54 protein-coding genes, 1 tRNA gene, 1 pseudogene and 1 riboswitch (2 of these 57 running past the window's edge) are annotated in these 56,198 nt (G+C 72.7%); of the genes and pseudogenes, 17 read left to right on the forward strand and 39 right to left on the reverse strand.

Going from position 1 to position 56,198, the window contains the following annotated elements; all coding sequences use genetic code 11:
- Positions 1 to 1,127, reverse strand: the 5' portion of a protein-coding gene (locus K4S16_RS20760; RefSeq protein ID WP_149260627.1) for an amidohydrolase family protein. Its footprint begins 436 nt before the window's first position; 1,127 of the gene's 1,563 nt are visible here — the first part of the coding sequence; its start codon is at positions 1,125 to 1,127; its stop codon lies off the left edge, out of view.
- 187 nt (positions 1,128 to 1,314) lie between these two features.
- Complete coding sequence (locus K4S16_RS20765; RefSeq protein WP_149260628.1) at positions 1,315 to 2,295, reverse strand: adenylate/guanylate cyclase domain-containing protein; 981 nt, start codon at positions 2,293 to 2,295, stop codon at positions 1,315 to 1,317.
- Between the two features lie 89 nt (positions 2,296 to 2,384).
- On the opposite strand from K4S16_RS20765, the gene K4S16_RS20770 reads away from it, so the two are divergent.
- Complete coding sequence (locus tag K4S16_RS20770) at positions 2,385 to 3,155, forward strand: MerR family transcriptional regulator (protein ID WP_149260629.1); 771 nt, start codon at positions 2,385 to 2,387, stop codon at positions 3,153 to 3,155.
- A gap of 4 nt (positions 3,156 to 3,159) precedes the next feature.
- Here the strand turns inward: K4S16_RS20770 and K4S16_RS20775 are convergent, their stop codons facing one another.
- The 3 genes from K4S16_RS20775 to K4S16_RS20785 form a co-directional block, all read right to left on the reverse strand.
- A complete protein-coding gene (locus tag K4S16_RS20775; protein ID WP_149260630.1) occupies positions 3,160 to 4,764 on the reverse strand; it encodes an RNA polymerase sigma factor in 1,605 nt (534 codons plus the stop codon).
- 203 nt (positions 4,765 to 4,967) lie between these two features.
- Complete coding sequence (locus K4S16_RS20780) at positions 4,968 to 6,578, reverse strand: long-chain fatty acid--CoA ligase (RefSeq protein ID WP_235036947.1); 1,611 nt, start codon at positions 6,576 to 6,578, stop codon at positions 4,968 to 4,970.
- Positions 6,579 to 7,141: 563 nt separating this feature from the next.
- On the reverse strand, positions 7,142 to 7,621 hold the full coding sequence (locus K4S16_RS20785; RefSeq protein ID WP_235036948.1) for a SigE family RNA polymerase sigma factor: 480 nt from the start codon (positions 7,619 to 7,621) through the stop codon (positions 7,142 to 7,144).
- Positions 7,622 to 7,882: 261 nt separating this feature from the next.
- Between K4S16_RS20785 and K4S16_RS20790 the strand changes: the two genes are divergently transcribed.
- Positions 7,883 to 8,830 carry a hypothetical protein gene (locus K4S16_RS20790; protein ID WP_235036949.1) on the forward strand — a complete coding sequence of 316 codons (948 nt, stop codon included), beginning with the start codon at positions 7,883 to 7,885 and terminating at the stop codon, positions 8,828 to 8,830.
- Complete coding sequence (locus K4S16_RS20795) at positions 8,824 to 9,678, forward strand: MauE/DoxX family redox-associated membrane protein (RefSeq protein WP_149260633.1); 855 nt, start codon at positions 8,824 to 8,826, stop codon at positions 9,676 to 9,678. Before K4S16_RS20790 ends, K4S16_RS20795 begins: the two co-directional genes overlap by 7 nt.
- A gap of 59 nt (positions 9,679 to 9,737) precedes the next feature.
- Here the strand turns inward: K4S16_RS20795 and K4S16_RS20800 are convergent, their stop codons facing one another.
- The 4 genes from K4S16_RS20800 to K4S16_RS20815 form a co-directional block, all read right to left on the reverse strand.
- Positions 9,738 to 9,977 carry a hypothetical protein gene (locus K4S16_RS20800; protein WP_149260634.1) on the reverse strand — a complete coding sequence of 80 codons (240 nt, stop codon included), beginning with the start codon at positions 9,975 to 9,977 and terminating at the stop codon, positions 9,738 to 9,740.
- A gap of 126 nt (positions 9,978 to 10,103) precedes the next feature.
- A complete protein-coding gene (locus K4S16_RS20805) occupies positions 10,104 to 10,406 on the reverse strand; it encodes a hypothetical protein (protein WP_149260635.1) in 303 nt (100 codons plus the stop codon).
- 283 nt (positions 10,407 to 10,689) lie between these two features.
- Positions 10,690 to 11,883: an ATP-binding protein gene (locus K4S16_RS20810; RefSeq protein WP_149260636.1), complete on the reverse strand. Its 1,194-nt coding sequence runs from the start codon at positions 11,881 to 11,883 to the stop codon at positions 10,690 to 10,692.
- Between the two features lie 293 nt (positions 11,884 to 12,176).
- On the reverse strand, positions 12,177 to 13,187 hold the full coding sequence (locus tag K4S16_RS20815) for a pirin family protein (protein WP_149260637.1): 1,011 nt from the start codon (positions 13,185 to 13,187) through the stop codon (positions 12,177 to 12,179).
- A gap of 162 nt (positions 13,188 to 13,349) precedes the next feature.
- Between K4S16_RS20815 and K4S16_RS20820 the strand changes: the two genes are divergently transcribed.
- Positions 13,350 to 13,811: a MarR family winged helix-turn-helix transcriptional regulator gene (locus K4S16_RS20820; protein WP_149260638.1), complete on the forward strand. Its 462-nt coding sequence runs from the start codon at positions 13,350 to 13,352 to the stop codon at positions 13,809 to 13,811.
- On the opposite strand, the gene K4S16_RS20825 is transcribed toward K4S16_RS20820, so the two are convergent.
- On the reverse strand, positions 13,808 to 14,230 hold the full coding sequence (locus K4S16_RS20825; protein WP_149260639.1) for an MFS transporter: 423 nt from the start codon (positions 14,228 to 14,230) through the stop codon (positions 13,808 to 13,810). The genes K4S16_RS20820 and K4S16_RS20825 overlap by 4 nt on opposite strands.
- 165 nt (positions 14,231 to 14,395) lie before the next feature.
- Between K4S16_RS20825 and K4S16_RS20830 the strand changes: the two genes are divergently transcribed.
- Both K4S16_RS20830 and K4S16_RS20835 read left to right on the forward strand, forming a co-directional pair.
- Complete coding sequence (locus tag K4S16_RS20830; RefSeq protein ID WP_149260640.1) at positions 14,396 to 15,136, forward strand: M15 family metallopeptidase; 741 nt, start codon at positions 14,396 to 14,398, stop codon at positions 15,134 to 15,136.
- Positions 15,137 to 15,185: 49 nt separating this feature from the next.
- A complete protein-coding gene (locus tag K4S16_RS20835) occupies positions 15,186 to 15,761 on the forward strand; it encodes a hypothetical protein (RefSeq protein ID WP_149260641.1) in 576 nt (191 codons plus the stop codon).
- 58 nt (positions 15,762 to 15,819) lie between these two features.
- Here the strand turns inward: K4S16_RS20835 and K4S16_RS45120 are convergent, their stop codons facing one another.
- The 4 genes from K4S16_RS45120 to K4S16_RS46495 all read right to left on the reverse strand — a co-directional run bounded on the left by K4S16_RS45120 (position 15,820) and on the right by K4S16_RS46495 (position 19,026).
- Positions 15,820 to 15,984: a hypothetical protein gene (locus tag K4S16_RS45120; RefSeq protein WP_200841992.1), complete on the reverse strand. Its 165-nt coding sequence runs from the start codon at positions 15,982 to 15,984 to the stop codon at positions 15,820 to 15,822.
- 108 nt (positions 15,985 to 16,092) lie between these two features.
- Positions 16,093 to 16,181: transfer RNA gene (locus K4S16_RS20840), tRNA-Ser, on the reverse strand.
- Positions 16,182 to 16,260: 79 nt separating this feature from the next.
- Positions 16,261 to 16,629, reverse strand: coding sequence for a signal peptidase I (locus tag K4S16_RS20845; RefSeq protein ID WP_149260642.1), 369 nt, complete (start codon positions 16,627 to 16,629; stop codon positions 16,261 to 16,263).
- A 21-nt stretch (positions 16,630 to 16,650) separates the two neighbouring features.
- Positions 16,651 to 19,026 (reverse strand): MinD/ParA family protein, encoded by a 2,376-nt coding sequence (locus K4S16_RS46495; protein WP_268843260.1) that lies wholly within the window; start codon positions 19,024 to 19,026, stop codon positions 16,651 to 16,653.
- A 167-nt stretch (positions 19,027 to 19,193) separates the two neighbouring features.
- Between K4S16_RS46495 and K4S16_RS20855 the strand changes: the two genes are divergently transcribed.
- Complete coding sequence (locus K4S16_RS20855; protein WP_149260643.1) at positions 19,194 to 20,150, forward strand: NAD(P)H-quinone oxidoreductase; 957 nt, start codon at positions 19,194 to 19,196, stop codon at positions 20,148 to 20,150.
- 13 nt (positions 20,151 to 20,163) lie between these two features.
- Positions 20,164 to 20,706, forward strand: a complete 543-nt coding sequence (locus K4S16_RS20860) for a bacterial proteasome activator family protein (protein ID WP_149260644.1) — start codon at positions 20,164 to 20,166, stop codon at positions 20,704 to 20,706.
- Between the two features lie 63 nt (positions 20,707 to 20,769).
- On the opposite strand, the gene K4S16_RS20865 is transcribed toward K4S16_RS20860, so the two are convergent.
- The 9 genes from K4S16_RS20865 to K4S16_RS20905 form a co-directional block, all read right to left on the reverse strand.
- Complete coding sequence (locus K4S16_RS20865) at positions 20,770 to 21,573, reverse strand: Cof-type HAD-IIB family hydrolase (protein WP_149260645.1); 804 nt, start codon at positions 21,571 to 21,573, stop codon at positions 20,770 to 20,772.
- A 126-nt stretch (positions 21,574 to 21,699) separates the two neighbouring features.
- On the reverse strand, positions 21,700 to 22,959 hold the full coding sequence (serS, locus tag K4S16_RS20870; protein WP_149260646.1) for a serine--tRNA ligase: 1,260 nt from the start codon (positions 22,957 to 22,959) through the stop codon (positions 21,700 to 21,702).
- A 113-nt stretch (positions 22,960 to 23,072) separates the two neighbouring features.
- The gene (locus tag K4S16_RS20875; RefSeq protein WP_235036965.1) at positions 23,073 to 23,873 is read right to left on the reverse strand and encodes a class I SAM-dependent methyltransferase; all 801 of its coding nucleotides are present in this window, start codon (positions 23,871 to 23,873) and stop codon (positions 23,073 to 23,075) included.
- Positions 23,874 to 23,894: 21 nt separating this feature from the next.
- Entirely contained in the window at positions 23,895 to 24,953 is a 1,059-nt protein-coding gene (locus K4S16_RS20880; RefSeq protein ID WP_149260648.1) for a hypothetical protein, read from the reverse strand.
- 71 nt (positions 24,954 to 25,024) lie between these two features.
- Positions 25,025 to 26,668 carry a hypothetical protein gene (locus K4S16_RS20885; protein WP_149260649.1) on the reverse strand — a complete coding sequence of 548 codons (1,644 nt, stop codon included), beginning with the start codon at positions 26,666 to 26,668 and terminating at the stop codon, positions 25,025 to 25,027.
- A gap of 117 nt (positions 26,669 to 26,785) precedes the next feature.
- Complete coding sequence (locus K4S16_RS20890) at positions 26,786 to 27,427, reverse strand: DsbA family oxidoreductase (RefSeq protein ID WP_149260650.1); 642 nt, start codon at positions 27,425 to 27,427, stop codon at positions 26,786 to 26,788.
- A 64-nt stretch (positions 27,428 to 27,491) separates the two neighbouring features.
- Positions 27,492 to 28,430: a prephenate dehydratase gene (pheA, locus tag K4S16_RS20895; RefSeq protein ID WP_149260651.1), complete on the reverse strand. Its 939-nt coding sequence runs from the start codon at positions 28,428 to 28,430 to the stop codon at positions 27,492 to 27,494.
- Between the two features lie 127 nt (positions 28,431 to 28,557).
- A complete protein-coding gene (locus K4S16_RS20900; protein ID WP_149260764.1) occupies positions 28,558 to 29,016 on the reverse strand; it encodes a DUF4446 family protein in 459 nt (152 codons plus the stop codon).
- Complete coding sequence (locus K4S16_RS20905; protein ID WP_235036950.1) at positions 29,016 to 30,347, reverse strand: glycosyltransferase 87 family protein; 1,332 nt, start codon at positions 30,345 to 30,347, stop codon at positions 29,016 to 29,018. The genes K4S16_RS20900 and K4S16_RS20905 overlap by 1 nt, the downstream gene beginning before the upstream one ends.
- Before the next feature lie 54 nt (positions 30,348 to 30,401).
- Between K4S16_RS20905 and K4S16_RS45805 the strand changes: the two genes are divergently transcribed.
- Complete coding sequence (locus K4S16_RS45805; protein ID WP_149260652.1) at positions 30,402 to 32,648, forward strand: hypothetical protein; 2,247 nt, start codon at positions 30,402 to 30,404, stop codon at positions 32,646 to 32,648.
- A gap of 658 nt (positions 32,649 to 33,306) precedes the next feature.
- On the opposite strand, the pseudogene mptB reads toward K4S16_RS45805, so the two are convergent.
- The 3 genes and pseudogenes from mptB to K4S16_RS20920 form a co-directional block, all read right to left on the reverse strand.
- Positions 33,307 to 33,720, reverse strand: a pseudogene (gene mptB, locus K4S16_RS45810) (polyprenol phosphomannose-dependent alpha 1,6 mannosyltransferase MptB); the annotation flags it as partial.
- Between the two features lie 290 nt (positions 33,721 to 34,010).
- Positions 34,011 to 34,742, reverse strand: a complete 732-nt coding sequence (locus K4S16_RS20915; RefSeq protein WP_149260653.1) for a glycosyltransferase family 2 protein — start codon at positions 34,740 to 34,742, stop codon at positions 34,011 to 34,013.
- 126 nt (positions 34,743 to 34,868) lie between these two features.
- Positions 34,869 to 35,204, reverse strand: a complete 336-nt coding sequence (locus K4S16_RS20920) for an STAS domain-containing protein (RefSeq protein ID WP_149260654.1) — start codon at positions 35,202 to 35,204, stop codon at positions 34,869 to 34,871.
- Positions 35,205 to 35,424: 220 nt separating this feature from the next.
- Here K4S16_RS20920 and K4S16_RS20925 point away from each other — a divergent pair, with 220 nt between their 5' ends.
- On the forward strand, positions 35,425 to 35,778 hold the full coding sequence (locus K4S16_RS20925; RefSeq protein ID WP_149260655.1) for a hypothetical protein: 354 nt from the start codon (positions 35,425 to 35,427) through the stop codon (positions 35,776 to 35,778).
- Positions 35,779 to 35,800: 22 nt separating this feature from the next.
- Here K4S16_RS20925 and K4S16_RS20930 read toward each other — a convergent pair whose 3' ends face one another.
- Both K4S16_RS20930 and K4S16_RS20935 read right to left on the reverse strand, forming a co-directional pair.
- Positions 35,801 to 36,910, reverse strand: a complete 1,110-nt coding sequence (locus K4S16_RS20930) for a sensor histidine kinase KdpD (RefSeq protein ID WP_235036951.1) — start codon at positions 36,908 to 36,910, stop codon at positions 35,801 to 35,803.
- Positions 36,907 to 37,623 carry a response regulator transcription factor gene (locus K4S16_RS20935; protein WP_149260656.1) on the reverse strand — a complete coding sequence of 239 codons (717 nt, stop codon included), beginning with the start codon at positions 37,621 to 37,623 and terminating at the stop codon, positions 36,907 to 36,909. The genes K4S16_RS20930 and K4S16_RS20935 overlap by 4 nt, the downstream gene beginning before the upstream one ends.
- Before the next feature lie 119 nt (positions 37,624 to 37,742).
- On the opposite strand from K4S16_RS20935, the gene K4S16_RS46500 reads away from it, so the two are divergent.
- From K4S16_RS46500 to K4S16_RS20945, 3 genes are all read left to right on the forward strand, one after another.
- A complete protein-coding gene (locus K4S16_RS46500) occupies positions 37,743 to 38,432 on the forward strand; it encodes a hypothetical protein (RefSeq protein ID WP_149260657.1) in 690 nt (229 codons plus the stop codon).
- Positions 38,433 to 38,483: 51 nt separating this feature from the next.
- Positions 38,484 to 38,654: a hypothetical protein gene (locus K4S16_RS45130; protein ID WP_200841994.1), complete on the forward strand. Its 171-nt coding sequence runs from the start codon at positions 38,484 to 38,486 to the stop codon at positions 38,652 to 38,654.
- Between the two features lie 86 nt (positions 38,655 to 38,740).
- Positions 38,741 to 40,297, forward strand: coding sequence for a long-chain-fatty-acid--CoA ligase (locus K4S16_RS20945; RefSeq protein ID WP_149260658.1), 1,557 nt, complete (start codon positions 38,741 to 38,743; stop codon positions 40,295 to 40,297).
- Between the two features lie 168 nt (positions 40,298 to 40,465).
- Here K4S16_RS20945 and K4S16_RS20950 read toward each other — a convergent pair whose 3' ends face one another.
- The 5 genes from K4S16_RS20950 to K4S16_RS20970 all read right to left on the reverse strand — a co-directional run bounded on the left by K4S16_RS20950 (position 40,466) and on the right by K4S16_RS20970 (position 45,997).
- The gene (locus K4S16_RS20950; RefSeq protein ID WP_149260659.1) at positions 40,466 to 41,344 is read right to left on the reverse strand and encodes an endonuclease/exonuclease/phosphatase family protein; all 879 of its coding nucleotides are present in this window, start codon (positions 41,342 to 41,344) and stop codon (positions 40,466 to 40,468) included.
- Between the two features lie 161 nt (positions 41,345 to 41,505).
- Complete coding sequence (tuf, locus tag K4S16_RS20955) at positions 41,506 to 42,687, reverse strand: elongation factor Tu (protein ID WP_149260660.1); 1,182 nt, start codon at positions 42,685 to 42,687, stop codon at positions 41,506 to 41,508.
- A gap of 379 nt (positions 42,688 to 43,066) precedes the next feature.
- The gene (locus K4S16_RS20960) at positions 43,067 to 44,011 is read right to left on the reverse strand and encodes a CU044_5270 family protein (RefSeq protein ID WP_149260661.1); all 945 of its coding nucleotides are present in this window, start codon (positions 44,009 to 44,011) and stop codon (positions 43,067 to 43,069) included.
- The gene (locus tag K4S16_RS20965; protein ID WP_149260662.1) at positions 44,004 to 44,627 is read right to left on the reverse strand and encodes an RNA polymerase sigma factor; all 624 of its coding nucleotides are present in this window, start codon (positions 44,625 to 44,627) and stop codon (positions 44,004 to 44,006) included. The genes K4S16_RS20960 and K4S16_RS20965 overlap by 8 nt, the downstream gene beginning before the upstream one ends.
- Positions 44,628 to 44,695: 68 nt before the next feature.
- Positions 44,696 to 45,997, reverse strand: coding sequence for an MFS transporter (locus tag K4S16_RS20970; RefSeq protein ID WP_149260663.1), 1,302 nt, complete (start codon positions 45,995 to 45,997; stop codon positions 44,696 to 44,698).
- Between the two features lie 42 nt (positions 45,998 to 46,039).
- Between K4S16_RS20970 and K4S16_RS20975 the strand changes: the two genes are divergently transcribed.
- Positions 46,040 to 47,248, forward strand: a complete 1,209-nt coding sequence (locus K4S16_RS20975) for an arginine deiminase (RefSeq protein ID WP_235036952.1) — start codon at positions 46,040 to 46,042, stop codon at positions 47,246 to 47,248.
- A gap of 242 nt (positions 47,249 to 47,490) precedes the next feature.
- Here the strand turns inward: K4S16_RS20975 and K4S16_RS20980 are convergent, their stop codons facing one another.
- From K4S16_RS20980 to K4S16_RS20995, 4 genes are all read right to left on the reverse strand, one after another.
- Positions 47,491 to 48,036, reverse strand: a complete 546-nt coding sequence (locus K4S16_RS20980) for an ATP-binding protein (protein WP_149260665.1) — start codon at positions 48,034 to 48,036, stop codon at positions 47,491 to 47,493.
- A gap of 370 nt (positions 48,037 to 48,406) precedes the next feature.
- Positions 48,407 to 50,419, reverse strand: a complete 2,013-nt coding sequence (locus K4S16_RS20985; RefSeq protein ID WP_235036953.1) for a PAS domain-containing protein — start codon at positions 50,417 to 50,419, stop codon at positions 48,407 to 48,409.
- Between the two features lie 64 nt (positions 50,420 to 50,483).
- Entirely contained in the window at positions 50,484 to 51,833 is a 1,350-nt protein-coding gene (locus K4S16_RS20990; RefSeq protein ID WP_149260666.1) for a cytosine permease, read from the reverse strand.
- Positions 51,826 to 51,942, reverse strand: a riboswitch (TPP riboswitch). Its footprint overlaps the gene before it by 8 nt.
- A 75-nt stretch (positions 51,943 to 52,017) precedes the next feature.
- Positions 52,018 to 52,353, reverse strand: a complete 336-nt coding sequence (locus tag K4S16_RS20995) for a rhodanese-like domain-containing protein (protein WP_149260667.1) — start codon at positions 52,351 to 52,353, stop codon at positions 52,018 to 52,020.
- Positions 52,354 to 52,556: 203 nt separating this feature from the next.
- On the opposite strand from K4S16_RS20995, the gene K4S16_RS21000 reads away from it, so the two are divergent.
- Positions 52,557 to 52,862, forward strand: a complete 306-nt coding sequence (locus K4S16_RS21000) for an SSI family serine proteinase inhibitor (RefSeq protein ID WP_235036954.1) — start codon at positions 52,557 to 52,559, stop codon at positions 52,860 to 52,862.
- Positions 52,863 to 52,986: 124 nt separating this feature from the next.
- Here the strand turns inward: K4S16_RS21000 and K4S16_RS45135 are convergent, their stop codons facing one another.
- Positions 52,987 to 53,847 (reverse strand): hypothetical protein, encoded by an 861-nt coding sequence (locus K4S16_RS45135; protein WP_200841995.1) that lies wholly within the window; start codon positions 53,845 to 53,847, stop codon positions 52,987 to 52,989.
- An 86-nt stretch (positions 53,848 to 53,933) separates the two neighbouring features.
- Positions 53,934 to 54,797, reverse strand: a complete 864-nt coding sequence (locus tag K4S16_RS21010; protein ID WP_149260669.1) for an Fpg/Nei family DNA glycosylase — start codon at positions 54,795 to 54,797, stop codon at positions 53,934 to 53,936.
- A gap of 199 nt (positions 54,798 to 54,996) precedes the next feature.
- Here K4S16_RS21010 and K4S16_RS21015 point away from each other — a divergent pair, with 199 nt between their 5' ends.
- Positions 54,997 to 55,203: a heavy-metal-associated domain-containing protein gene (locus K4S16_RS21015; RefSeq protein ID WP_149260670.1), complete on the forward strand. Its 207-nt coding sequence runs from the start codon at positions 54,997 to 54,999 to the stop codon at positions 55,201 to 55,203.
- Between the two features lie 63 nt (positions 55,204 to 55,266).
- Positions 55,267 to 56,198 carry the 5' portion of a hypothetical protein gene (locus tag K4S16_RS21020; RefSeq protein ID WP_235036955.1) on the forward strand. It continues 43 nt past the right edge of the window, so 932 of the gene's 975 nt are visible here — the first part of the coding sequence; the start codon lies at positions 55,267 to 55,269; its stop codon lies beyond the right edge, outside the window.

Consider the following 56,198-nt stretch of genomic DNA (forward strand, 5'->3'; position numbering starts at 1 on the left):
CAGCCGGCCTCCAGCCGGGTCGCGACGAGCAGGTCGCAGCAGAACGCCCCGGGCGCGGACCCGGCCCGCTCCGCCGCGGCCGGCAGGCTCATGCCCTCCGCCCACCGGTACTCGTCGGCGGGGACGTGCGAGAGCGTGATGCGGGGCCACACCTCGGGGCGGTGCGCGAACCAGTCGCGCTCCAGCCGCTCCCGGACGGCCGGGTCGGCGAGCGCCTCCAGTGTGGCGTCCAGATCGGCGATGGGGAGCCAGCCCGGCAGCGTGACGAGCGTCAGCGTGCTGGATCCCCGCAGGTAGGGGTAGTTGTCGAAGGTCAGGTCGATGCCCTCGGCGCGTGCGCCGTCCACGAGCGCGACCAGCTCGTCGCCGGGGCCGTGGTAGTGCGAGACGTGCGGGGCGACGCCGCCAACCCGCGCGATCTCCAGGACCTCCGCCATCGCCGCCGCGGCGGCCGACTCGTACCCGCGCATGTGCGTGACGTAGGGGAGCCCGGCCGCGCCGACCGGCGCGCACAGCGCCGCGATCTCGGCGGCCTCGGCGTAGGCGCCGGGCACGTACTCCAGCCCGGTGGACAGCCCGGCCGCCCCCTCGGAGAGCCCGCGCTCGACGAGCGCCCGCATCGCCGCCGGCTCGCCGGGCTCCGGGGCCCGCCGCGCGGTCCCCATGACGCCGTGCCGGATCGTCCCGTGCGGCAGCAGGTAGACGGTGTTGAGCGGGGTGCGCCGGTCGTAGGCGGCGAGCAGTTCCGCGACGGTGACCGGCCCGTCGCCCAGCCCGGGGTGCGTGCCGTTGACCGGCGCGAAGTAGCGGGTCACGTAGCGGAGCGTCTCGGCGCCGGCGGGCGCGTAGGAGACCCCGTCCTGGCCGAGGACGAACGTGGTGACGCCCTGCCGCAGCGCGGCGAGTTGGACGTCGGGGTCGAACACGGCCGCGTCGCCGTGGACGTGGGTGTCGATGAAGCCCGGCATGACGTACCGGCCGGTCGCGTCGATCTCGGCGGACGCCCGCGCGCCGGGAAGGGCGCCGACCGCGGCGATCCGTCCGGCGGTGACGGCGACGTCCGCGCGGCGCCCGGGGGCCCCGGTGCCGTCCAGCACCGTCCCCCCGCGAACCAGCAGATCGTACATTGGACCTCATTCACCCCAACAAGCCTGTAACCGGACTTCCGTGCCGGTAGTCGTGGAGGTTATGGGGCGCACCAAGCGCGGCACCAGATTTGCAACACATGATTTTGCATTGCACAACCATCGCTTGACCTGCGACGTTGCCGGCGCCGGAGGGATCGGCGGCGGTGCGGGGGAGGTACGGGGGCGTCTAGGCCTTGGGGCGGCGCAGCAGATACGGCCGTACGCGGCCCAGGCCCTGGAGCGGGCGGGGACGCAGGCCGGAGGCGTCGAACGGACCGGACGGCAGCGCCGAGACCAGGCCCGCGTCGGCCAGGACCGTCCCCGGGTAGGCGGTGGACGTCAGGCGCGCGGCCATGTTGACGGGCGTGCCGAACACGTCGCCCAACCGCTGGATCACCTCGCCGTAGGCCAGGCCGACGCGGACCTTCGGGAAGTCGGGTTCCTCGTTGAACCGCTCCGCGACGCGCAGGCCGATCTCCGCGGCGGCGTCGGCGGCGGGCGCGACGAACAGGACCTCGTCGCCGAGCGTCTTCACCACGCGGCCCCCGCACTCGGCGACGATGTGCGTGACCGACCACTCGAAACGCTCGACGAACCCGGCCAGGGCCTCGCCGTCGAGGCGGCGGCTCAGCCGGGTGAACGACACGACGTCGGCGAACCCGACCGCGAGGAGGGCGATGCCCGCGGCGGGGTCGGCCTGCGCCGTGGCGGTGGACGCCGCGGCGCGCATCCCGGCGGCGGCGAGCTGGCGGCGCCAGCCGTGCAGCAGCAGCCGCTCGAACGAGGGCCGCAGCTCCTCGGTCGCGGCCAGGGCGGCGGTGACCAGGTCGGACGTCACCGGCTCGTCGGACGGCAGGGCGCTCAGGCGCTGGAGCCACACGTCGCCGAGCCAGCTCGCGAGCCGCCCCATCGTCTGGCCGACGGCGCGGACGAGCTGGAGCACCGTCTCCTCGTCCACCAGCTCGTGGGACAGGACCTCGCGGATCTCGTGGAGCGCGGTCACGTCGCCGTCGGTGAAGGCGACCTCGTCGTCCGGCGGGACGGGGAAGCCGAGCGCCTGCCAGATGCGGCGCGCGAAGTCGTCCGAGACCCCGGCCCGGGCCTCGACCTCCCTGCGCGTGTAGCGCAGGGGGCCGCCGAGGAGCGTCTCCTCGATGTCGTCCGCCATGCGGCCACCCTATGTGCCATCGATCGGTGTAACAATGGAACGGGAGTAAGATCACGGCGGTCACCACGAGACGAGCCGGCGGACGGGGCATGGCCGAGTACCGAATCGACGAGCTGGCGCGGCTGGCGGGCAGCACGGTGCGCAACATCCGCGCCTACCAGGACCGCGGCCTGCTGCCGCCGCCCCGCCTCGAAGGCCGCGTCGGCATGTACGACGACTCGCACGTGGCGCGGCTCCGGCTGATCGGCAAGCTGCTCGCCCGCGGCTACACCTTCGCGATCATCAAGGACCTGCTGGGCGCCTGGGAGACCGGCAAGGACGTCGCCGAGGTGCTCGGGCTGGAGAAGGTCCTCACCGACCCGTGGTCGGACGAGATCCCCGGCACCGCGACCTACGAGGAGCTGGTCGAGAGGTTCGGCAGGGGCCTGGACGACGAGCGGCTCGCGGAGACCATGCGGCGGACGATCGAACTCGGCCTCATCGAGCCGGAGGGCGACAAGTACCGGGTGCCGAGCCCGCGGCTGCTGCACGTCGGCGCCGAACTCGTCGCCGCAGGCATCCCGCTGGAGTCCGTCCTCGACATCGCCGGGCAGATCCGCGCCGACTGCGACGTGATCGCCGGGCGGTTCGTGAACCTCGTCGAGGAGCACGTGTTCGCGCGGCTGGAGCGCCAGCCCGTCCCGGACGGCGACGAGGTGGGCGAGATCGCCGAGGTGGTCCGCCGGATGCGGCCGCTGGTGAAGATGGTCGTCGACCCGTTCATCGCGCGGGCCATGGAGGCCCGCGTCCAGGCGGCGCTCGGCGACCACCTCGAAATGATCAGGAACCACCTCGGGGAGCGGCCCGCCGACGGCGACTGAGCCGCTAGAGGAGCGTCGCGCCCCAGACGACCTTCACCTCGTGCGGCGAGCCCTCGGAGTCGGTGAAGGTGATCGTGCCCTGCCCCGGCAGGCCGATGAGCGCCGTGCGCAGCGTCACCGTCAGGCGCATCGTGCCGTCCTCGGGCATGCCGCCCTGCATCTGCGACAGGATCAGCTGGTTCGACGACGTCATCGCCGTCCAGGACACGGGACCGCTCTGCGCCTTCAGGCTGACCTGCGCGGTCTTCGTCCCGTACATCTCGACCTTGGCGGGGTTCACCACGAGGATGCCGGGGGGCTTCGGCGACTCGGACGCCGGGGGCCGCGGCGTCTGGGACGGGTCCTCCGGCTTCTCCTGGTTCTTCTCATGGGTCTGCGGCTGGGGCGGCGGCTGGCCGGGACGGGCCTGCGCGCCCCCGTCCGGCCCTTCCGGGCCTCCCTTGCCCTTCCCCTGGCCCCCCGGCCTCTCCTGTGTGATCGACGGCTGCGGATGCGTGCGGAACGGCGGCCACGACAGCGTGCCGCCGCCGATGCCGGGCCCCATCACGAACGCGACGACGAGGGCCGCCGCCAGCGCGCCCGCCATGCCGCCCCCGGTGAACAGCCACCGGCGCGTGAACGGCGACGGCACGTCCGGCTGGCTCGGCAGGCCGGCCGGGGTCAGCGTCCCGCCGCGGGCCGCGATGTCGGCGCGGTAGCCCGCCAGCTCCGGGTCGGTCGCGGTGTGCATGACGCGGTGCCGCAGCGCCGCGGGCAGCACCGGCGCGGGCGCCTGCCGCAGCAGCGCGGCCGCGGTCACCCCGGCCCGGGCGCGGCAGTCGCCGCAGCCGGCGGCGTGCAGTTCGGTCGCGGGGTCGACCGGGGAGTCGTCGCCCCCGCGGCGGAAGAACCGCCGCAGACCCCGGGCGCTCGACTCCTCCGGGGGCGCCTCCTCCTCGGGGGCCGGGATGCGAGCCGCGGCCAGGACCGGGATCGCCGCGGACCGGGACTCCTCAGCGGCGTCCGCCGCGGCGGCGCACTCCCGCCTCGCCCGGTCGATCTCCCTCCGCAGCGCGGCGTCGAGCTGGGCGCGCGCCCTGCGCACCCGCACCGCGGCCCGCCGTCCCGACAGGCCGAGCGCCGCGCCGAGCCGGACGGGACGCAGGCCGTGCCGGTACGCCAGGAGCATGACCTCCTGGTCGACGGGCTCCAGCCGGGACAGGGACGCGCGGAGCAGGTCGTGCAGCTCGTCCGAGGGCGGCCGGTCGGGTGCCGGATCGGCGGTTTCGGCACGCTCCAGGAAAGGGGCGTCCGAGAACTCGCCGTCCAGGTCCCAGAACAGCACCTTCGGGCGGCCCCTGCGGATGCAGCGGCGCCGCGCCGCACCGTAGAGCCAGGAGCTCAGAAACAGGGGGTCGCGCATCCGCGGGGCGCGGCGGCAGGCGTCGATGAACGCGTCGTGGACGATGTCGGCGGCCGCCTTCTCGTCGCCGGACATCGACAGCGCGTAGTCGTAGAGGCGCTCGCCGTACTCGTCGTAGAGCGCGGCCAGGGCCGCCTCGTCACCCTCGTTCAGCCCCTTGACCAACTGGCGGTCGGCTGCGTGGGGGGAGGTGGACAACCTGGGCATTCACGCTCCCGGCAGCGGCGGGTGGGAGTTGCCCCCATGGGGGCCATCCGGACATTCAGCCCACCTTGCATACACCCCCGGGCCCCGGTCGCACCACTTGATCCGGCGAAATGGGCGGTACCGTGACACCGGGTGAGTAAGCGCGCCTCTGCGTGAGCAGCCGTTCGCTCAGCCGGTTCCGGAACCGTGTGAGCGGAGCGGAATCAATCGGCGCGCCGCACCTCCAGATCGCCGTCCGCGTAGCGCCGCCGGAGCACCTTTTTATCGAATTTGCCGACGCTGGTCTTCGGCACCTCGGTGATGAAAGTCCAGCGCTCCGGAACCTGCCACTTCGCCACCCGTCCGGCGAGGAACTCCCGCAGTTCCGCCGCCGTGGTCTCCGCGCCCTCGCGCAGGACGACCGACGCCAGCGGACGCTCCTGCCAGCGGTCGTCGGGCACCCCGACCACGGCCGCCTCCACGACGTCCGGATGCGCCATGAGGTGGTTCTCCAGCTCCACCGACGAGATCCACTCGCCGCCCGACTTGATGACGTCCTTCGCCCGGTCGGTCAGGACGAGGTACCCGTCCGGGGACAGCGTCCCCACATCGCCCGTGCGCAGCCAGCCGTCGTGGAACTTCCCGGGATCCTCGTCCAGGTGGTAGGCGCCGGTGATCCACGGCCCGCGGATCTCGACCTCGCCGACGGCCTCCCCGTCGTTCGGCAGCACCACGTCGCCGTCCCCCACGATCCGCATCTCCAGCCCGGCGAGGACGCGGCCCTGGCTGACGCGCGCCCGCCACGCGTCCTCGTCCGCGGCCCCGGGCGGCGGATGCGCGACCGACGCGACCGGCGAGGTCTCCGTCATCCCCCACGCCTGCACGATCCGGACGCCGATCTCCTCGAACCCGCGCATCAGCGACTCGGGCACCGCCGAACCGCCGCACGGGACGAGCCGCAGCGAGGTCAGGTCCGAGCCGTGCTCCTTCGCGTACCGCAGGACGTCCGACCAGATCGTCGGCACCGCGCCCGCGATCGTCGGACGCTCGGCCTCGATGAGCCTGACCAGCGGCTCCGCCTGCAGGAACCGGTCCGGCATGACCAGCGGCGCGCCCGCCATGACCGCCGCGTAGGGCAGCCCCCAGGCGTTCGCGTGGAACATCGGCACCACCGGCAGGACGACGTCGGACGCGCTCAGCCCCATCGCGTTCCCCGTGCACGTCGCCATCGAGTGCAGGTACGCGGACCGGTGCGAGTACACGACCCCCTTGGGGTTGCCGGTCGTCCCGCTCGTGTAGCACATCGCGGCGGCGGACCGCTCGTCGATCTCCGGCCAGTCGAACTCCGCCGGCGCCGCCGCGAGCAGCTCCTCGTAGCCGTGCAATTCCTTGCCCGCGCCCTCCAGCGGCGCGGTGTCGCCCTCCCCGACGACGACCACGTGCCGGACGGTCTCGAGCCGCGCCAGCACCGGCGCGAGCAGCGGGATCAGCGACCCGTCCGCGATGACGACCCGGTCCTCGGCGTGGTTGGCGATGTAGACGAGCTGGTCGGGGAACAGCCGCAGGTTGAGCGTGTGCAGGACCGCGCCCATCGACGGCACCGCCAGGTACGCCTCCAGGTGCTCGGTGTTGTTCCACATGAACGTGGCGACGCGCTGGTCCCCGTCCACCCCGAGCCCCCGCAGCGCACCCGCCAGCCGCGCGGCGCGCTCACCCACCTCGGCATACGTGCGGCGGCGCGTCCCGTCCCCCGTCCACGTGGACACCCCGGCGTCCCCGAAGACCTGGGCCCCGTAGCGCATGATCGTCGTGATGGTCAGCGGAAAGTCCTGCATCGTGCTCCACACGGCATACGCCCTTTCTCCCAGGGGGGCGACCCCCTGGAACCCCCGTTACGAGCCGGGCGATCCTCACGCTCCGCCGCCCAGGGGGGAGCGACCCCCCTGGAACCCCCCGTTGCGAGCCGGGCGATCCTCACGCCACGGTGCTGGTGGGTTGTGCCCGTGCGGGTTGTTGTCGTGTCGCTGCGGTCGCCCGGCTCGGCGGGTCGTGCGGCCTCCAGGCGCCAGAGCGCCTTCCGGCCGCCCGACCCGCGCCCGGGGCTCGGCTTCCCCTCCAAGAGTGGGTCGTTTTGTCCCCATCCAAGAGCGCCGAACGGGCACAAGCAACCCTCTTGGGCTAAAGCCCAGCCGGCACACGGGCAGGCTCGTGGAGCGAGTGCAGCGAGCGGAGCGCGCATGCCCGTCGACGCAGGCGACCGCAGCGACGCCACGCGAGCCGTCACGGGCACAACGAGCCGCAACGGCGGCGTGAGGATCGCCTGCGTCGCAACGGGGGTTCCAGGGGGTCGCCCCCCTGGGAAGACACAGCCCCCCTGGGAAGACACAGCCCCCCTGGGCTAATAGAGCTCGCGGAGGCGGGTCATGGCTCGGGAGACGGTGGACTTGACGGTGCCCACGCTGACGCCCAGGACCTCGGCGATCTCCCGTTCGGACATGTCCTCGTAGTAGCGGAGCATCACGGCCAGGCGCTGGCGTTCGGGGAGGCGGCGGAGGGCGCGGCCCAGGGCGTCGCGCATCTCGCTGCGGTCGGTGTGGTCCGCGACGGGGCGGTCGGGGAGCTGGTCGGTGGGGTAGATCTCCAGCTTGCGGCGGCGCCACCAGGAGATCTGGGTGTTGACCATGGCGCGGCGGACGTAGCCGTCCACGGCGGAGCGGTCCTCGATGCGGTCCCAGGCGAGGTAGGTCTTGGCGAGGGCGGCCTGGAGGAGGTCCTCGGCCTCGGTGCGGTCGCTGGTGAGCTGGTTCGCCTGCCTGAGCAGGACGGGGCCGCGTTCCGCCACGTACGCGCGGAACTCCTCGTGCCGCGTCGCGTTCACACCACCACCGGACCAGGGGCTGGGGAGCCGAGCCGACTCCCGGTACAACGACGATCGCATGCCCGCCGTCATTACGGGCCTACTAGAACCACATATCCGGGTCAACCAGTTCACATTCTTTAGCCGAGGTAGATCAAACGTCCTCCACCAGCTGACTTATCGCGACAAATCCGTCGACAGCCGGGGTCACGGCACGTGACCCTTGACTCACTGTCCCAACCCGTCGCCCTGCGTGACGATCATCGACCCCGGAGCGCCGCGATGCCGACGACCCACCTCCGCCGGGCTGCGCACCGCCGGGCGCTGTTCGGGGAAACCGAACGTCCGGAGACGGGTGGTCTCGCGCGGGGGGTGAGCGGGGTCGTGCTGGACGCGAGCCCGCACCTGCTCGTGCTGGGCGAGGGCGGCGCGGAGGGCGCCGAGACCCGCATCGCGATGAGCGGCGACACCGCGATCTGGCACGGCGGGTGCGGGGGCCCCGCCGCGCTGCGGCCGGGCAGGTCCGTCGTCGTGCGGCGGACGGACGGCGGCCGCGCCGACCGGATCTGGGTGGGCATCGGCCGGGTCAGCGGGACGATCCTCGCGAGCGGGCGGGACGGCGTGGAGGTGGACATGGGGCCGCACCGCGGGCGCGCCCGCGTGGAGATCGCGCCGTCCGCCCTCGGCCTGGTGCTGGTCCGGCATCCGCGGCTGGAGCCCGGCTACCTCATCGACGTGATCTGCGTGCGGTCGCCCGGCGGCCCTCGGGCGGTGCGTCCGGGCACGTCGCAGCCCGGCTACCGGGCCGCCGACCTCGCCGCGCCCGAGGCGGCCGCGCCGGTGCCGGAGGTGCTGCGCGGGACGGCGACCTGGTTCGGGGGCGTGGAGGGGGAGTGGCGGGACGGGGCGTCCTACCCGGCGGTCGACGCGGAGGGGGACGCCGGGGGTTGTGCGGACGCCCCGTCCGGCTGCGTGCCGATGCCGTACCTGTCGCTCGGCAGCGAGGTCGTCGTGCGTAACGAGTGCGGGGGGCGGTCGGCGCGGGTGCCGGTGATCGAGTGCGGCTGCACGGCGGCCCTGTTCTGCGACCGGTGCGTGGACTGCGAGGCGTCGCCGCGGGGGCGGATCGTCGAGCTGACCCCGGCCGCCTTCGCCGGGCTCGGCGGCGACCTGGCGGCGGGCTGCTTCAACGCGGCCGTCCGGCCGGGGGTGAGGGAGGGGCCATGGTGACGGCGATCCAGAACACGCAGGTCCTGCTGCTGGCGGCGGTGCTGCTGGCGGCGTGCCTGGCGAAGCTGACGGTCCGGGAGCGGGCGGCGGAGGCGCCCGACCACGTGCACGGCGTGCCGGTGCCGGCCGGGCACGCGCGGCTGTCGGCGCTGCGGCGCAGCCGCGGGATGACGGTCGGGCTCGGCATCGGGGAGGGCGCGCTCGGCCTCGCGCTGCTGGTGACCTCGCACCTGTCGGTCCGGCTGGCGACGACGGTGGCGTTCGCCGCCGCGACCTGGGTGGTCGGCGAACTGCGGGTGCGCAGGCCGGACGCCGGCTGCGGCTGCTTCGGCGCGCTGAGCAGCAAGAAGGTGGACCGGCGCAGCGTGCTGCGGGCGATGCTGTTCACCTGCGCGGCCGTCGTCTCGCTCGGCGCGCCGCACGCGGGCGTGGAGGTGCTGCGGGACGTTCCCGCGCAGGTGGGCCTGCTGTTCGCGGTGGAGCTCGTGCTGTTCGTGGCGCTGTCCCCGGAGCTGGCGGTGCTGGCCGGGCGGCCCGGGCTGCCCCGTAAGGGCGTTCCCTGCGATCGGCGCCGCAGCCCGGTGCGGGAGACGTACGCGAGGCTGTACGCGAGCCCGGCGTGGGCCGAGCACGAGAACGCGATCGGGAGCGCCGTGCCGCTGGACGTGTGGCGGGAGGGCTGCTGGCGGTTCGTGGCCTTCCCCGGCCGGGTGGGCGAGCGGGACGTGGAGATCGTGTTCGCGGTGTCGACCTCGGAGCGGAGCCGGGCCGTCCGATCGGCGGTGGTCGCGGCGTCGTCGCCCGAGGTCTCTGCGTCCGTCCAGCCGATTCTTGGACGCGTCCAATAGTCGGTTAGAGATCCATCGGCCGGGCCGGTACGGCGCTGCTCTTCAGCCCGTCGCGGCCGTCAGAACTGCTGTGCGGCGCCGCCGCGGGCACGGCGGAAGAGGAGCCGCCTGGTCCGGGCGTGCAGCACTTCCCGCAGTTTGATCATGTACTGGTTCTCCGAGCCGGACTCCGGCGGGCGGCCGCCCTGGTCCTGCCGCATCGCGGACTCGTCGTAGCCGAGGATCGAGGCGGCCAACTCGTCCTCGCGCAGGAGTTCGTCGTCGGTCTCGGGATCGCGGGGCCGGTGTCGCACTGGCATGGGTTCCCCTGGCATCGTCCAGATGCCCGTCGCGGGTCGCCAGAGGACTCCTACCCACCTGGTCGAGCCCGGCAACACGCGATGCGCCGCCGACGGCTCACGATCGGGCCCGCGGGTCAGGCGTTCTCACCATGTGCTTTCGGACTCGTCCTCGTCCAAGTCGGAGGGAAAGTCGTCTTCCAGTTCGGAGGAGAAGTCGTCGGCCGAGAGGTCGTCGCCGTCCGCGCGCGGGGGCAAGCCCCCCTGCTCCTGCTGCATCGCCTCCTCGTCGTGCATGGACATGTCGTCGCGGCCGCCGTGCTGATGGACGCCGCCGTACTCTTCCTCTCCGCCGTACGTCTCCTCGGAGGCGTACTCGTCTTCGGCGATGAGGTCGTCGAGGCCGCCGTACTCGTTGTCGTGGTCCTGGGCGCGGAATCGATCTGCCATGGTCTCTCCCCGACTTCGGCTTCGCGCGCCCGGTCCATGGGCCCGCGACGGGGCTCCTACCCATGTCGCCCCGACGACACCTGCCCTCCTCTTCTGCCGTTCTCTAGCGATCTCTAGAAATAATTCTAGAAACGCATAGACAAGCCCAGAGGATGGGCGAGCGAAATCTACGGCTCTCTACGCTCATCACTAGAGAGCCGGATATTCACCGGACGACGCGGTCTCGATGTAGCCGTCTACCGCTCTCTAGCGTTTCCGCTAGAGAGCGCGATAGGTGGACAGATCAGCCGGGCTGGGAGCGGAGGAACTTGCCGAAGTGCGGGACGGTGAACGCGACCATGCCGCGTTCGGCGCTGTAGATGAGGCCCTTCTTGATCAGCCCGTCGCGGGCGGGCGACAGGCTGGACGGCTTGCGGCCCAGCTCGTCGGCGACGGCCGCCGTGGGCACCGGGTCGTCGCCGAGCATGGCCATGGCGCGCATGTAGTCGCGCTCGGCGGGGGTGGCGCGCTCGTAGCGGCTGCCGAAGAAGCCGACGGCGAGCTCGCTCTCCGCCTCCGGCGCGGCGACCTTGATGTCGTCGGCGGTGATGGGGCTGTCGGGGGCGACGTCCCAGACGACCTTGGCGTACGCCTGGACGAAGTAGGGGTAGCCGTCGGCCGCGCCGTACAGCGCGTCGAGGGCGTCCTTGGTGAAGGTGACGTCCTCGCGCTCGGCGGGGGCCAGCAGCGCGACGTCGGCCGACTCGCGGTCGAGCCGGTCGATGCGGGCGTACCGGAAGAGCCGCTCCGAGTAGGACTTGCTCGCCGACAGGACGGCCGGCAGGTGGGGCAGGCCCGCACCCACCACGATCAGCGGGCCGCCGACCTGCGACAGCTCGTGGCAGGCGGCGCACAGCGCGGACACGTCGTCGGCGGGGATGTCCTGCATCTCGTCGACGAACAGGGCGATGCCCACGCCGACGTCGGTCGCGACGGACGCGGCGTCGACGAACAGCTCGGTGAGGTCGATCTCCAGGTCGCCGGAGTCGGCGCGCCCCCGCGCGGCGGGCACGTCGATGCCGGGCTGCCAGCGGTGCGCCCGCGCCTTGGCCTTGCCGGACGGCTCGGGGCCCGCCTGCGCGAACGCCTTGAGCACGCCGAGGAACTCCTCGATGCGGTCGGGCGCGCGGTGCCGGGGCGCCAGCTCACGGACGGCCCGGTGCAGCGCCGAGGCCACCGGGCGGCGGATCGACTGGTCGGGACGGGCCTCGATCTTCCCCGTCCCCCACAGCCGCTGGATCGCCTGCGAGCGGAACGCGTTGAGCAGCACGGTCTTGCCCACCCCGCGCAACCCGGTGACGATCATGCTGCGCTCGGGACGGCCGCGGGCCACTCGTTCGAGCACCACCTCGAACTGCCGGAGCTCGCGGTCGCGGCCGGCCAGCTCGGGCGGGCGCTGCCCGGCGCCCGGGGCATAGGGGTTCCGCACGGGGTCCACGCTCTCGGACTCTATGAGGCGATATAGCTGCGGCCGTAGATTTGCGTAGAAAACACTGCGGCGTGTCGCGTGGTCACGCCGCCGCCCGCAGCGCGCGGAGCCGTCGGGCCCCCGTGTGGCCATGGTCGCCACCATGTCGCCTCCCGGGCGAGCGCGGTCGAACAGGGTGGTCGAACTTCTGTTCGACCGTTCGAACACAGTAGCGCATGGCCTCTCCCCCGTCACGCGAACGCGCGAGACGGCCCCGGCCGCGGGCACCACCCCCGCGGCCGGGTGTCGGGCATCCGGGACGGTCAGGCCAGGGGCTCGTCCGCCTCGGACAGGTGGGGGACCTTCTCGGCGGGCACGGTGCCCATGCGACCGGCCTGGAAGTCCTCGAACGCCTGGACGATCTCGTCGCGGGTGTTCATCACGAACGGGCCGTACCGGGCGATCGGCTCCCGGATCGGGAGGCCGCCGAGGATGAGGATCTCCCAGCCCGCGGCGCTGGCCGTCGGCTGGCTGTCGGCGGCGCGGACGACGAGGCCGTCCCCGTCCCCCTTGTGGTGCGAACCGGCGAACACGGCGAGCTGGCCCTCGTCCAGCGCGACCTCTTCGACGCCGGCCGTGCCGCGGCCGGACAGCACGTACACCAGCGCGTTGAAGTCGCGCGGCCAGGGCAGCGCCAGGCGCGCGCCGGGCGCGACGGTCGCGTGCAGGTAGTTGATCGGCGTGTAGGTCACGCCGGGGCCGTCGTAGCCGGCGACCGAACCGGCGATGACGCGCACGAGGGACGAGCCGTCGTCCGCGGCGAGCAGCTTGACGTCGCGGGCCTCGATGTCCTGGTAGCGCGGCGGGACCCACTTCTGTGCGCGCGGCAGGTTGACCCAGAGCTGGATGCCGTGGAACAGACCGCCCTTGGCGACCAGCTCGGGCGGCGGCTGCTCGATGTGCTGGATGCCGGACGCCGCCGTCATCCACTGGGTGCCGCCGTCGGCGATGAGGCCGCCGCCACCGGTGGTGTCCTGGTGCTGGAACGCTCCGTCGATGATGTAGGTGACGGTCTCGAAGCCCCGGTGCGGGTGCCAGGGGGTGCCCTTCGCCTCGCCCGGCGCGTACTCGACGGCGCCCATGTGGTCGAGGAGGAGGAACGGGTCGGCCAGGGACAGGTCGATGCCCGGGAACGGGCGCCTGACCTGGAAGCCCTCGCCCTCGAGGTGGCGCTGGGCGGTCACGACCTTGGCGACGCGGCGCCAGTCGGTGCCGTCCTGCGGGAGCAGCGGCAGGCGGGGCAGGGTCAGCGGGTCGGCCATCACGGCAGGCATGGGGTTCTCCCCTCGTCCGGGTGCCCGTCCGTGGTCGGGCGGAGCATGTCCCCTGCAACGCAGTTGATGCTTCAACTATTTCCTCGACGGGCGGGCCCGTCCTGGTAGCCTGGACATAGCGGTTATTAGTTGAATCTTCAACAGATGCACTATACTCGGACCATGAGCGAACCTCGCTGGCTCGATGCCACCCAGCAGCGCGATTGGCGGGCATACGTGGACGGCAGCGTCCGGCTGGCCGAGATGATGGACCGCGACCTCAAGACCAAGCACGGCCTGTCGAACTCCGAGTACGAGATCCTCGTCCGGCTGTCGGAGGCGCCCGAGCGGCGGCTGCGGATGGCCGAACTGGCCGAGAACGCCAGCCAGTCGCGCAGCCGGCTCTCCCACACCTGCTCCCGCCTGGAGGCCAAGGGCCTCGTCAAGCGCGACAGCTGCCCCAACGACAAGCGCGGCGTCTACGCGCACCTGACCGACGAGGGCTTCGCGACGCTCGACCGCGCCGCCCGCGACCACGTCGAGGTAGTACGCACGTATTTCATCGACGTGATCGAGCCCCAGGACCTGGAGGCCATCGGGCGCGCGTTCGGCATCGTCCTCAAGCGGCTCGGCGGCCCGTCCTAGAGCGGGGCGGTCACGCCGGTCAGGAACCCGACGGACAGCAGGGTCAGCAGGCCCCAGGCGAGCATCATCCCGTGGCCGAACGTCCGCCACCGCCCGCCGACCTTCCACACGAGCAGGCCGCCGAGCCCGAACGCCAGCACCAGCAGCGTCACGAACTGCGGCAGCAGGCTGGGCCGGCGGCTCATCATCAGCGGCGGGTACATCATCACGGCGTCGACGAACACGAACGCCGCCGCGCCGGCCGCCAGCGCCTTGACGTCCCTGCCGAGGAACTCCCGCGCACGCTCCGCGGCGAGCTGCGCACGCTCCGTCTGCAGACGCGGCCGCACATGCGCCGCCTGCTCGACCTCCACGCTGTGCGCGACCGCGAAGATCTCGTCTTCGAGGCTTGGGAGGTCCCTCTCCTGAGGTTCCGCCATCCCGGCTCCCTGGGACCGGACGCCGACCGGGCGACCTGCCCGGCGACTCTCTTGAGGATCACGGCCCGTCCGTCCCGGCCCTTTTCCGGCGGGCGCGCCTTCAAACGCACCGTAGCGAACACCCGGCCCGGCACGCACACCGTGTGACCTGCGTATGCTGCAAAGATGCCAGGTAGAGGGGCTATAGGGACCGCGACTTTCCTCGCCGCGCTGGCGGCCGTGCCGTTCGCCGCGGCCGGATGTGGCCGCGGCGACGACGACCGGGGCGCGTCGGCGCCGCCGGCGACACCGCCGACCGCGTCCGCTCCGAACACCCCGTCGCCGTCCCCGAGCAAGCAGGGCTTCCAGGCCGAGATCAAGAAGGTGAAGGCCGGGGACCTCAAGTACTCGTGGCGGCGCGGCTGCCCGGTCTCCCCGTCCGGGCTCCGCATGATCGAGATGACCTACTGGGGGATGGACGACAAGCCGCACACCGGCGGACGGCTCGTCGTCAACGCGAAAGAGGCCGGGGACCTGGTCAAGGTCTTCAAGAAGCTGTACGCCATGCGCTACCCGATCGAGCGCATGGAGCCGGTCGACAAGTACAAGGGCAGCGACTTCGACTCGATCGAGGCGAACAACACCTCGGCGTTCAACTGCCGCCAGGCGACCGGGTCGACCTCGTTCTCCAACCACGCCTACGGTCTCGCGGTCGACATCAACCCGTGCCAGAACCCGTACGTCTACGCGGACGGGCGCGTCGCGCACAAGGACTGCGTCAAGTACAAGAACCGCGAGAACGACGACCCGGGCGTCATCCACGCCGGCGACAAGGTCGTCAAGGCGTTCGCCTCGATCGGCTGGAGCTGGGGCGGCACCTGGTCAGGCGCCAAGGACTACCAGCACTTCTCCAGCTCCGGCCGCTAGTCCGAGAGGCCGGGCACCGGCTGTCGGGGGGCGGAGCCATCGTCCCGCCATGGGCGATCACTTCCAGATCATCGTCGACCTCGATGCCACGGCGACCGGAGCCGCCGACGCCGGCGCCCGGGCACTCGACTGGCTCGTCCGCGAGGAGATCGTTCGCGCCGAGCGCACGGACTGCGTGCTCGGAGCGCCGACGGGCCACCCGCCAGGTGAGAGATGGGCGAAGGCCGTCCTGGAGCCGGATTGGAAGCCGACGGACGGTCTCGACGTCAAGACGGGCCGGAGGGTCTTCCTGGGCGGACAGGGCGACGCGCGGTACGCGATCTGCCCGCGGTGCGCCGTCCGGACATGGTTCTACACCGAGACGTGGGAGCCGATAGAGGAGGCGAGCACGGCCTTCGGCGAAGCCATCAGGGCGTGGGACGCGACCGGAGAGGCGAAGGCCAGGTGCCCGTCATGCGAGCAGAGCTCCGACCTCACCGCATGGCGTTGGGACGGCGACTACTACGCCTTCGGATACCTCGGCTTCCAGTTCTGGAACTGGCCCGAGTTCGCCCCCCGCTTCCTGGCCGATCTCGCTCGGGTACTCGGCGATCACCGGGTGGTCGTGGTCGGAGGCAAACTCTGAGGGGCCCGGCACCGGCCCCGCGTGGCGGCCGGTGCCGGGCCCCTCGGCCGTTCGGGCGTCACATCATCATGAGGGCGACCACGAGGATCGCCACGACGGCCACCACCGCGACGATGCCGACGATCAGGCCGATGTTCGGCCCGGACTTCTCCGGCTGCGCCTGGCTGGCGAAGTTCTGGAACTGGTGCGTCGTGCCTGCAGGGTCCTGCGGTGTCTGCGACATGCCGAAGAGGGTAACGGAACCCTTCCCCCCGAGTCGGGCGCTTTCCCCACCAGACCGGCCCCAAGCCCCGACGGGGGGTCCAGGAGGCGCTCCCCTGGACGATATGGGCGGAGAGTGTGGGATTCGAACCCACGAGGACTGTCCCCAGCCCTGGGCGCTTTCAAGGCGCCTGCACTAGTCCACTATGCGAACTCTCCAGGTGACCGCCTCGCGGCGGTCATCGCCAACGATAGCGGGCGGGGACGGCTGGGTTCGACCGCATATGGCGACCCCGGTCTACGGGACGCGGTAGCCGGGGATGGACGGCCAGCGGACGGTCAGCACCACGGACTCCTCCTCGGCCTCCCACGAGTGGTCGACGCCGCGTCCCCACACCACGTAGTCGCCCTGCTCGGCGAGGACGACGTCGCGGCCGGGGAACTCCAGCCGGAAGCGGCCGCTGATCAGCACGAGCAGGGCGGTGCGCTTCTCGCCGTCGGTCCAGGCGGCGCGGCGCTCGCCCTTCGGGTGGACGCCCCACTTGATCTCGACCTCGGCGCTGTGCCGCAGGTCGCCGGGCGGCTTGAAGTGCCCGAGCAGCCAGCCGCGGTCGGTGGCCGCGTCGGGCGCCGCCTTCCCGACGTACAAACCGTCGTCGTCCGTCACAGATGGCAACGGTAGTGCAGGTCAGGTCTGCGGGCGCTGGAAGGCGAAGCCGTCGCCCACCACGGCGGCAAGCGTCAGATACGCCTCGCGGGTCGCGGGGGCGAGCTGCTCCAGCTCGACCTCGGCACCCTCCTCCAGGTGGTCGTCGTAGGGGATGCGGACGACGGCGCGGCAGCGGCTCTCGAAGTGCGCCTGGAGCTTGTCCAGGTCGACCTGGCTGCGGGTGCGGTTGCGGACCATCGACAGGACGACGACGCCGTTGCGCACCAGGTGCCCGTGGTCGTGCGCCTCCAGCCAGTCGAGGGTCGCGCTCGCGGACCGGGCGCCGTCCACCGACGGGGAGCTGACCAGGACGAGCTGGTCGGCCAGGCTCAGCACGCCCGCCATCGCCGAGTGCAGCAGCCCGGTGCCGCAGTCGGTGATGCAGACCGAGTAGTACTGCTCCAAGACGACGGCGACGGCGGCGTAGTCCTCGGCGCTGAACGCCTCGCTGACCGCCGGGTCGCGGTCGGACGCGAGGATCTCCAGGCGCGCCTCGTTCTGCGAGGTGAACGCGCGGACGTCGGCGTACCGGTGGATCTGCTCGCGGTTGTTGAGCAGGTCCCGGACGGTCGCGGCGGTCTCCAGCCGGACCTTGTCCGAGAGCGTCCCGCGGTCGGGGTTGGCGTCCACCGCGATGACGCGGTCGCCGCGCAGCGAGCCCAGCATCGAGCCGAGGCCGGTGGTCGTGGTCGTCTTGCCGACGCCGCCCTTCAGGGACATGACGGCCACCCGGTGGTGCCCGCCCGCCACGGCGGTGCGCGCCCGCGCGATCAGGTCCTTGCGGCGCAGGTCGCCCTGCGACTCGCCCGGGTGGATGCTGCCCGCGGTCGCCTTGTACACCGCGCGCCGCCAGCCGGACGACGGCGCGATGCGGCGCTCGCCGAGCAGGTTCTCCGAGCTGAGGGAGTCGCCGCTCTGCGGCTCCTGCTGCTGGGGCTGGCCCTGCTGCATCATCTGGCCGAGCGCCTGCGGGTACTGCCCCTGCCCCTGCGGCGGCCCGGCCGGATACCCGTAGCCCTGGGGCGGGTACGGCTGGCCGGTGCCGGGGTCGACCGGGGGCGCGTAGGGCTGCCCGGTGTTCGGGTCGACCGGCGGGTAAGGCTGGCCGCCCGCGTTGGGGTCCTGCGCGTAGGGCTGGCCGGTGGCCGGATCGACCGGGGGGTACGGCTGGCCGGGCGCGTTCGGGCCCGGCTGGAAGGGCTGCCCGGTCGCCGGATCGACCGGCGGGAAGGGCTGACCTGCGGCGTTGGGGTCGGGCGCGTAGGGCTGGCCGGTGCTCGGGTCGACCGGTGGGAAGGGCTGACCGCCCGCGTTCGGGCCGGGCTGGAGCGGCTGGCCGGTGGCGGGGTCGACCGGCGGGAACGCTTGCCCCTCCGGGTTCGGGCCCGGCTGGAACGGCTGCCCGGTGGCGGGGTCGACCGGCGGGTACGGCTGGCCGCCCGCGTTCGGGTCCTGCGCGTAGGGCTGGCCGGTGGCCGGATCGACCGGCGGGAACGGCTGGCCCTCCGCGTGTGGGCCCGGTTGGAACGGCTGCCCGGTGGCAGGGTCGACCGGCGGGTACGGCTGGCCGCCCGCGTTCGGGTCCTGCGCGTAGGGCTGGCCGGTGGCCGGATCGACCGGCGGGAAGGGCTGGCCAGGCGCGTTCGGTCCCGGCTGGAGGGGCTGGCCCGTGGCCGGGTCCACCGGGGGGAACGGCTGGCCGCCCGCGTTCGGGCCGGGCTGGAGCGGCTGGCCCGTGGCGGGGTCGACCGGCGGGTACTGCTGGTCGGGTGGGATGGGGCGGCCCGTGGCCGGGTCGAAGGGGACGTAGGGGCGGCCCGAGTCGTCCGTGTCCTGCGGGTAGGGCCGGCCCGTCGCGGGGTCGATGGGCTGGTAGCCCTGGCCGGGCGCGTCCGCCCGGCCGAACTGGTCGGCCGGGTAGGGCGGAAGCTGGTCGAGGGGCGGGGCCGCGTTGCCGTTGGCGTCGTACGGGGACGGCTGGTACCCGCCCGCGGCGTACGGCGGCGGGAGCATGCCGCCGTCGAACGGCTGCGGCATCGGCCCGCCCTCGTAAGGCGGCGGCTGCGGCGGGCCGAAGTTCTCCGGGGCTCCCTGGTAGGGGGGCGGTGCGGCGAGCCAGGGGTTGGCGTTCGGGTCGGTCTGCTCGGCCTGCGGCCCGGCGGCGGGCGGCTCGGCGGCGGGCTCCTCGGCAGCGGGCGGCTCGGTGGCGGGCGGCGCGCTCTCCTGCTCTTCCCCACCCTGCGGCGGCTGTGCGCCCTCGGGGGCGGGGGACGGTCCCGTCTTGTCTCCGCTCATCGCGTCCAGAGAGGCCAGCCGCTCCTCCAAAGAGCGCCCGTCGTGCTCGTTCCTCGCCACCGTTCTTCCCCCTAGGGCACGCCTCTGATGATTTACACGGTGCAGGCGGGCAAAAAGGCCCCCACGCAGGATACCGGTGCGTCAACAGCGGGCATCCCGCGCGCAGATCGACATTGGCGCGGCGGCGGTCCGGGGCGGGGTTGGACGCGCCCGGTAGCGTGACCGGTATGCATGCCATCGTGATTCGCGAACCGGGCGAACCCGACGTCCTGGAATGGACGCGGGTACCGGCTCCGGCGCCGAAGCCGGGCGAGGTCCTGATCGACGTGGTGGCCGGCGCCGTCAACCGGGCGGACGTCATGCAGCGCAAGGGCTTCTACCCGCCGCCCTCGGACGCTCCCCCGTACCCGGGCCTCGAGGTGTCCGGCCGGATCGCCGAGCTGGGCGAGGGCGTGACCGGGCCGTCCGTCGGCGACGAGGTGTGCGCGCTGCTCGGCGGCGGAGGCTACGCCGAACGCGTCGCGGTCCCGGCCTCGCAGGTGCTCCCGGTGCCGCGCGGCGTGGACGTCGTGGAGGCGGCCGGGCTCCCCGAGGTGGCGTGCACGGTGTGGTCGAACGTGTTCATGCTGGCCGGGCTGCGCGAGGGAGAGACCCTGCTCGTCCACGGCGGCGGCAGCGGCATCGGGACGTTCGCCATCCAGCTCGCCAAGGCGCGCGGGGCGCGGGTGGTGACGACGGTGGGCAGCCCGGAGAAGGCCGAGAGGTGCCGGGAGCTGGGCGCGGACGCCGCGGTGAACTACCGCGAGGACGACTTCGTCGAGAGCGGCCCCTACGACGTGATCCTCGACCTCATCGGCGCCAAGTACCTGAAGCGGAACGTCGACGCCCTCGCCACCGGTGGACGGCTGATGGTGATCGGGCTGCAGGGCGGCGCGAAGGCCGAGCTGGACATCGGCATGCTGCTGCGCAAGCGGGCGCTCGTGCACGCCACGACTCTGCGGGCCCGTCCGTTGGAGGAGAAGGCGGAGATCGTGGCGGAGGTCCGGGAGCACGTGTGGCCGCTGCTGGAGTCGGGACGGGTCCGGACGGTCGTCGACCGGCGGATCCCCATGGCCGAGGCGGCGCGCGCGCACGAGCTGATGGAAGAGAGCGGTCACGTCGGCAAGATCCTGCTGACCGTGTGAGGATGTGGAGTTTATGAGCGAGCCTTCGAAGAAGCAGTCGGAACACGAGCCCCAGGTGCTCGTCGTCGGCCCGAACGGTATCGCCGTCGAGGGCGCCGGCGACGGCGAGTCCGAGGGCAGGTCGGTGACCGAGATGGTCGAGCAGCCGGCGAAGGTCATGCGGATCGGCGGGATGATCCGGCAGCTGCTGGAGGAGGTCAAGGCCGCCCCGCTGGACGAGGCGAGCCGGGCCCGGCTGCGGGAGATCCACCAGTCGTCCATCAAGGAGCTGGAGGACGGCCTCGCCCCCGAGCTGGTCGCGGAGCTGGAGCGGCTGTCGCTGCCGTTCGCCGAGGGCTCCGTGCCGAGCGAGGCGGAGCTGCGGATCGCGCAGGCGCAGCTCGTCGGCTGGCTGGAGGGCCTGTTCCACGGCATCCAGACGACGCTGTTCGCCCAGCAGATGGCGGCGCGGGCCCAGCTGGAGCAGATGCGGCGCGCCCTGCCCGCGGGGATGATGCCCCCCGGCGTCGAGGAAGACCCCAAGCCCGGGCAGCGCTCGTCCGGCCCCTACCTGTAACCCCCCGAACCTCCCGGCGAGACTCGGGCTCCGGCCGCACTCCGCAACGGGGTGCGGCCGTTCCTATGGGAAGAGGCGTTCCAGGACCTCGGCCACGCCGTCGTCGTCGTTGCGGGACGTCTTGTGCGACACGGCGGCGAGCACGAGCGGGTGCGCGTTCGCGACCCCGTAGGACGTGCCCGCCCAGGTGAGCATCGGCAGGTCGTTGGGCATGTCGCCGAACGCGGTGACGTCCCCCGCCGTGATGCCGCGCTCGGTGCAGAGGGCCGCGAGCGCGCTGGCCTTGGTGACGCCCAGCGCGCTCATCTCCAGCAGCCCGCGTCCGGAGGAGTGCGTCACGGTCACGAGGTCGCCGACGGCCTCGACCGCCTTCTCCGAGAGCGCGTCGGGGTCGGCGGCCGGGTGGAACGCGAGCAGCTTGGTGCCGCCCCGGCTGACCAGCTCCGCGTCGTCGACGGGACGGCCGCCGAGCGCCGCCGCGTCCCAGCGGCCGAGGTTGTAGCTGGCCTCGAACACGAACCCGGTCGGGTACTCCACCGCGAACCGCAGCTCGGGCGAGACGCCGCGCAGCCGCCCGATCGCCTCGGCGAGCACGTCCGGCGGGATCTCGTTGGCCCGCAGGACGGTCTCGGTGTGCAGGTCGTAGAGGACGGCCCCGTTGGCGCAGATCGCGACGCCGCGGTGGTCGACGGCCGCGGCGATCTCCGTCATCCAGCGCGGCGGCCGCCCGGTGACCATGACGAGCATCGCCCCGGCCCGCTCGACCCGGGCGAGGGCTGCGACGGTCCGGGCGGAGATCGTGCCGTCGGAGCGCACGATCGTGCCGTCGAGGTCGGTGGCGATCACGCGCGGCGAAGACTCAGTCATGTCACCTTCCTGGGCAGATGGGACACACCCTAGGCCAGGGGCATGACAGGCCCGGCCGCCGCCTCTGGCCCCGGGAGAAGCGAACGGGGCCCGTCCCAGCCAGGACGGGCCCCGTTCAACGAGCGTTCAGCGCTTGACCGGCTCCAGGACCTCCAGGCCCAGGAACTTCTGCAGCGCCTTCGGGACGCGCACCGAACCGTCGGCCTGCTGGTGGTTCTCCAGGATCGCGACCATCCAGCGCGTCGTCGCGAGCGTCCCGTTCAGCGTCGCCACCGGCTGGTTCTTGCCGTCGGCGTCGCGGTACCGCACCGCCAGGCGCCGCGCCTGGAACTCGGTGCAGTTGGACGTCGAGGTGACCTCGCGGTAGGTGTTCTGCGTCGGCACCCAGGCCTCGCAGTCGTACTTGCGGGCCGCGCTGGACCCGAGGTCGCCCGCCGCCACGTCGATCACCCGGTACGGGATCTCGACCTTGGCGAGCATCTCCTTCTCCCACTCCAGCAGCCGCAGGTGCTCGGCGTGGGAGTCGGCCGGGTCGCAGTAGGAGAACATCTCCACCTTGTCGAACTGGTGGACGCGGATGATGCCGCGCGTGTCCTTGCCGTAGGAGCCGGCCTCGCGGCGGAAGCAGGACGACCACGCGACGTACCGCCGCGGCAGCTCGTCGAGGATCTCGTTCATGTGGTACGCGGCGAGCGGCACCTCCGACGTCCCGACGAGGTACAGCTCGTCCTGCGGGAGCTGGTACACCTCGGCGGCGTGCGCGCCGAGGAACCCGGTGCCCTCCATCGCCTCCGGCTTCACCAGGACCGGCGGGTACATCGGCGTGAACCCGCTCGCGACGGCCTGCTCCATGGCGAGGTTGAGCAGCGCGTACTGGAGCCGCGCGCCCACGCCCGTCAGGTAGTAGAACCGCGCGCCCGACACCTTCGCGCCGCGCTCCATGTCGATGGCGCCGAGGCTCTCGCCCAGTTCCAGGTGGTCCTTCGGCTCGAAGTCGAACTTCGTCGGCTCGCCCACGTGCTCCAGGACGACGTAGTCCTGCTCGCCGCCGGGCGGGGCGCCCTCCTCGATGAGGTTGGGGACGCCCTTGAGCAGCGCGTCGAGCTCCTCGCCGAGCCGGTCGGCCTCCGCCTCGCGCTCCTTCACCTGCTGCGCCAGCTCCTTGGCGCGGGCGAGCAGCGCCTGCCGCTCGTCGCCCTGCGCCTTGGACACCGACTTGCCGAAACTCTTCTGCTCCGCCCTGAGCTGCTCGAACGAGGTCAGCGCCGAGCGGCGCCTCCCGTCCAGGTCGATCAGCCGGTCGACGACGGCGTCATCCTCACCGCGGGCGCGCTGCGAGGCGCGCAGCCGCTCGGGATCCTCTCGAAGAGCTCGCAGGTCAATCACAGACCCGAGGCTACCGGCCCGGCACCCCCGAGCGCGCGCGAGTATCGGCGGTTCGCGCCCCTTGATGGACGCCGCCGGTGAACACCGCTGGTCGCCGCCGCCGGCGGGCGCCGCTAGTGGACGCCGCTCGCCAGCAGCGCGTGCGCGGGCAGCGCCACCTTGCCGTCGCCGGCCGCGTACCCGGCGATGATCTCGTCGTAGGCGGCCTTGACGCGGGCGACGGTCGGCGCGTCCTGCCGCCCGACGATCACGCCGTTCGTGCCGACCCTGGACAGCGCGCCCGTCTCCCACCACTCCTCGGGGTCGACGACGTGCTCCCAGGTCACCTCCTCGACCGCGACCTCGCCGAACCCGGCCTCCGCGACCAGCCGCCGGAACGCCGCCGGCTCGCCGTACTCCACGAACGGCGTCTGGGGGATGTCGTCCGGCCACGGGACGCCGGCCGCCTCGATCGCCTCCCGGACGACCGCGAGGGCGCCGCTGCCCGGCATGACCCAGCAGGTCACCGCCAGCCGGCCGCCCTTGCGCAGGACGCGCCGCAGCCGGGCCAGCGCCGCGTCGGGGTCGCCCACGTGGTTGATGACGAAGTTGCCGGCGACCGCGTCGAACGTCCCGTCCTCGAACGGGACCTCGGGCAGGACGGCGACCCGCACGTCGAGCCCGGGGACGTTCCGGCGCGCCGTCTCGGCCATGCCGGGCTCGGCGTCCATGGCCGACACCCGCGCGCCGCGCCGCACCGCCTCCCGCGAGACGAACCCGGGCCCGGTGCCGACGTCGAGCAGCCGCGTCCCGTCCCGCACCCCGGCCGCGTCCAGCAGCGGATCGATCATGTACCGCGTGACGCGGGCGAACCCCCGCTCGTACGCGGGGGCCCGCCCGGCCCACAGCTCCCGCTCGTAAAGATCGAAGTCCATCGTCACGCCCCGCAGCCTACGTCAGCGGACGTCCACGGCGTCGCCCGGCGAGGTCGAGCCGAGGTAGCCGGAGGTCTCCTTGTAGACCGCCTTCCAGGTGCCGTCCACGGACGCCTTGAAGCTCTTCGCGAACCAGCCGCCGGCGTCGGTCTTCGTCGCCGCCACCTGCTTGTACGTCGAGGTGCCGGCGGCCTTGAAGTAGACGTACACGGGCGCGTTCGGACCCGGGCCGGCCTTGTCCCGGAACCGGTAGAGCTGCCCCTTGACCGTGATCGCCTTGCCCTTCTTCACGGGCTCGGGTGAGGCGTTGAAGTAGTGCCACTCCGTCCGGTACTTCACGTCGACGTGGTCGACGACGCTGACGGCCGGCGTGTTCAGAACGCTGCCGGGGTAGCGGACGCGCCAGTCCGCGTCCTTCGTCACGGGCTTGTCCTCGTCGAAGTAGAAGCGCCCCGGCCGCCCCAGGGTCTGGGTCGCCCAGACCTTCCAGGTCTTGCCGTCCAGGGAGTACTCCAGGTACACGGGCACGTTCGTGCTGTTGGTGTAGTCGGGCCGGATGTCCAGCCGTCCCCGCACGACGATCGGGTCGCGGTACGCGAGCGGCTCCGGCAGGGCGTCGAACTCGGTGAACACGGAGTCGTTCCGGATGTTCACCGTCCCCAGGTTCACCTGGCTGGCGGTGAGGACATCGTCCTCCAGGACGCGCGCCGTCACCGTGCCCGACCTGCCGACCTCCTGCCCGGCGACGAAGAAGGCGCGGAAGGTGCCGTCGTCGGAGGTCCGGACCCGCGTGGCGCCTCCGGGGCCCTTGATCTCGTCCGGCACATCGACCTGGACTTCGGCGCCGGCCGCGGGCAGAGCGGACGCCTTCAGGACGACCCTGCCTCGGATGGTCACCGGCGTGGACGGCGCCACGGTCGACCCCGGCGCCAGCTGCGCCGTGATGGTCGTGGCCTGCTTGTCGACCGTGACGGCGAGGGTCGGGCCGGTCTCGGTCGCGTCGGCGTGGGCGGTGCCGGGCGCGACGAAGAGCGCGGCGGTGATGGCTGCGGTGGCGAGCAGTGCGGATGATCGACGCAAGGGGAAACCTCTCCACTGATTACTGGTATGGAGCCTACGTCCAAGATCGACCAGCGGTTGATCAATGGCCGTTAGCGGACGTCCACGTAGTCGTCCCGGTACGTCTTGGCATAGGTGGACGTGGCCCCGGAGTAGGCGCGCCAGGTGCCGTCCTTGGTCGCCTTGAAGCCCTTCCGGAACCGGCCGATCCTGTCGGTCGTCTGCTTGCCCATGTAGACCCACTTGGACGATCCCCTGGGCAGGAAGTAGAAGGTGATCGTCTTGCCGCCGTAGGTGTACCACTTCGAGGTCTGGCGGTAGAGCGTGCCCATCACCGTGACGGTGCCGCCCTTCTTCACCGGCTCGGGCGCCGCGTTGAAGTCCAGGATCTTCGTCCAGTACCGGACCTCCACGTTGTCGGTCCCGCTGACCGACTGCTCGGTGCTGTCGCTCTTGGGGACGAGGGCCCGCCAGTAGCCGGTCCGGTCGGCCCTGCCCTCCACGGTGAACCTGCCGTCCCCGGACACGCCGACCTCGCCCTTGGTGCTCCACGTCTTGCGGTCTGTGGAGAACTGCAGTCGCACGGAGGCGTTGCCGGGGGCGCCGATCCAGCGGCCGTCCGCGAGCTTGGTGAGGACGCGCCCGTACGCCTTCACGTTCTCGCCCCGGCCGATCGGCTCGGGCGTGGCGTTGAACCCGGTGACGGAGGTCCGGTACGCCACGTTCTGGACGCGCGTCCGCTCCTCGGACCGGAAGTAGCCGCGGTAGTCGGCGGGCCAGCCGAGGGCGTCCGTCGCGAAGGCGGCCGACCACGCACCGTCCTCGCTCGGGTTGATCGGGAACGTGAAGACGCCCCCGGCGCCGGTCGTCGCACGGCCCACGGTCGTCCAGACCGGCTCGGGGGACGGCGCGGCGAACTTGATCTCGACCTGCTTGCCCGCGAGGGGCGCCCAGACGCCGCCGCGGTCCTCGCGTTCCAGCCTCCCGGTCAGGTCGACCTGGTCGCCCGCGACGAGGTGCTCGGGCACGCTCACCGTGATCCGCGTGTTCAGCTTCCGCATGGCGACGGAGGTCCGCTCGCTCTCGGCGGGCCGGTAGAGGAAGGAGCCGCGGTAGACGAGGCTCATCCGGAGGTACTCGCTGGAGAAGGAGGCCTTCCCCTCCACCCTGCCGTCCGCGTCGGTGACCGCGGGGGTGCTCCGGCCGTCCTCCGCGACCAGGCGCAGCGTCTCACCCGCGACGGGCACCGGATCGCCGTTGGCGGCCCTGCTCGTCAACCGCCCCCGGAAGGTCACCCAGGGGTTCTCGATGTCGACGACCTGCGGGGTCACCTCGAAGTCGCTGATCACCGTGTCGGCGCCATTGTCGATGGTGGCGCGGTGGCGGGCCAGGACGGTCTGCTCGGCGTTCGTCAGCTCGACGTTCACCCACCAGCGGCCGGGGTCGACGGCGACCGCCGTCCTGGTCCGCCAGACGCCGTTCTTCGCGGTGCCCTCGACCAGCTCGAAGTCGTCCGCGGTGAGCGGCGTCGCGGTTCCGCCCTCGTAGGGTTCCGTGACGGCGCGCACCTCGGTGATGTCCAGTCCCGACTCCGCCGCCACCTCGATCTTCGTGGTGGCGCCCGGCGACAGCAGGCGGGTGCTGAGCAGCCGCAGGGGCTCCATCGCGTCCGCCGGGACCGCGGCGAGGGAGAACGTCACGGCCACGGCCGTGACGAGGGCGAGCAATCGGCGCACGGGACGACCTCTCCACTGTTCACTGGTGTGAAGAGGACGCCCAAGATCGACAACCGGTTGCCCCCGCGGCGGCGCTGAATGATCTCGGTTGCGTCACGCCCGGGAAGGCGCCGCCGATCAGGCGTTCGCGTCCGCCCAGGCCTGGTCGAGGACCTGGGCGAACGTCTCGGTGGGCTGGGCGCCCGAGACGCCGTAGCGGCGGTCGATGACGAAGAAGGGCACGCCGTTGGCGCCGATGTCGCGGGCGGCGCGCTGCTCGGCGTCCACCTCCGAGGCGAACTCCCCGGACGCGAGCACCTCGCGCGCCTCGGCCGGGTCCAGGCCCGCCTCGGCCACGATGTCCACGAGCGTGTCGCGGTCGAACACCGGACGCCCGTCGGTGAAGTACGCCTTGAACAGGGCCTCCACGACGGCGCCCTGCACACCGCGGCGGCCCGCGAGGTGGACGAGGCGGTGCGCGTCGAGAGTGTTGCCCGCACGGCGGCCTTCGAGGCGGTACTCCAGGCCCGCCGCGGCGGCGCGCTGCTCCATCTCCCGGTTCTTCTCCACGGCCTCGGCTCGCGTCATGCCGTACTTCTCGGCCAGCATGTCGGCCACGTCGACCGTCTCGCCCTGCGGGAACGAGGGGTCGAGCTGGAAGGCGCGGTAGACCACCTCGACCTGGTCCCGGTGCTGGAACCCCTCCAGCGCCCGCTCGAAATGCCGCTTGCCGAGGTAGCACCACGGGCACACGACGTCGGCCCAGATCTCAACACGCACAGGGATACCTCTCTCAGGACGGTCAACCGTGCCAACACGTCCCCGGCGCGTTTGATTTCCGAGCTCAGGGGCGCCCGTGGCGGATGCCGGTGAGCCAGGCCGCCGCCTCGGTGAAGTCGGCGTCGTGGGTGCCGCGCCGGATCTCGGGGCGGACCTCGTCGGCGCGGGCGTACGAGCCGACGAAGCGGACGTCGGCGCAGATGCGGCGCAGGCCCATCAGTGCCTCGCCCACGCGGGCGTCGGTGACGTGGCCCTCGAAGTCCATCCAGAACAGGTAGGAGCCGAGACCCGCGCCGGTGGGCCGGGACTGGATCAGCGTGAGGTTGATGCCGCGGACGGAGAACTCGGTGAGGATCTCCAGCAGGGCGCCCGGGTGGTCCTCGCCGATGAACGCGACGACGGTCGTCTTGTCCATGCCGGTGGGCGGCGGCGGGGGGCAGGGGCGGTGCAGGACGACGAAGCGGGTGACGGCGTCGGCGACGTCGTGGATGTCCTCGGCGAGGACGGACAGGCCGTAGCGGGGGGCTGCGAACGAGCCGGCGAGGGCGGCGTCGTAGTGGCCGTCGGCGACGTGCTGGGCGGCCTCGGCGTTGGAGGTCGCGGCGCGCCATTCGGCGTCCGGGACGTTCTCCTGCAGCCAGCGGCGGCACTGCGGCTGCGCGATCGGGTGCGACGCGACGGTCTTGATGTCGTCCAGCGCGGTGCCGGGGCGTACGAGGAGGGCGAACGAGACCGGCAGGTGGATCTCGCCGACGATCTGGAGGGGCTCGCCGGTCGCCAGCTCGTCCAGCGTGGTGGGGACCGAGCCCTCGACGGAGTTCTCCAGGGCGACGACGGCCGTGTCGGCCTCTCCGCGGCGAAGGGCTTCGAGGGCGGCCGGGACGGTCGCGTACGGGATGTGCTCGCCTTCGGCGGCGCCGGGGAGGGTGAGCAGCGCGGCCTCGGTGAAGGTGCCCCGCGGACCCAGGTAGGCGTAGCGCGCTGGCCTGTCGTCTGCGGTCACGGGATCCCCCGGGTACGTGTTTCGGCGGTGCGGAAGTTTCGGCTGTGCGGAAGCCGCCTTGCGGCAAGGCGAGAACCCCGAGTCTACCGTCCGGCGGGCGGCCGCCTCGGGCGCCGTTCGGGCGTGCTCAGGCGCGGGCCGTGGACGTGCGGGCGCCGTTGCCGAAGTCGGGCAGCGGGTCGTCCATCGAGACGACGGGGCCCTTGCCGAGCCGGGCGGCCCGCAGGACCTGGTTCTCCTCGGGGGAGAGCGTCTCGACGGCGTGCCCGCCCTGGACGGCCTTGGCGTACGTCCGCGTCTCGGTCCGCCCGTTGATGGAGCTGACCACCACCCCGTCGCCGACCGCGTTGATCAGCGCGAGGGAGAAGGACCGGTGCCCGGACATCTCCTTGAGCGCGTCGTAGTGGACGATGGCGAGGTCGCGCAGGGCGCGCTCGTCGACCTCGCCGCTCGCGACCTGGAGCTGGCGCCTCAGCATTTCCCCGCACTCGTCGACGACCTGGTTGACCCGGTTGTGCGCGACCACCGCGATGGAGAGCCCCGCAACCCCGGCGACCAGGCCAGCGACGGCCACCGCGACAAGCATCACGGGCCGAGCGTACCCAGGCCGACCTGCCGTTGCGAAGGATCTCGGGGGTGGTCGTCCGGATCGAGCCGTCTGACCAGCCACGTTCCGAGAACCATGATCGACACGAGTGCCGCGATGCCGAACGAGTCGCGCAGGACCTGCCCCGCGAAAACCGTTGCGGCGGAATGATCTGGGCCGATCAGTCCGCGCGCCCACCACGGGAGCGGGAACAGGAACAGCAGCCAGAGGCCGAACGCGACCAGACATCTTCGCGTGTCGCGCCCGTCCCCCACCAGAGCCCCGATTACCGCGATCATCCAGACGAGGTGGTGGATCCACCCCACGGGGGACAGGACGACGGACAGCAGCCCGACGATCGCGACCCCGGCGAGCAGGAGGCTGTAGGCGTCCGCGCCGGTCGCGGCGTCGGCGGCGAGCGTCGCCCGGCGCGCCCAGGCGAAGCCGAACCAGGCGGCGACCAGCGCCAGGGCCAGCCACACCAGCGTCCGGGCGGGCCCCTCGTCCAGGATGCGGGCCACGATCCCGTGGATCGCCTGGTTGGTGGTGCCGTCGACCGCGCCCGTCCGGTCGCCGCCCTCCAGCAGCGCCCCGAACCAGTAGCCGGACGAGTCGGACGGCAGCAGCGCGAACCCGCCGAGCGTGGCGACGACGGCGGTCAGCACGGCGTTGCCCAGCGCCTCCCGCCGTCCGGTGATCAGGAAGTAGACGAGGAAGACGCCCGGCACCAGCTTGATCGCCAGGGCGAGGCCGACGAGCATGCCGCGCGGCCAGCGGGCGGTGCGGGCGCAGCAGTCGGCCAGGCACATGGCCAGCAGGAACAGCCCGACCTGCCCGAACCTGACCTGGTCGCGGACGGGGTCGAGCCACGTCGCCGCCGCGACCAGGACCCCGGCGGTGAGCGGCGCCCAGCGCCCCGTCCGGCGGATGAGGTCGCGGAAGGCGTAGCAGACGACGATCACGAGCGCGGCGTAGATCAGCCCCGTCCACGCCCACTGGGCCGCGAGCCAGGGCAGCAGGGTGAACGGGACCGCCAGGACGGCGGCGATCGGCGGGTAGGTGAAGGGGAGCAGCTGCGGCGGCTGGGTGAGGAAGTCGTAGAGCGGCGCGCCCCGCAGGACGGCCAGCCCGCCCTCCCGGTAGACCTCCAGGTCGACGAGGCGCTGGTCGGGCTGGTTGCCGAGCCACCGGTGGACGACCGGCGCGGCGGCGGCCACGGCGACGGCGATCCCGGCGAGCAGGATCAGCAGGTCGCGGGGGCTCCGCCTGGCGGGGGCTCCGGCCGCCTCGCCGGGGGAGTCGCGGGCATCCCGCGCGATGAGACCGTCCACAGCCCGCAGGATATGGCCCCTGCCCGGTGGTAGGGCTCTTGTAACCTGAACGCCATGACGTCCCGGGGAACGAAGATCGCGTTGTTCCTCGCGACCCTCGGGGCGGCGCTCGCGGCCCTGCTCGGGCCGGTGGCGGCGCACGCCTCGACCCCCGGCTCGGCCCCCGCCGAGCGCGCCGCCACGGGACGAGTCGTGATCGTCGGTGTGCCGGGGCTGATGTGGAGCGACATCACCCGCGCGAACACGCCGGCGCTGTGGGGGCTGACCTCCCAGGGCTCGGCCGCCGGCCTCAGCGTCCGCACCACCCGCGTCGTCACCTGCCCGACGGACGGCTGGCTCACGCTGTCGGCGGGGCAGCGGTCGCGGCTGCCGCACGGCGACTGCGCGCTGCCGTCCGCTCCCGTTCTGCCGGGCCAGTCCTCCCCCACCGGCCCGCCCCCCGCGGGCGGCGCCGTCGCCGCCGGATGGCCGGCGATCAAGAGCGACAACGCGGGCACCAACTACCACGCGCGGATCGGGCTGCTCGGCGACGAGGTCCACCGGGCGGGCGGCTGCACGATGGCGGTCGGGCCCGGCGCGGTGTTCGGCGCCGCCGACGGCGCCGGCCGGGTCGACCGCTACGTCGCCTCCCCCGACAAGGCCACCGCCGCCGACTGGGCGAGCTGCCCGCTCGCGGCGGTCGACGTCGACGACCTGTTCCGCGCCTACATCAACGCGGGCGTCGACCCGCACGGCGACCAGATCCCCCTGTCGGACAAGGGCCGCGCCGCCGCGGCGAAGGCCGCCGACCGCCGGGTCGCGCAGGTCGTGACCGGGCTCCCCGAGGGCACGACGGTCCTGGTCGCGGGGCTGTCCGACACCGGCGTCAACCCGCACCTGCGGGTCGCCCTGGCCAAGGGCGCCGCGTACGGGCCCGGCTACATGACCTCCAGCGCCACCCGCCAGGACGGGCTGGTCACGCTCACCGACCTCACGGCGACCGCGCTGAAGACGCTCGGCGCGAAGCAGCCCAAGCAGGCCGTCGGGTCGGCGTGGCGGTCGCAGCCGTCCGCGTCGTCCACGCACGACCGGGTCGACGCGCTCATGGACGAGGACGTGGCCGCGCAGGCGATCCGGGCCGTCCAGACGTCGTTCTACTGGGTGCTGTTCGCGGTGCAGCTCGTCCTCTACGGGATCGCGGTGGTCGCGCTGCGGCGCCTCGGCGGCGACCGCCGCTCGCGGGAGCGGATCCTCGGCGGCACCCGCGTGATCGCGCTGCTCGGCGGCGCGGCCCCCGGCGCGTCCTTCCTCGCCGGTCTGCTGCCGTGGTGGCGGGCCGAGTACCCGACGCCCGTCCTGATCTGCACCGTGCTCGGCTTCGCCGGGCTGCTGACGGGCGTGGCGCTCGCCGGGCCGTGGCGCCGCTCCACCGTCCTGCCCGGGCTGGTGATCACCGGGGTGACGGCGGTCGTCCTCGCGGTGGACGTGATGACCGGCTCGTCCCTCCAGCTCAACACGCTGATGGGCTACACCGCCCTCATCGCCGGACGGTTCTACGGCTTCGGCAACCAGGCGTTCTCGCTGTTCGCCGTGGCGGCGATCCTGACGGCGGCCTGGCTGACGGAGTACCCGCTGCGCCGCGGCAACAAGGCCGCCGCCGTCGCGATCGTCGCGGTGATCGGCGCGTTCACGGTCGCGGTCGACGGGCTGCCCGCGTTCGGCAGCGACTTCGGCGGCGTGCTGGCGATCGTCCCGGCGTTCGCGATGCTCGGCCTGATGGTCGCGGGCAAGCGCATCTCACCGCTCAAGCTCGGCCTGTTCTTCCTGGCCGGGCTGGTCCTCGTGCTGTTCATCTCCTACCTGAACGCCCGGTCGGCCAACCCGACGCACCTCGGCCGGTTCTGGCAGGACCTCATGGCCGGGGACGCGTTGGACGTCGTCACCCGCAAGTTCAACGCGATGCTGAACAGCCTCGGGTACTGGCCGTACACGCTCGCGCTCGCCGCCGCCATCGTGTTCCTGTTCTTCGTCCTGGCGCGGCCCACGCGGTGGCGGGTGTCGCTGCTGCAGGGCGCCTACAAGCACAGCCTGACGATGCGCCCCGCCGTGATCTGCGCGCTGGCGGTCGGCGTCATCGGCACGCTGGTGAACGACTCGGGCGTGGTGATCCTGTCGGTGGCGTTCAGCCTGGCGACCCCGCTGATGCTCGCCGCGGGGCTCCGGTCGCTGGAGCTCGACCTGAGGAGCGCAGACACGCCGCCACCAGGGCCGTCAGGATCACCAGAAGCGTCCACGGGACCACGGTCGGCCGAACGACGGTGAACAGCCACTCCAGATCGTCCGGCAGCCGGATGCGGGCGGGCGCGCGGGCCGGCAGGTAGGCGAGGCTGAGCGCGGCGGTGTGGGCGAGGAGGATCCAGTCGATCCGGGTCCAGGGCAGCAGCGCCAGCAGCGCCCACCCGAACCCGTCGTACCAGGGGAGCGCGTAGGGCGCGGCGAGGAGCCACGCGAGGACGATCGCGGCGGCGACGCGGCGCTCCTCCGCGCCGGGCACGAGGTCGTCCTCCCTCGGCAGGGCCCGGAAGAGCAGCAGGAGCAGCACCACGCCGAGCAGCAGCGCGCCCAGCTTGATGACGTCGCGCTGCGAGCCGCGGCCGAGCGTCTCGTCCAGCAGGTGCCAGGGGGTCGCGAAGGAGACCATGTTGCTGGCCTCGCGGACCTGGTCGAGCGCGTGCGGCCCGGCGAGCGCGTAGGACAGCGCCGTGACGGCCGCGCCCCCGGCGAGCAGCGCGGCCAGGTGGCCGATCGGCCATGCGCGGCGGTCCGTCCAGGTGCGGCGCAGCGCCCCCCACGCGGGCCCGCCGGCGACGAGCGCGGCGGGCAGCTTGATCGCCGTCCCGAACCCGGCCAGCGCCCCCGCCGCGAGGGCCCGGAGCCAGCCCGCCCGCCCGGCGGCGGCGCCGCCGAAGACGGCGAGCGCGGCCACCATCGGCGCGATCGCGAGGACGTCGTTGTGCGCGCCCGCCACCAGGTGGAACAGCACGAGCGGGTTGCACGTCCACAGCAGCGCCGTGCGGAGCCGCCGCTCCTCCGTCCTGGACATCCGGTAGAGGATCAGCGCCGTGACCGCGAACGCGAGGACGTTCAGCACCGACAGGACGAACACGGTCAGCCGCACCGAACCGCTGCCGATCCACGCGGCGAACGCCTGCCCGCCCGTGGCGACCGGCCCGTACACCGACGGCGTCGTCCGCCACTCCTCGGGCGCCCCGGCGACCGGGTCCTTCGGCAGGTCGACGGCGCTCGTCCGGTACGGGTCGTGGCCGGTCGCCGCCATCCGCCCGTACGAGGCGTAGTTCAGGTGGTCGGTGGACCCGACCGGCGGCATGAACATGAACGCGACGGCCGCCAGCAGGCCCGCGACCACGAGCGGCAGGGCCCGCACGCGCCACCCCTTGCGGACGGCGGCCAGGCACAGGCCGAGCCCCGCGGTGCTCGCGACGATGCCCGCGACGACCAGGCCGATGACCACGTACGGCGACGGATGGACGTCCAGCGCGTACGGCGGCTCGTAGCGCGGGCCCTCGAGCTCCGGCTCGAACACCGACGGCCCGAGCAGCGCGGTGGTCACGAAGCAGGCGACGCCGACTCCGATCCCCCACAGCCCGCCCGTGCCGAGACGGGTCACGGGCGGCTGCCGCGCAGGCGGTCGAGCCCTCTGGCCACCGCCGGTTCGCGCGCGGCGAGCGCTCTCGCCACGTCCCGGAACTGCCGCGCGCGGTGCAGCTGGGAGCGCCAGTCCGTGCCGGTGGCGCGGTGCGCGAGCGGCACCTCCACCTCCGCCACCCGGAACCCCTTGCGCAGCAAGTCGATCGTGAGCGCGGTCTCCACCCCGAACCCGGCGGCGAGCGGGAGCGCGGCGTCGAACGCGGCGCGGGTCAGGCAGCGCTGCCCGTTCAGCGGCGCGGTGGCCTCCCAGCCGGTGGCGCGGCGGATCCCGTCGCGCGACAGCCGGACGACGAACCCGTGCCCGCCGAGCTTCACGGTCGTGGTGAACACGGCGATCGTCATGTCGGCCTCACCGGACCTGACCGGCTCGACCAGCGGGGCGGCCTCGCGCGCGGTCTCGGCGAGGTCGGCGTCCAGGAACAGCAGGTGGCGCGGCTGCTCGCGGCCCTCGTCCAGCAGCCGGACGGCCTCGGCCCCGCTCTCCATCGCGGCGCCCTTGCCCCGGTTGCGGCTGTGCCGCACGACCCGCGCCCCGGCCTCGCGGGCGACCCGGCCGGTGCCGTCGGAGGAGCCGTCGTCGATCACCACGACGAGGTCGGCGCCGGGAAGCTCCTGCGCGGCCTTGACCGTCGCCGCGATGCGGTCGGCTTCGTCCTTGGCCGGGATGCATACCGCTACGTCCTGCATATCGGCGATCGTAGTCGGGGACGGGACCGCGGTGCCGCAGGGCACGGGCGAACCACCCAAGTCATCACCCGCGCGACAGGTGGGCGCCTCCTGCGCTCCATCCGCGGCGCGGGTGCTCGGGACGGGTCAGCCGGCGTCCAGGACGGGTGCTGCCTCCGTCACGGTGAAGACGGTGTCGAGCCCGGTCACCTGCAGGATCCGCTTCACGGCCGGACGCGGGGCGGCCAGCTCCAGCGAGCCGCCCTGCTCCTTCAGCCGCTTCATGGCCGCGAGCAGCACGTTCATGCCCGTCGAGTCGCAGAACTCGACACCGCTCATGTCGACCACGATGCGGTCGGCCTGGTCGCGCAGCAGGCCCGCGAGGGCCGCCTGCAGCCGTGGCGCGGTGTACAGGTCGAGCTCACCGGTCGCCGTGACGACGGCGTGACCTCCTTGAGACGCGGTCGAGACGTTTAGCTCCACGTCCGGCACACTATCTCGCGAACGGCCCGGGAGCCAGACGGTTCGCCAAGTCCCCTGCGCCGTGGGCGTTTCCGGGGCGCGCCGCCGCCTTGCCAGTCCCGCACGCTTCGAGTACTACGCACCGTAATGTGGCGGTTTCACGCGCACGGGACGCCGATCCGGCCCGCCGATATCGCGGGTTCGGCCCGCACGGGCGCCCCGAGTAGGGGACCCTGAACGGGTGCAACAGCGGCATGGTCGACTGCGCGAGCGCCTGGAGACGATCCGGGCGCGGGCGGCGAAGTCCAGCACGTGGCGGACGTCCACCCAGGTGCTCGCCCGCCTGGTGAACAAGAACGGTTTCGTCCCCATCAGGACGCGCCTGTCCCGCGAAGACCTGGCCTTCCTGGCCGGTGCCAGGGAGGAGGTCCTGGTCTTCGCCGACCTGACCCTCCGCCTCATAGACCTGCATCGCCCCCAAGAGGCCGGCGGCATCACCAGCGACCCCGACCGCCCCATCCGCCGCTGCCGAGCCTGCATGTCCCGCTGGCCCTGCTCCACCTACCGCACGATCTCAGAGGCCCTAGACCCCTGACCGAAGGAGGAGAAAAAGGCAGTCAACACGGAATTCGGACCTCGAAGCGGCAGCCGGGGCCGCTGTTGGCGACGCCGATCTCGCCGGCGTGGGCCTCGACGATGCCGCGGGCGATGGCGAGGCCGAGGCCGGCGCCGCCGCCCGGGGTGCGGGCCGCCTCGCCGCGGAACGCGACGTCGAACACGCGCGGCAGGTCGTCCTCGGGGATGCCGCCGCACGCGTCGGCCACCGTCACCCGAGCCTGGCCGCCGTGGATCTCGCCGATGATCTCGACGGCGCCGTCGCTCGGGGTGTGCCGGATCGCGTTCACGACGAGGTTGCGCAGGGCGCGGCCCAGTTCGCCCGCGTCCACCTGGATGGGCAGGCCCTCGCGGACGTCTCCGCGCAGCCGTACGCCCTTGGCGCGGGCCAGGGGCTCGGTGCCGGCGACGGCCTCGGCGACGAGGTCCGCAAGGCCGACGCGCTCGCGGGACAGCCGCAGCGCGCCCGCGTGGATGCGGGACAGTTCGAACAGGTCGTCCACCATCTCGGTCAGCCGCTCCACCTCGACGCGGATGCGGCCGTGGTAGCGGCGGATCGTCTCCTCGTCGGCGACGACCTCGTCCTCCAGGGCTTCGGCCATCGCGCGGAGCCCGGCCAGCGGGGTGCGCAGGTCGTGGCTCACCCAGGCGACCAGTTCGCGGCGGCTCGCCTCCAGGGCCTGCTCGCGCTCATGGGCGGCGGCCAGCCGGTCGTAGGCGGCCTCCAGCTCGCGGGACAGCTCCGCCAGCTCGGCGGGAAGCCGCGTCGGCGGCGCGCGGAACCGGTCCGCGCGGACGGCTTCGACCAGGGTCCGGTTCGCGGCCACCAGGCGGCGGCCGAGGAGCACCGAGACCGCCATCGCGACCAGCCCGGCGGACGTCACGACGGCGAGCACCACGGCGCGGTCGTGGTCGTTCAGCAGCATCATGAACGAGATCACGATGATGCCGGAGATGGTCGCCAGCACCGTGGCGGCGCCGACGACGACCAGCTGGGTGGCCACCGAGCGGCCGCGCAGCGCGTGCAGGAGGCCGAGGGCGACGGCCGCGACGGCGAAAGCGGCCACCGCCGCGTAGTAGACCACCCAGAGGAGATCCTCGAAGGGGATCACGGCGCGGTCTCCGCGGGCTCGTAGCGGTAGCCGACGCCCCACACGGTGACGATGCGGCGCGGCGTGGTCGGGTCGTCCTCGATCTTCTCGCGCAGCCGCCGGACGTGGACGGTCACCGTGGAGGAGTCGCCGAACGTCCAGTCCCAGACGCGTTCGAGCAGCTCCTCGCGGGTGAACGCCTGCCGCGGGTGGCGCAGCAGGAACGCCAGCAGGTCGAACTCGCGGGAGGTGAGCGCGAGCCGCTCGCCGCCCAGCGCCGCCTCGTGCGCGCTGACGTCCACGACGAGGCCGCCGTCGCGCAGCGGGCCGGACGGGCCGGTCGGGACGAGCGCGCCCCGCGCCCGGCGCAGCACCGACCGGACGCGCAGCGCCAGCTCGCGGGGGCTGAACGGCTTGGTCACGTAGTCGTCGGCGCCGGTCTCCAGGCCGACGAGCCGGTCGGTCTCCGCGCCGAGCGCCGTCAGCATCACGATCGGGACGGTCGAGGTCTCGCGGAGCCGCCGGCACACCTCCAGGCCGCCCATCCCGGGCAGCATGAGGTCGAGGACGACGAGGTCGGGCGGCTCGTCGAGGGCCTTGCGCAGGGCGGTCCGGCCGTCGGCGACGCACACGACGTCGTGCCCGTCGCGGGCCAGGTAGCGGGCGACGACCTCGGCGACCGTCGGGTCGTCGTCGACCACCAGGACGCGCCCGGCTTGGGGGACGGTGTTCACGTCCCCACGCTAGGCCCCGGACGCCGGTGCCATGCGGCATGTCACCACCCCGTAAGGAGTTGATCATGATTCGACCTGGACGACCTGCGTAACCGGACGAACACCGCTTTAATGTCCGGATGCCGCAGCCTCGCTCCGCGACCTCCAACGGCGGGGTCATCGCACTGATCCTGGTCGGCGGCGCGGTCGCCACCGGTGCCGCCGCCCTGCTGTGGGCCCTGCACATACTGCTGGGCTTCTTCCCGTCCGTTCCCTACTTCCTGTTCACATGCCTGGTCACGGGAGTCGCCACCAGCGCGCCCATGCTGCTCGCGCGGCCTCGCGGGCCGCTGGCCCCGATCGCGGCGGGGCCGGCGGCGTACGTCGCGGTGGAGGTCGGCGCGCGGATCGGCCTCATCCTCGGCCAGGTCATGGACGGTGACATACCGCCCGGCGGGTTCATCCTCCGGGTCCTGGAGCCCACATTCTCGATCTACCAGGCGTACGAACTGCTGGCGGTGGCGGCGGCGGCCGGGCTCGCGGGGCTGCGGGTGATGACGGCCTCGAAGGGCGGAACGTCCCAGCCGTGGAACGCGGGCGCCCCCGGGGGGCCCTTCGGCTCTCCCGCCGGGCCGTTCGCTCCCGGCCTGCCGCCCAATCCGGGCTACGCACCGATGCCGGGCCAGGGCCCGTTCCCGGGGCAGCCCTCGGCGGGGCAGCCGATGCAGCCGCCGGCGCCGGTCTACCAGCCGCCGCCCGTCCCCGGCGCGGGTCAGGGTCCGGCCTCCGGGGGCCCTCAGGGTGCTCCTCCGCCGCACGGCGGTGCCTAGGTCGTCCGCCAGGCTGATGACCTGTGCCGCCCGAGCGCATACGGTGGAGCCATGGGTAAGACGATCCTGACCATTCTCGGTGTGATCCTCGCGGTGTGGCTGCTGTTCACCGTCATCGGCGCGATCTTCTCGATGCTGAAGATGTTCTTCTTCATCGGACTCGTCGCCGTCGCGGTGGTATTCGCCGTGACCGCGGTGTCCAAGATGTCGAAAAGCCGCTAGCGGGCGGCCCGTTCCCCTTGCCGCGATGTCGCCGGTGACCGCATGATGCCGGAATAACCAGGCGGTCATCGTCGAAGGGGCTCATCGTGCCAGGTCTTGACGGAGTACTGCGCGAACGCGCGCTCGCGTACCCCGATCGCATCGCGTACATCGCGGGCGACACCGAGGTCACCTACCGCGACTTCGACCGGCGCGTCGACCGGGTCGCCGCGGCCCTCGCCGCCGCCGGCCTCGGGCCCGGCGACCGGGTCGCGGTCCTCGACAAGAACTCCCTCGAATACGCCGAGCTGCTCTTCGGCGCGACCAGGATCGGCGCCGCGCAGGTCCCGGTGAACTACCGGCTGGCGCCCGACGAGGTCGCCTACATCGTCAACAACGCGCAGGCGAAGGTCTTCGTCGTCGGCCCCGAGTTCGTCCCCGTCCTGGACGCGATCGCCGGCAAGCTCGAGCACACCGCCCTCATGCTCGTGGCCGGCGGCTCCGGCCACGCCCACCAGGACTACGCCGCCTGGGTCGACGCGGCCCCCGCCGAGCCCCCTGCGTACGAGTCCGACTCCGGGGACGTGTTCGTCCAGCTGTACTCGTCCGGAACGACGGGGCTGCCCAAGGGCGTCATGCTGACGCACGACAACTTCCTGTCGGCGCTCGCGGTGACCAACGACGTGTGGAACATCGACGGGTCGTCCGTGCTGATGATCGCGATGCCGATGTACCACGTGGCCGGCAACGTGCTCACCGTCTCCGCCGTCTACAACGGCCTCACCGGCGTCATCACCCGCGAGCCCGACCCGACCGCGATCGCGCAGGGCATCGAGCGGCACCGCGTCACGCACATCTTCCTCGTCCCGGTGCTGCTGCAGTTCATGCCGCTGATCCCCGAGGTCACCGCCGCCGACATGTCCAGCCTGCGGCTCATGCTGTACGGCGCGTCCCCGATCAGCGAGGACGTCCTGCGCACCGCGATGCGGATGCTGCCGACCACCGACTTCCGGCAGGTGTACGGGCTGACGGAGGTCACCGGGGCGATCACCTCGCTGCCGCCCGAGGACCACGACCCGGACGGCCCGAACGCGCACCGGCTGCGCAGCGCCGGCCTGCCGAACGACAACACCGAGCTCAAGATCGTGGACCCGGCCACCGGGGAGGAGCTGCCCCCCGGCCGGGTCGGCGAGATCCTCTGCCGGACGCCGCAGAACATGAAGGGCTACTGGGGCATGCCGGAGGCGACCGCCGGCGCCCTGTCCGAGGACAACTGGTTCCGCACGGGCGACGCCGGCTACCTCGACGAGGACGGCTACCTCTACATCCACGACCGCGTCAAGGACATGATCATCTCGGGCGGGGAGAACATCTACCCCGCCGAGGTGGAGAACGTCCTGATGGGCCACCCCGCCGTCTCCGACTGCGCGGTCATCGGCGTCCCCGACCAGCGCTGGGGCGAGACGCCGAAGGCGATCGTGGTGCTGTCCGAGGACGTCCCGGACCAGGACATCATCGACTATTGCCGCGAGCGCCTGGCGCACTTCAAGTGCCCCACCTCGGTCGAGCGGCGCGACGCCATCCCGCGCAACCCCACCGGCAAGATCCTCAAGCGCGACCTCCGCGCCCCCTACTGGGACGGCACAGACCGAGGAGTCAACTGACACTGCGACGACCTGAGTGGCCGCGATCGCGTCCGAAGGCAGATTCGAGCGGAGCAAGAATCTGATCGCGCAGCGAGCCGCCAAGGCGAGACGAAGCGATGCCAGCGATCGCTTGCGTTCTTCGACGATGGAGGGCCGCCAGGCCCGAAGGAGGAGAAGAACGCGGGACTATTGGTATCGGACCACCGCCGACAGCGGGCGGTGGTCCGAGACCTTGACCTGGTCCGCCGGGACGCTGCAGGAGACGGCGGCCGACTTGCCGATGAACAGGTAGTCGGTCTTGTCGAGCGCGGTGCCCCGCCAGTCCTGCCGGGTCTTCGCCCCCGTCCGGGACGAGCCCGACTGGTCGCATTCGGCGTAGGCGGCGTAGAGGGGGTCGAGCGCCGGGCTCTCCGGGACGTCGGCGAGCTCGCCGCCGAGGAGGATCCGGCCCGTCCCGGCGAGGGTGGTGAGGGCGCCGGCCTCCTTGCGGCGCCACTGGCCGCTCTCGCCGGCGCTGAGCTGGGTGACGCAGACGCGGGTCGACCAGGACTGGACCTCGCCGCACAGGGCCATCCGGGTGCGTCCGGCGGGGGCGGGCAGCTTCGCCTGCCGGTGCGCGGTGAGCGGGACGTCGGTGCCGATGGCGACGCCGGAGCGCCCCTGCCCGGCCGCGCACGCCTCGCCGCCCGGGGACGGCGCGAACACCCAGCTCCACTTGGGCAAGGACGTCTTGAACGAGCGGACCTGCCCGTCGCAGACCTCCTGGAGGAGGACGGCGTTCGGGCGCACCGTGCGCCCGCCGACCTCGGTCGCGCGCATCCGCTGGACGATCTCCTTGGTGAGCTTGGCGGGCGCGGCGCCCGAGGGGCAGCCGGTGCCTCCGCAGACGTTCCAGCTCAGCGTGTTGATCGTCACCGCCTCGGGGCGGGGAGCGGCCCCGTCGGCGTGGGCGGGGCCTCCACCGCCCGGCAGGCCCTCGATGCTGGCGCCGGTCGCGGCCGCGGTCACGACCGCGGCGGCCGCACAGACCGAGAGCAGGGGAATCAGGGCGCGGGGGGATCGCACACGTTCTCCAGACGGGGGGTTACCTGCGGGGGTGATGCCGGAATCTCACCACATCAAGATCGCATCCGCCAGCCGTTCGCGACCACTCGGTCACCCTGGGCCGAACGAATCCACGCGATCAAGGCTAAGGGGCCCCGGCGAGTGCCGGGGCCCCTCTCCCGCTAGTCGAGCAGCGCGGTGACGGTGCCCGCGCCGACCGTCCGGCCGCCCTCGCGGATCGCGAAGCCGAGCCCCTCGGTCATCGCGACCGGCTTGCCCAGCTCGACGGCCATCTCGACCGAGTCGCCGGGCAGCGCCATGCCGCCCTCGCCGAGGTCGACGCCGCCGACCACGTCCGTGGTGCGGAAGTGGAACTGCGGCCGGTAGCCGTGCAGGAACGGCCTGCTCCGACCGCCCTCGTCGGCGGTCAGCACCCGGACCCGCGCCCGGAACCGCAGGTGCGGCCGGATCGCGCCCGGCGCGCTGACGACCTGGCCGCGCCGCACCTGGTCCCGCTTGACGCCGCGCAGCAGCATGGCGGTGTTGTCGCCGGCCTCCGCATGGTCCATCGTCTGCCCGAACGTCTCCAGCCCCGTCGCGACGGAGCCGAACGTCTCGCCGAGCCCGACGACCTCCACGGCGTCCCCGAGCCGTATCGCGCCCTGGGCCACGACCCCGGTCACGACGGTGCCGCGACCGGTGATCGTGAGGACGCTCTCGACCGGCATCAGGAACGGCTTGTCGAGCACCCTGCGCGGCACGGGCACGTAGGCGTCGATCGCGTCGAGCAGGTCGACGATCCGCGCCGTCCAGTACGGGTCGCCCTCCAGCGCCCGCAGCCCGGACACGCGCACGACCGGCACCTCCTCGCCGGGGAGGCCGTACTCGGTGAGCAGGTCCCTGACCTCCAGCTCGACCAGGTCGAGGAGCTCGGCGTCCTCGACCGTGTCGGCCTTGTTCAGCGCCACCACGATGTGCCCGACGCCGACCTGCCGCGCCAGCACGACGTGCTCGCGCGTCTGCGGCATGGCGCCGTCCTGCGCGGACACGACCAGCACGGCCCCGTCCACCTGCGCGGCACCGGAGATCATGTTCTTCACGTAGTCGGCGTGACCGGGCATGTCGACGTGGGCGTAGTGCCTGGTCGCGGTCGCGTACTCGACGTGCGCGACGTTGATCGTGATGCCTCGGTCGCGCTCCTCCGGGGCGCGGTCGATGCGCTCGAACGGCACCGGGGACGCCAGCCCGCGGTCGGCGAGCACCTTGGTGATCGCCGCGGTCAGCGTGGTCTTGCCGTGGTCGACGTGCCCCATCGTGCCGATGTTGAGATGCGGCTTGTCGCGCTCGTAAAGCTGCTTGGCCATTGGCCTTGTCCTCACTGGTGGATCCCGTGAGAACCACTGCGCAGGCGTGCGCAGTTTTTGCCCAACCCCCCTCCGCTGGTTCTCCGGAAGGGTGGAACGGAGAGGGGTCAGCTTCGGATGAGCGCAGCGAACCGGGGGGCGTGGGGGGTCGCCCCCACACATGCGGCACGCAGGCCGTCGAAGGCGTCTGCGTCCGCTGCCGCCGAGAAGGCAGCCGGCACCGCGCTCAGCAGGTCGAGACCTGCGAGCGTCCGGGTGCCGGCTGCGAGGAACATGCCTTGGACACTACGGCCGCCCCCGGTGGAAGTCGACCGATTATTCGTCCGGCCGCGGTGACCGGCCGCGCCCGGGTGCGCGACCGGTCACCGCGGCTTCGTGATCAGCAGTCCGACGGAGTGGCGTCGGGGCCCGGACGCGGAGCCCGGTCGACGATCTTGCTGGTCAGGAGGGCGGTGGACCAGTTCGAGGTCCCCGGCGGCCCGAACGGGTGGCCCTCCCCGGCGACGACGGTGCGGGTGCCGAGGAAGCGGTGGCTTGCGCGGTCGAAGATGATCTCGTCGCGGACGTCGTCATCGGTGCGGGCGACCGCGACCCCGTGGCGTCCCACGGCGTCCACGCCGTCGTCTCGCAGCCGGACGCCGGGAATCTCGGCGATCGCCCGGAAGAGGGCCGCGCGCACCTTGGGCGGCGCGGGCCGGTCGATCCGGTCGGTCACCGCGTTCCACTGCCGGTCGCTCCGGTCGCCCTCGCCCTGCCTCGCCAGGAGGTCGAGCAGTTCGCCGGTGTCGGTGGGCAGGTCGCCGAGGTAGGGACGGTCGATCGGCGCCTTGTCGCGGCAGGGGCCGATGATGCTCTCGTCCTCCGGCGGGAGCACTTCGCCCGGTCGCGGCCGGATCGAGTTCTTCTCGATCACGAGGCCGCCCCCCTGGCCGCCGACGGGATCCCAGGTCCGATGGCGGGTCTCGTACCAGCGGCCGACGCCGCCGACCCGGTGCCGCGTCACGCTCTCCTGGTAGACGAACTGGTCGGCGCGCGGCACCGGGTCGCCCGCGGCCTGGTCCGCGGCCTTGTCGAGGACGGCCGCCACGTTGGCCATCGGCCTCGCGTCCTCGTGGCCCACCAGGAACGTGGCGACCACGCCGGCGCAGGCCGCGGCGGCGACGCCGGACAGCAGCAGCGGACGCCGCCGCCGGGCGGGGGCGGCGTAGGCCCGCCGGCCAGGGCTTCCGTAGGCCCTCCGCCGCCAGCGGTTCTCGGCCCCGGTCACGTCGATGTCCTCCGGGACCTCGAAGCGCAGCCGCTCCACCAGCTTCAGTTCATCCATCGTGGTCCTCCTTGCCGAGCGCGTCGCGCAGCTTGCGGCGGATCCTGTTCATGCGGGACCGGACCGTCCCGGAGGGGACGCCGAGCGCTTCGGCGACCTCGTCGTAGGTGAGCCCCGCCCACGTCACCAGCAGCAGCACCTCGCGCTGCTTGGCGGGCAGCCCGGCGATGGCCGCCGCGAGGGCCCGCGACCGGGCGCCCGCCTGCACGCGGTTCTCCACCGCGTCCGTGAACGGCTCGGTGACCGGGTCGAGGCCGCCGCGGGCGAGCACGCGCAGCGCCCGCACCTCGGCGCGGCGGTGGCGGCGGATCAGGTTGGTCGCGATCCCGTAGAGCCAGGGCCGGGCGTCGGGGCGCGCCGCGTCGTACCGGTGGCGCTGGTGGAACGCGACGAGGAAGGTCTCGGCGACGACGTCCTCGGCCGCGTCCCGGCCGAGGCGCCGCGCCACGTAGCGCATGATCTCCTGGGCGTGCCGCTGGAACAGTCCCGCGAACCTCTCGGAGTCGGTGCGGGACGCGGCGATCAGGGACGCGTCGGTGGGTTCGTCATCGGCGGCCGGATCGGGCCGGGGCGCGGGACCGGGCCGGGCCGGCGAGGAGCGGCTCGTTGTCTGCATGCGTGGCCTCTCGGTCGTGGACGTGTCACCTCCTCTTGCCCGACGGGCCGTGCGCGGGTCCCTCGGGTTCAGGAACCGTCCTCGACCATGCCGACGCGGGCCGGGGCGCGCAGGAGCAGGTAGCCGCTCAGCGCGCCCGCGAACTGGAATCCGGCGATCGCCAGGACCAGGCCGATCGGGCCGATGGCGTCGGCGGACGCGGCGGTCAGCGCGGCGCCCACCGCGGAAGCGCCGATCTTGAGGCTGCCTCCCGTGGTGTTGACCTGCCCGAGCCGGTCCGGGGGCGACTCGCGCTGGCGCAGCATGAGCGTGGCCGCGAACACCGGCCCCTCAGCGATCCCCGCGGCGACGAACGCCGCCGTCGCCCACGGCATGGACGGCGCGGCGGCGAGGGCGGCCAGCGACGCCCCGAACGCGACGAGCCCGGTGAGCATGACCGGTTCGGCGTGCTTGGGGGTCAGCCACCGGCTGGACGCCAGGGAGCCGATCAGGGAGCCGACGGCCATGGCCACGAGGAGCCGTCCGCCCGCGCTGGGCGGCGCGCCGATGTGCTCGGCGAGCAGCACCGCCGTGACGGCGACGCCGCCGAAACCCATCCAAGCGAGCGTCGTCGCGACGGTCAGGGCCCGCAGGACCCGGCCCTCGGCCAGGACCACCAGCCCGCCCGTGATCACTGAGAGTGCTCCCGCCCGCGTCCCGGCGGCGGCCGTCTCCGTCTCGACGGCCGCCGGACCGCCGACCGCGCCCGTGTCCGCCGTCGCCTCGACGGCGGCCGGCCCGGGCACGGCGTCGTCCACGGTCGCGGAGGGGCCGGGGAAGGGCAGGAACGGCAAGGTCAGGAGCCCGAGGAGGCCCACCGCGACCACGGCGGTCCCGGCGTACCGGCCGCCCGCCATGGCGGCCAGGCCGGCGGCGAGGCCGGGCCCGGCGATCCCGGCGAGGTTGTAGCTGGACGCCTCCAGCCCGTACGCGCGCGAGAGCCGGTCGGCGGGGACGAACCGCGGCAGGAGGCTGGTCAGCGCGACGACGATGGGCTCGGTGCAGCCGATCACGGCGGCGACGACCAGCGCGAGGGCGAGCGGCGAGCGTCCCGCGACGGCGAGCAGCAGCCCGGTCGCGGCGACGTAGCAGGCGGCGAGGGCGAGGGCGCCGCGGCGGGGGCGCGCCACCCGGTCCAGCGCGTTCCCGATCACGGGCCCGCTCAGCACGTACGGCAGCGTCATCGCGGTCTGCAGGTAGCCGGCGGTGGCGGCGTGGCCCGTCCGCGCCTGGACGGTCAGGACCAGCGCGGTCGCGACCCCCTCGGCGGACACGCGCAGCATCGTCGCCGACGTGAGGTGGAGGGGGAGCGCCGCGGTCCTGCCGATCACCCTTGCATGGTGGCACGGCCTCCGCCGCCTAGACTGCGGAGGGTGACGGCAGCGAAGACAGCACACGAGCACCGGGTCACCAGCGAGGTCGGACGGCTGCGGACGGTGCTGCTGCACCGCCCCGGCGCGGAGCTCAAGCGGCTGACCCCGCGCAACAGCGACAAGCTCCTGTTCGACGCGATCCCGTGGGCGGGCCGGGCGCAGGAGGAGCACGACGCGTTCGCCGAGGCGCTGCGGTCACGCGGCGTCGAGGTCCTGTACGTGACGGAGCTGCTCCAGGACGCCCTGGAGTACGAGGCCGCGCGGGACCAGGCGATCGCGGACGCCATCGTCGACCTGCGCCTCGGCGACCAGCTCCGCCGCGTCGTCGAGGACCACCTGCGCGGCCTCCACCCGGAGAACCTCGCGCACACGCTGATCGCCGGGCTCGCGCACGAGGAGCTGAAGGCCGGGCACGGCCTCGTCTACCGGCTGATGGACGAGCAGGACTTCATCGTCGACCCGCTGCCGGGCCTGCTGTTCACCCGCGACAACAGCACCTGGATCGGCGACCGCGTGGCGGTGACGAGCCTCGCGATGGAGGCGCGCCGGCGCGAGTCGGCCCTCACCGGCCTGATCTACGCGCACCACCCGAGGTTCGCCGGCGTGGAGCCGGTGTACACCCCCTCCCTTGAGCATCTGGAGGGCGGGGACGTCCTGCTCCTGCGGCCGGGCGTGATCGCGGTCGGCACCGGCGAGCGGACGACCCCGGCGGGCGTCGAGCGCCTGGCCCGCCAGGTGATCGGGGCCGGGCTCGCCCACACCGTGCTGGCCGTGCCGATCGCGCAGGAGCGCGCGACCATGCACCTCGACACCGTCTGCACGATGGTCGACGTCGACACCGTCGTGATGTACCCGCCGGTGGCGCACTCGCTGACCGCCTACACGGTGACGCTGGCCGACGGGGACCTGCGCGTCGCCGAGCCGCGCCCGTTCCTCCAGGCCGCGGCCGACGCGATGGGCCTGGACCACCTCAAGGTGATCGACACCGGGCTCGACCCGGTCACCGCCGAGCGCGAGCAGTGGGACGACGGGAACAACACGCTCGCCGTGGCCCCGCGCCTGTGCGTCGCCTACGAGCGCAACATCGAGACCAACGCGCAGCTGGAGGCTTCGGGGATCGAGGTCATCCGGATCAGCGGCAGCGAGCTGGGGACGGGGCGCGGCGGCCCTCGCTGCATGTCCTGCCCGATCCTGCGCGAGGAGATCTGAGCTCCGGACGGCCGGAGGCATCCGGGCATCCGGGGTCGACGGGGTCGGGCGGCGGGCGCGAGAACGGCACCGCGATGCCCTGCGAAGTGGGGGTTTAGCGCCCTTCCCGGCGCCGGGGGCTCAAGGCGCGCGGCGCCGGGAAGGACCGACAACGCCCGCGATGTCGACGGGGGCACGACATCGCCCGGGCGTTGCAGAGGACCATACAAGGTCGGGCGGGGTTCCTTCCAGGCAGGGTCGCTCTATGCCGGATATGCCCGGCTCGGAGCCACTTCACTCCTGGTTCCGTTACAAAGGTCCTCTCCGGGCTCGTCCAGCAGGTCCGGAAAGGCGGACAAATCCGGGGCGACGGCGTGCATCCCGGCGGGGGCGGCCATCCGCTCGTCGCCGGGCGTCCTGGGCGCCCTCAGGACGGCCCAGACCGTCGTGGTGCCGTCTTCGTGGCGCACCCCCCAGCCCTCGGACAGGGCCTCGACGATGCCGAGCCCCCTGCCGCCGAGCGAGGAGAGCGTGCCCGGACCGCGGCGCGGCTCGGTCATCGCGCCGCCGTCGCTGACCTCGAGTTCGAGGAGGTCGCCGCGGCACAGCCAGCACACCTTCACCTGGCCGGACGGGAGCGGCCGTGCGTGCCGCAGGGCATTGCTGAGCAGCTCGCTGATGATGACGCTGGCGTCGTCGACGATCGAGTCGTAGACGCCCGAGTCGGCCAGCTCAGAGCTGAGGCGCCTGCGGGCGACCGCGACGCTGGACGGTGCGTGTGGCAGCAGTACGACGCTCGACGCCCTCACCTCCCCGATGCTCCGCTCTCTCGGACGAGTCCCGTCATCGCTCTTCCGGTACGACCGAAATGCCCTGATGGCCATGGCCGGAAACCCGAACGGTTCAGTTCACCACCTGCACAACGAGTCATCGGCCGTCCGGTCACGGTGATCACCCCCGGATCGGAATCTCGTCCCCAAACGGCGACCAACCAAGGACCTATCCAGCCAACGGCGGATTTACTCCTCGCACACGCGTTTCGTCCATCACACCCCGCTGCCGCCGCACTTCTCCGCACCAACCCAGCCTGCCCGCCGCCGGGACCGCCGAAAGCCCTGGTCACGCCCGTCTCACCGGGCCACCAGGGACGGACTGTCCGCGCGGTAAGCCGGCGCCGGATCAGCCGGCCGAGCGCAGCACGAGCCGCATGCACGTGCCCTCGCCCGCCCGCGCGCCACCTGCGGGTCCGCGCCCCTCGCTCACGGCCAGTAGCCGAGTGGTTCGTTCCATATCGGCCGGTTCTGCCGCCATCGTCCCGTTAAGCGACTTTTGAACGGACTCTATGTGAGATGTCTCACGTCCCGCGGGATGGGCGGAGATCGTGCCGCCCTGCGCCTCGGTCAGCCGTTTCACGATGTACAGGCCGAGCCCGATCCCGCCGAACCGGCGGCGGTCCCCGGCGTCCCCCTGGACGAACCGCTCGAAGATCCGCTCATGGTCGCCGAGCGGGATGCCGATGCCCTCGTCGGAGACCGTGACGACGATGTCGGGGCCCTCGCAGCGGGCCCGGACGCGCACCGTCCCGCCGTCCGGGGAGTACTTGAACGCGTTCTCCAGCAGCTGGCCGAGGACGATGTCGGTGGCCATCGCGTCCCCGCGGCACGGCGGCAGCTCCGGGTCGATGTCCAGCTCCACCCGGTGCAGCGGCGACAGCGAGCGGAACCCGGCGACCACGCCCTCCAGGACGCGGACGAGGTCGAACGACTCGATCGCCACGGCCAGCTCGTCGGCGCCGGCGCGGGAGCCGAGCAGCAGGTGCTCGACGAGCCGGCCGAGCGACTGGGCGCGCTCGGCGATGGTGGCGACGGCGGCGCGCCGGTCGGTGTCGGTCAGCTCGTCCCACCGGTTGACCAGCGTGGAGGCGAACCCCTGCACGACCGTGATCGGGGTCCGCAGCTCGTGGCTGGTCGTGGCGAGGAACAGGTCCTTGGCCTCCTCCAGCGCCTTGGCCTCCGAGACGTCGCGGAAGTCGACGACCAGCTCGCCGGTCTCCTCGATCTCGGCGGCCAGCACGTTCAGCCACCTCCCCGACTCCAGGCGGAACGTGAGCATCTCGCCGAGCGCGGGCATGTCGAACGGCAGCGGGCGGCCGAGCGCGTCCTCCGGCGGGATGCCGGTGAGGGTGTGCGCGGCGTGGTTCCAGTGCCGGACGACGAGGTCGTGGTCGAGCACGGCGATGCCGTCGGCGCTGGAGTCGATGACGGCGCGCTCGTGCGCCCGCTGCCGGACGACCTCCGCGTAGGCGACGGCGTTGCCGACCGCGACCCCGGCATGCCCGGCGAGCAGCTCCAGCAGCTCCAGCTCGGTGTGCCCGACCTTGCGCCCGGAGAACAGCGCGTACAGCGCGCCGTACGGCCGGTTTTGCAGGTACGACAGGCCGAGCGCGATCGTGTGCAGGCCGGGCAGCTCCGACCAGATCAGGTCGCCGAGGCGCCGCTCCCCCGTCGCGAGCTTGACGGTCTTGCCCGACCGCAGCAGCTCCCCGACCAGGCTCGGCCGCAGCTCGGCCGACCTGCCGCGCATCCGCTCCGGCAGCCCGGACATGCTGACCAGCCGCAGCCGCTCGCCCTCGATCTTGACGAACCCGCCGGCGTCGGCGCCGGTCAGCTCGATGAGCGCGGCGGTGATCCGGTCGAGCACCACGGCGAGGTCGAGTTCGGCGCCGAGGTCGGCGACGATGTCGTTCAGCCGCCTTACGAGCCGGGCCCGCTCGGTCATGCGGTGCTGGAGGATCTCGTCGTCCTCGACCGGGTGGTACACCCCGACCCAGCCGAGCAGCGTGCCGTTCGGGTCCTTCAGCAGGCTCGTGTCGATGCGCACGTCGATGAGCCGGCCGTCGCGGTGGAAGCGGCGGGTCGCGATCGAGATCTGCCCGCCGTCGGCCTCGCCCTCGCCGCCGCGCCGGGTGAGGAGCCGCTCCTGGACGGCGTTGTGCTCGGCCTTCAGCTCGTCCGGGACGATGGGCGGGACGCGGCCGATCACCTCGGCGGCCGTCCAGCCGAACATGCGCTCGGCCGCCGGGTTCCACACGGTGACCCGGTGCCGCTGGTCCACGGCCACGATCGCGTCCGCGGCGCTCTCGATGACGGCCCGCGCGATCGGATCGTGCACGTGCTGATACACGTCTGTCATCGTGCCACCGCACTCCGGCGTACCGCCGGGCAACTTGCGTCGGAACTTGCTGCCGACCCAAACCTTACCGTTTGGTAAGCCTGCCGATGAGCAGGGCCGCGACCCCTGCCACCAGGAACGACAGCAGCGAGGCGCTCATCCAGGTCTGCGGCGTGAAGTGCAGCGCGTCCCGGACACCGGACCAAAGCTCGGTCCAGCGGGCCACGGTGCCGGGGTTCACGAGCTGGTACACGACGAACCCCGCCGCCCATGCGGCGATCATGCCCCAGCGGGACGGCGCCGTCCGCGAGACGTCCCAGCCGGCGCGGTCCCGGCCGCGGCCGAGGAAGAAGTCGGCCGCCAGGACGCCGAGCATCGGCACGAACACCGAGCCGATCAGCGAGAGGAAGCCCGCGTAGTCGCCGATGTCCAGGACCAGCGCGAGCACGGTGATGAGGATGCCGAGCCCGACGCTCAGCACCCGGCGGTCGGCCCGGGGGAACAGGTTCTGGATCGACACCGCCGTGGAGTAGGTGTCGGCGAACGACTGGTCGGCCTCCCGCAGCACGAACACCGCGAAGAACACCACGCCCAGCGAGGCGCCCAGGAACGGGTCGAAGATCTTGCCCGAGTCGCCCGCGACCAGTGCGAGCGCGAGCAGGCCGAGGACGTAGGCGACGATCTGCGTGACGGAGTAGCCGACGGCCGCGGCGCCGAACGCCCCGCGCTCGGTGCGCGCGTGCCGGGTGTAGTCGGCGGCGACCGGCACCCAGGAGATCGACACTGCCAGCGCGGCGTCCGCGCCGACCCAGAACCCGCCCCACGAGCCCTGGTTCAGGTCGGGCAGCGGCTCCCGGACCAGCCGGACGTAGAAGTAGACGAGCGCGATCGCCACCGCGACGGTCACGTAGCGGCGCAGCAGCCGCACCGAGCCGAGCGGCCACACCGTCAGCACGGTCGTGATCGCGCCCGCCGCGACGACGTAGCCCCAGCGGGGGACGCCGTCCCACAGCTCGCGGGCCGCGTCGGCGATGACGATCAGCTCGAACGTGCCCCAGCCGACGAGCTGGGCGATGTTGAGGACGGTCGGCGCGTACGACAGCCGCGCGCCGAACAGGCCGCGCAGCAGCACCATCGCGGGCTGGCCGGTGCGCGCGCCGGGGACGGCGGCGAGGCCGAGCATCAGCCCGCCGAGTGCCGTTCCCACGGCCATCGCGACGATGCCCGCCATGATCGAGATGGTGGGCCGGCCGGCGGCGTCCGGCGCGAGGACGGTGTAGGCGCCGGAGAAGGCCAGGAGGCTGACGCCGAGGTTCCCCCAGAAGGCGCTCTGGTCCCAGAATCCGAGGACCTTGGGGGCGGGCTCGTCGAGGGTGAACGGGACCTCGTCGCGGACGCGCTCGTCCTGAGGGCGCTTTTCGACGTCGGACGTCACGGGACACACTCCCTACGCCGGCATTACCCGGACAGGTTCATGCGGTCGGCGACGCCTTGGAGGCCGCCCTCTCAGCCCGGCTGTGGCCCGAGCTCCCGCGGTTATCGGTCAGGCCCGATCGTACAACCGCCCGTCACGCCCCAAAAGGGGGCATCCGGGTCAGATCACTCGACGGCCGGTCAGATCACGCGACGAAGGGCGGGCCGTCCCCGGTCCCCTCCATCGGGCGGCCGGCCCGGGCCCACCCGTGCATGCCGTCGCCGACGTTGCGCGCCAGCCAGCCCGCCTGGTTCAGCGCGACCGTCACCTGCGCGGACCGCGCCCCGGACCGGCAGATCACATAGACCTCCCGGTCACGCGGGATCTCCCCGGCGCGGTCGCCGAGCCGGCTCATGGGGATGTGGACCGCCTCGGGCGCGTGGCCCGCCTCCCACTCGTCCTGTTCGCGGACGTCCAGCAGGTAGCCGTCCTGCGGGACCTCCGCGGCGACCACGGCCGGCACGTCTTCCCCGAAATTCATCACACCCCCCATGGAACCGCGCGAAGCCCCCCTGCGTCGAATCACGCATGCGGTATCGGACGCTCCTTTTCGCAGCGCCCGGGCTGGCCTTGCTCCTGTCCATGGCCGCCTGCGGCGACGAACAGGCAAACGGAAACCCCGCCGGAGCGCCTTCGGGCACGACGTCCGTGCAGCCGTCCGGCTCACCGGCGGACACACTCACCGTGCAGGTCAAGGCCTCCAAGGAGGCGCCCGCCAAGACCTGGCGACTGACCTGCGGCCCGCCCGGCGGCGACCATCCCCAGGCGGCCGGCGCCTGCGCGGCCCTCACCAAGGTCAAGGATCCCTTCAAACCCGTCCCCAAGGACCAGATGTGCACCAAGATCTACGGCGGTCCGGAGATCGCCACGGTCAAGGGCACCTGGGAGGGGAAGCAGGTCGACACCACGTTCACCCGCGATGACGGCTGCCAGCTGCACCGCTGGAGCCAGATCGGCCCGGTCTTCGGGAACGTCCCAAAGGTCCGCTGAACCCGGCGGACGAGCCATCCCCGTTCCGGCTCCGTCCGCGACCCACTGAGTCAGGCCCCGGCGCCCGCCGGGGCCTGACGCGTCTCAGTTCCCGCCCCCGCCCCCGCCCGCCGGAGCGGCGGGGTCAGAGCAGGCCGCCGATGCTGCGGTTCTGGGAGACGGCTGTGTCGAACGCGAGGGGGCACGCCAGCACGAGCGTGCGCATCGGCTCCTGCAACTGGACGTGCATGCGCAGGACGTACCGGTCGGCCCCGGTGAACATCTGGGACAGGAACTCGCCCATCCCGGCGAAGCCGCGCTGGATCCGGGCGATCTCCTGCTGCCGCCAGTCGGTGATCCGGCCGCCCAGCAGTTCGTAGTAGCCGAGCTGCCGCTCGTGCGGGTCGAGGATCTCCCAGCCGCGCATCGCCCGCTTGCGCAGGTGCCCGATCAGCCCGCCCTGCGGGGTCAGCACCTGCATCATGGGCGTGCCCATGAACCCGTACGGCTTGTAGAAGAGGAAGTACGGCATGCCGTCGGGCCGGAGGATCGACAGCTTCCGCTCTGCCTTGGTCTGGCTGCCCTGGCTCATCACGCGCAGGGCCTTCTTCGCGCCGCTCACGCCCTCTTCCCGGACGTACGCCGCGGGCTGCCCCTGCGGGCTCCAGATCGTGTAGTTCGCCTCGGTCGAGAAGAACTGCGCCGGCTGGTCGTAGACGAGGATCGGCGATCCGTACAGGTCGGCGGGCTGCTGCGGCGGCCGCTGGTGGTGGACCTGGGGGTGCTGGGGCACGGGATAGCCGGCGTGCTGCGGCGCCGGGTAGCCGCCCTGCTGCTGCGGCGGGTAGCCGGGGGCCTGCGGCGGATATCCGTAGCCGGGAGGCGGGGCGGCAGGCGCGTACGGAGGAGCGGGCGCGCCGCCGGGCGGAGGCGCGCCGTAGGGCGGCGGCGGAGCGCCGCGACCAGGGCCGCCGGGCGGGGCTGGTGGGGGCGGGGGGTATCCCATGGCGGCTCCTGAGAAGGCGATCACCGCGGTCGACGCGCGACACGATACGCCCGGACCGCCGGGCCCACAGCCGGATTCGCCCGGTCCTACTTGAGGAGGCGGGACATGCGGCGGTCGGCGAGCGGTTTGCCGCCCGTCTGGCAGGTGGGGCAGTACTGGAGCGCCGAGTCGGCGAACGACACCTCGCGGACCGTGTCCCCGCACACCGGGCACTTCTGGCCGGCGCGCCCGTGCACCCGCAGGCCGGTCTTCTTCTCGCCCTTGAGGTCCTGCGCCTCCAGGCCGCGCGAGCGCTCCACCGCGTCCCGCAGCGTGGTGACGATCGCCTCGTGCAGGACGGCGACGTCCTCCTCGGTCAGCGAAGAGGCGATCTTGAACGGGGACATCCGGGCGGCGTGCAGCACCTCGTCGGAGTAGGCGTTGCCGATGCCCGCGATCACCTTCTGGTCGCGCAGCAGCCCCTTGATCTGCGTGCGCTTGCCGTGGACGATCTCGCCCAGCGCCGCGGGGGTGAACGCGTCGTCCAGCGGGTCGGGGCCGAGGGAGGCCACGCCGGGCACGTCCTTCGGGTCGCGGACGACGTAGACGGCGAGCCCCTTCTTGGTGCCCGCCTCGGTGAGGTCGAAGCCCGAGCCGTCGTCCAGGTGCACGCGCAGGGCGAGCGGGTTCTTGCCTCCGGGCCGGACGGGCTTGGCCGGGATCTCGTCGCGCCACCGGAGCCAGCCCGCGCGGGCGAGGTGGACGACGAGGTGCAGCCCGTCGACGTCCAGGTCGAGGAACTTGCCGTGCCGGGCCGCGCCGGTGACGGTCAGCCCGCCGAGCGCGGTCACCGGCGGGTCGTAGGTCTTCAGCGCGGAGACGGCGAGAACATCGACGCGGGCGACGGCGTGGCCGACCGCGCGCTCCCGCAGGAAGCCCGCCAGCGCCTCCACCTCAGGTAGCTCAGGCATGGCTTCAGTATCCGCGACGAGCAGCGCCGCCGGAACGTTCGTCCACAGCCCTGTGGACACCTGTGGAAAACCCTGGGGGCGATGTGACCCGGATCTCGGAATCGCTGATACCCCCCTGGGGTTGTCACAGGTATCCGGTTATGGCAGCATGAGGCCGAAGAGATACCCCCTAGGGGTAATTGACCCGAAGGAGACGACGATGAGCACCGCCACCTACACCGTCAGCGGGATGACCTGCGGCCACTGCGTGAGCTCGGTGACCGAGGAGGTCGAGCAGATCGCCGGCGTGACCGGCGTGGACGTCGACCTCCAGACCGGCAAGGTCACCGTGACCAGCGAGACGCCCCTCGACGACGCCCAGGTGAAGGACGCCGTCGAGGAGGCCGGATACCAGCTGACCTCATGAGCGGACCGCACCTCGCCCCCCGGGCGGGGTGCGCCCCTCGGACATCGAGTGGAGTGAAACGGCATGAACAGCGCGACCAGGCTGGGGGCCTACGCCGTGGGACTGGCGGTCGTCTTCGGCGGCGCCGCGGGCGTCGGCAAGATCGTCGGGCCCGTGGGCGGGACGGCGGAGATGGCGTCCCATGAGACCGGCGGGGGCCACGGCGGTGCGGGCGGAGGCGAGCACGGGGGCGGAGGCCACGAGAGCGCGGCGTCCCTCGTGCCGGGCGGCCTCCAGGTGTCGGAGGACGGCTTCACGCTCGTCCCGCAGCGGACGGTCCTCACCCCCGGCGAGAAGACGGACTTCCGGTTCACCATCAACGGGCCGGACGGCAAGCCCGTCACCGGGTTCAAGCCGCTGCACGGCAAGCTCCTGCACCTGATCGTGGCGCGGCGTGACCTGTCCGGCTTCCAGCACCTGCACCCGACCGAGGCCGGGGGCGGCGTCTGGACCGTCCCGATCACGCTGGCCAAGCCCGGCGCGTACCGGTTCTTCACCGACATCCAGCCGGAGGGCGCGAAGCGGCAGCTCACGCTCGGCGCCGACGTCTTCGCCCCCGGCGACCTGAAGCCGGCGCCGCTGCCGGAGCCCGAGCAGGTCGCGAAGGTGGACGGCTACGAGGTGCGCCTCACCGGCGGCCTCACTCCCGGCAGGTCCAGCGAGCTGACCCTCACCGTGAGCAAGGACGGCAGGCCGGTCACCGACCTGGAGCCGTACCTGGAGGCGTACGGGCACCTCGTCGCGCTGCGGCAGGGCGACCTCGCCTACCTCCACGTCCACCCGGACGGCGAGCCCGGCGACGGCGAGACCAAGCCCGGACCCGGCATAACGTTCTTCGCCGAGGCTCCCAGCTCCGGCGCCTACCGCCTCTACCTGGACTTCAAGCACGAGGGCAAGGTCCGCACGGCCGAGTTCACGGTGCACGCGGGGCACGTCCCCGTCCAGGAGCAGGGGCA

It is taken from the genome of Actinomadura sp. K4S16 (assembly GCF_008327685.1).
In the GTDB taxonomy this organism is placed as follows: Bacteria; Actinomycetota; Actinomycetes; order Streptosporangiales; family Streptosporangiaceae; genus Spirillospora.

Coding starts and splice junctions, on each gene's coding strand:
- K4S16_RS20765 (WP_149260628.1), bottom strand. CDS start 2,295: ATGGCGGACGACATCGAGGAGACGCTCCTCGGCGGCCCCCTGCGCTAC.
- K4S16_RS20770 (WP_149260629.1), top strand. CDS start 2,385: ATGGCCGAGTACCGAATCGACGAGCTGGCGCGGCTGGCGGGCAGCACG.
- K4S16_RS20775 (WP_149260630.1), bottom strand. CDS start 4,764: ATGCCCAGGTTGTCCACCTCCCCCCACGCAGCCGACCGCCAGTTGGTC.
- K4S16_RS20780 (WP_235036947.1), bottom strand. CDS start 6,578: ATGCAGGACTTTCCGCTGACCATCACGACGATCATGCGCTACGGGGCC.
- K4S16_RS20790 (WP_235036949.1), top strand. CDS start 7,883: ATGCCGACGACCCACCTCCGCCGGGCTGCGCACCGCCGGGCGCTGTTC.
- K4S16_RS20795 (WP_149260633.1), top strand. CDS start 8,824: ATGGTGACGGCGATCCAGAACACGCAGGTCCTGCTGCTGGCGGCGGTG.
- K4S16_RS20800 (WP_149260634.1), bottom strand. CDS start 9,977: ATGCCAGTGCGACACCGGCCCCGCGATCCCGAGACCGACGACGAACTC.
- K4S16_RS20805 (WP_149260635.1), bottom strand. CDS start 10,406: ATGGCAGATCGATTCCGCGCCCAGGACCACGACAACGAGTACGGCGGC.
- K4S16_RS20815 (WP_149260637.1), bottom strand. CDS start 13,187: ATGCCTGCCGTGATGGCCGACCCGCTGACCCTGCCCCGCCTGCCGCTG.
- K4S16_RS20820 (WP_149260638.1), top strand. CDS start 13,350: ATGAGCGAACCTCGCTGGCTCGATGCCACCCAGCAGCGCGATTGGCGG.
- K4S16_RS20825 (WP_149260639.1), bottom strand. CDS start 14,230: ATGGCGGAACCTCAGGAGAGGGACCTCCCAAGCCTCGAAGACGAGATC.
- K4S16_RS20830 (WP_149260640.1), top strand. CDS start 14,396: ATGCCAGGTAGAGGGGCTATAGGGACCGCGACTTTCCTCGCCGCGCTG.
- K4S16_RS20835 (WP_149260641.1), top strand. CDS start 15,186: ATGGGCGATCACTTCCAGATCATCGTCGACCTCGATGCCACGGCGACC.
- K4S16_RS45120 (WP_200841992.1), bottom strand. CDS start 15,984: ATGTCGCAGACACCGCAGGACCCTGCAGGCACGACGCACCAGTTCCAG.
- K4S16_RS20855 (WP_149260643.1), top strand. CDS start 19,194: ATGCATGCCATCGTGATTCGCGAACCGGGCGAACCCGACGTCCTGGAA.
- K4S16_RS20860 (WP_149260644.1), top strand. CDS start 20,164: ATGAGCGAGCCTTCGAAGAAGCAGTCGGAACACGAGCCCCAGGTGCTC.
- K4S16_RS20865 (WP_149260645.1), bottom strand. CDS start 21,573: ATGACTGAGTCTTCGCCGCGCGTGATCGCCACCGACCTCGACGGCACG.
- K4S16_RS20875 (WP_235036965.1), bottom strand. CDS start 23,873: ATGGACTTCGATCTTTACGAGCGGGAGCTGTGGGCCGGGCGGGCCCCC.
- K4S16_RS20900 (WP_149260764.1), bottom strand. CDS start 29,016: ATGCTTGTCGCGGTGGCCGTCGCTGGCCTGGTCGCCGGGGTTGCGGGG.
- K4S16_RS45805 (WP_149260652.1), top strand. CDS start 30,402: ATGACGTCCCGGGGAACGAAGATCGCGTTGTTCCTCGCGACCCTCGGG.
- K4S16_RS20915 (WP_149260653.1), bottom strand. CDS start 34,742: ATGCAGGACGTAGCGGTATGCATCCCGGCCAAGGACGAAGCCGACCGC.
- K4S16_RS46500 (WP_149260657.1), top strand. CDS start 37,743: ATGCCGCAGCCTCGCTCCGCGACCTCCAACGGCGGGGTCATCGCACTG.
- K4S16_RS45130 (WP_200841994.1), top strand. CDS start 38,484: ATGGGTAAGACGATCCTGACCATTCTCGGTGTGATCCTCGCGGTGTGG.
- tuf (WP_149260660.1), bottom strand. CDS start 42,687: ATGGCCAAGCAGCTTTACGAGCGCGACAAGCCGCATCTCAACATCGGC.
- K4S16_RS20960 (WP_149260661.1), bottom strand. CDS start 44,011: ATGGATGAACTGAAGCTGGTGGAGCGGCTGCGCTTCGAGGTCCCGGAG.
- K4S16_RS20965 (WP_149260662.1), bottom strand. CDS start 44,627: ATGCAGACAACGAGCCGCTCCTCGCCGGCCCGGCCCGGTCCCGCGCCC.
- K4S16_RS20985 (WP_235036953.1), bottom strand. CDS start 50,419: ATGACAGACGTGTATCAGCACGTGCACGATCCGATCGCGCGGGCCGTC.
- K4S16_RS20995 (WP_149260667.1), bottom strand. CDS start 52,353: ATGAATTTCGGGGAAGACGTGCCGGCCGTGGTCGCCGCGGAGGTCCCG.
- K4S16_RS45135 (WP_200841995.1), bottom strand. CDS start 53,847: ATGGGATACCCCCCGCCCCCACCAGCCCCGCCCGGCGGCCCTGGTCGC.
- K4S16_RS21010 (WP_149260669.1), bottom strand. CDS start 54,797: ATGCCTGAGCTACCTGAGGTGGAGGCGCTGGCGGGCTTCCTGCGGGAG.
- K4S16_RS21015 (WP_149260670.1), top strand. CDS start 54,997: ATGAGCACCGCCACCTACACCGTCAGCGGGATGACCTGCGGCCACTGC.